The 57,671-nt window shown below is 50.0% G+C and carries 42 protein-coding genes and 1 pseudogene (2 of these 43 running past the window's edge); 40 read left to right on the top strand and 3 right to left on the bottom strand.

Features of this window, described 5'->3' with window-relative positions; all coding sequences use genetic code 11:
* The 23 genes and pseudogenes from MKX59_RS22800 to MKX59_RS22690 all read left to right on the top strand — a co-directional run.
* A protein-coding gene (locus MKX59_RS22800; protein WP_340858983.1) for a DUF5695 domain-containing protein crosses the window boundary here: on the top strand, positions 1-346 show its final stretch. Its footprint begins 3,680 nt before the window's first position; 346 of the gene's 4,026 nt are visible here — the last part of the coding sequence; its start codon lies off the left edge, out of view; the stop codon is at positions 344-346.
* Between the two features lie 135 nt (positions 347-481).
* A complete protein-coding gene (locus MKX59_RS22795; RefSeq protein ID WP_053324745.1) occupies positions 482-1,780 on the top strand; it encodes an alpha-glucosidase/alpha-galactosidase in 1,299 nt (432 codons plus the stop codon).
* 13 nt (positions 1,781-1,793) lie between these two features.
* A complete protein-coding gene (locus MKX59_RS22790) occupies positions 1,794-3,620 on the top strand; it encodes a cache domain-containing sensor histidine kinase (RefSeq protein WP_053324746.1) in 1,827 nt (608 codons plus the stop codon).
* 16 nt (positions 3,621-3,636) lie between these two features.
* Complete coding sequence (locus tag MKX59_RS22785; RefSeq protein ID WP_340858982.1) at positions 3,637-5,229, top strand: response regulator; 1,593 nt, start codon at positions 3,637-3,639, stop codon at positions 5,227-5,229.
* A 123-nt stretch (positions 5,230-5,352) separates the two neighbouring features.
* Entirely contained in the window at positions 5,353-6,708 is a 1,356-nt protein-coding gene (locus MKX59_RS22780) for an ABC transporter substrate-binding protein (protein WP_233903842.1), read from the top strand.
* A 33-nt stretch (positions 6,709-6,741) separates the two neighbouring features.
* Positions 6,742-7,647, top strand: coding sequence for a carbohydrate ABC transporter permease (locus MKX59_RS22775; RefSeq protein WP_025718934.1), 906 nt, complete (start codon positions 6,742-6,744; stop codon positions 7,645-7,647).
* The gene (locus MKX59_RS22770; protein ID WP_336077232.1) at positions 7,644-8,570 is read left to right on the top strand and encodes a carbohydrate ABC transporter permease; all 927 of its coding nucleotides are present in this window, start codon (positions 7,644-7,646) and stop codon (positions 8,568-8,570) included. Before MKX59_RS22775 ends, MKX59_RS22770 begins: the two co-directional genes overlap by 4 nt.
* Before the next feature lie 166 nt (positions 8,571-8,736).
* Positions 8,737-9,846: a M24 family metallopeptidase gene (locus MKX59_RS22765; protein WP_445669764.1), complete on the top strand. Its 1,110-nt coding sequence runs from the start codon at positions 8,737-8,739 to the stop codon at positions 9,844-9,846.
* Between the two features lie 69 nt (positions 9,847-9,915).
* Positions 9,916-11,439 (top strand): Ig domain-containing protein, encoded by a 1,524-nt coding sequence (locus MKX59_RS22760; protein ID WP_340858981.1) that lies wholly within the window; start codon positions 9,916-9,918, stop codon positions 11,437-11,439.
* A gap of 46 nt (positions 11,440-11,485) precedes the next feature.
* Positions 11,486-12,694, top strand: a complete 1,209-nt coding sequence (locus MKX59_RS22755; protein ID WP_209941062.1) for an NAD(P)/FAD-dependent oxidoreductase — start codon at positions 11,486-11,488, stop codon at positions 12,692-12,694.
* Positions 12,691-13,692 (top strand): proline racemase family protein, encoded by a 1,002-nt coding sequence (locus MKX59_RS22750; RefSeq protein ID WP_209941063.1) that lies wholly within the window; start codon positions 12,691-12,693, stop codon positions 13,690-13,692. The genes MKX59_RS22755 and MKX59_RS22750 overlap by 4 nt, the downstream gene beginning before the upstream one ends.
* A gap of 63 nt (positions 13,693-13,755) precedes the next feature.
* Positions 13,756-14,643, top strand: a complete 888-nt coding sequence (locus tag MKX59_RS22745; RefSeq protein ID WP_209941064.1) for a dihydrodipicolinate synthase family protein — start codon at positions 13,756-13,758, stop codon at positions 14,641-14,643.
* A 15-nt stretch (positions 14,644-14,658) separates the two neighbouring features.
* The gene (locus tag MKX59_RS22740; protein ID WP_340858980.1) at positions 14,659-16,095 is read left to right on the top strand and encodes an aldehyde dehydrogenase family protein; all 1,437 of its coding nucleotides are present in this window, start codon (positions 14,659-14,661) and stop codon (positions 16,093-16,095) included.
* Positions 16,088-16,402: a (2Fe-2S)-binding protein gene (locus tag MKX59_RS22735; RefSeq protein WP_068938458.1), complete on the top strand. Its 315-nt coding sequence runs from the start codon at positions 16,088-16,090 to the stop codon at positions 16,400-16,402. The genes MKX59_RS22740 and MKX59_RS22735 overlap by 8 nt, the downstream gene beginning before the upstream one ends.
* Positions 16,399-16,734, top strand: a complete 336-nt coding sequence (locus MKX59_RS22730) for a (2Fe-2S)-binding protein (protein WP_023987257.1) — start codon at positions 16,399-16,401, stop codon at positions 16,732-16,734. The genes MKX59_RS22735 and MKX59_RS22730 overlap by 4 nt, the downstream gene beginning before the upstream one ends.
* Positions 16,731-17,954, top strand: a complete 1,224-nt coding sequence (locus MKX59_RS22725) for an NAD(P)/FAD-dependent oxidoreductase (protein WP_080751603.1) — start codon at positions 16,731-16,733, stop codon at positions 17,952-17,954. Before MKX59_RS22730 ends, MKX59_RS22725 begins: the two co-directional genes overlap by 4 nt.
* An 86-nt stretch (positions 17,955-18,040) precedes the next feature.
* Positions 18,041-20,341 (top strand): glycoside hydrolase family 127 protein, encoded by a 2,301-nt coding sequence (locus tag MKX59_RS22720; protein ID WP_340859012.1) that lies wholly within the window; start codon positions 18,041-18,043, stop codon positions 20,339-20,341.
* A gap of 437 nt (positions 20,342-20,778) precedes the next feature.
* Positions 20,779-21,723, top strand: a complete 945-nt coding sequence (locus MKX59_RS22715; RefSeq protein WP_340858979.1) for a stalk domain-containing protein — start codon at positions 20,779-20,781, stop codon at positions 21,721-21,723.
* 4 nt (positions 21,724-21,727) lie between these two features.
* A pseudogene (locus tag MKX59_RS22710) lies at positions 21,728-25,008 on the top strand (DUF5704 domain-containing protein).
* A gap of 193 nt (positions 25,009-25,201) precedes the next feature.
* Complete coding sequence (locus MKX59_RS22705) at positions 25,202-26,089, top strand: LysR family transcriptional regulator (protein ID WP_048481493.1); 888 nt, start codon at positions 25,202-25,204, stop codon at positions 26,087-26,089.
* A 195-nt stretch (positions 26,090-26,284) separates the two neighbouring features.
* Complete coding sequence (locus MKX59_RS22700; protein WP_338533305.1) at positions 26,285-27,505, top strand: M20 family metallopeptidase; 1,221 nt, start codon at positions 26,285-26,287, stop codon at positions 27,503-27,505.
* Entirely contained in the window at positions 27,502-28,920 is a 1,419-nt protein-coding gene (locus tag MKX59_RS22695) for a YfcC family protein (protein ID WP_023987264.1), read from the top strand. The genes MKX59_RS22700 and MKX59_RS22695 overlap by 4 nt, the downstream gene beginning before the upstream one ends.
* A 236-nt stretch (positions 28,921-29,156) precedes the next feature.
* A complete protein-coding gene (locus tag MKX59_RS22690; RefSeq protein ID WP_076295051.1) occupies positions 29,157-31,649 on the top strand; it encodes a rhamnogalacturonan lyase in 2,493 nt (830 codons plus the stop codon).
* 331 nt (positions 31,650-31,980) lie between these two features.
* Here the strand turns inward: MKX59_RS22690 and MKX59_RS22685 are convergent, their stop codons facing one another.
* Positions 31,981-33,030, bottom strand: a complete 1,050-nt coding sequence (locus MKX59_RS22685) for a substrate-binding domain-containing protein (protein ID WP_068938462.1) — start codon at positions 33,028-33,030, stop codon at positions 31,981-31,983.
* 460 nt (positions 33,031-33,490) lie between these two features.
* Between MKX59_RS22685 and MKX59_RS22680 the strand changes: the two genes are divergently transcribed.
* From MKX59_RS22680 to MKX59_RS22600, 17 genes are all read left to right on the top strand, one after another.
* On the top strand, positions 33,491-33,742 hold the full coding sequence (locus MKX59_RS22680; protein WP_028543225.1) for a GH32 C-terminal domain-containing protein: 252 nt from the start codon (positions 33,491-33,493) through the stop codon (positions 33,740-33,742).
* 87 nt (positions 33,743-33,829) lie between these two features.
* On the top strand, positions 33,830-37,087 hold the full coding sequence (locus tag MKX59_RS22675) for a GH32 C-terminal domain-containing protein (RefSeq protein ID WP_340858978.1): 3,258 nt from the start codon (positions 33,830-33,832) through the stop codon (positions 37,085-37,087).
* Positions 37,088-37,358: 271 nt separating this feature from the next.
* Complete coding sequence (nifB, locus tag MKX59_RS22670; protein ID WP_023987269.1) at positions 37,359-38,858, top strand: nitrogenase cofactor biosynthesis protein NifB; 1,500 nt, start codon at positions 37,359-37,361, stop codon at positions 38,856-38,858.
* Between the two features lie 6 nt (positions 38,859-38,864).
* Complete coding sequence (nifH, locus tag MKX59_RS22665) at positions 38,865-39,731, top strand: nitrogenase iron protein (RefSeq protein WP_023987270.1); 867 nt, start codon at positions 38,865-38,867, stop codon at positions 39,729-39,731.
* An 88-nt stretch (positions 39,732-39,819) separates the two neighbouring features.
* A complete protein-coding gene (nifD, locus tag MKX59_RS22660) occupies positions 39,820-41,268 on the top strand; it encodes a nitrogenase molybdenum-iron protein alpha chain (RefSeq protein ID WP_076157714.1) in 1,449 nt (482 codons plus the stop codon).
* Positions 41,265-42,794 (top strand): nitrogenase molybdenum-iron protein subunit beta, encoded by a 1,530-nt coding sequence (gene nifK / locus MKX59_RS22655; protein ID WP_028543223.1) that lies wholly within the window; start codon positions 41,265-41,267, stop codon positions 42,792-42,794. The genes nifD and nifK overlap by 4 nt, the downstream gene beginning before the upstream one ends.
* 71 nt (positions 42,795-42,865) lie before the next feature.
* Positions 42,866-44,227, top strand: a complete 1,362-nt coding sequence (nifE, locus tag MKX59_RS22650; protein WP_023987273.1) for a nitrogenase iron-molybdenum cofactor biosynthesis protein NifE — start codon at positions 42,866-42,868, stop codon at positions 44,225-44,227.
* A complete protein-coding gene (nifN, locus tag MKX59_RS22645; RefSeq protein ID WP_023987274.1) occupies positions 44,217-45,524 on the top strand; it encodes a nitrogenase iron-molybdenum cofactor biosynthesis protein NifN in 1,308 nt (435 codons plus the stop codon). The genes nifE and nifN overlap by 11 nt, the downstream gene beginning before the upstream one ends.
* Complete coding sequence (locus MKX59_RS22640) at positions 45,521-45,910, top strand: NifB/NifX family molybdenum-iron cluster-binding protein (protein ID WP_028543220.1); 390 nt, start codon at positions 45,521-45,523, stop codon at positions 45,908-45,910. Before nifN ends, MKX59_RS22640 begins: the two co-directional genes overlap by 4 nt.
* Before the next feature lie 92 nt (positions 45,911-46,002).
* Positions 46,003-46,767 carry a HesA/MoeB/ThiF family protein gene (locus tag MKX59_RS22635; RefSeq protein ID WP_209941081.1) on the top strand — a complete coding sequence of 255 codons (765 nt, stop codon included), beginning with the start codon at positions 46,003-46,005 and terminating at the stop codon, positions 46,765-46,767.
* Positions 46,745-47,881 carry a homocitrate synthase/isopropylmalate synthase family protein gene (locus MKX59_RS22630; protein WP_023987277.1) on the top strand — a complete coding sequence of 379 codons (1,137 nt, stop codon included), beginning with the start codon at positions 46,745-46,747 and terminating at the stop codon, positions 47,879-47,881. The genes MKX59_RS22635 and MKX59_RS22630 overlap by 23 nt, the downstream gene beginning before the upstream one ends.
* A 244-nt stretch (positions 47,882-48,125) precedes the next feature.
* Entirely contained in the window at positions 48,126-49,862 is a 1,737-nt protein-coding gene (locus tag MKX59_RS22625) for an ABC transporter ATP-binding protein (protein WP_209943596.1), read from the top strand.
* On the top strand, positions 49,843-51,681 hold the full coding sequence (locus MKX59_RS22620) for an ABC transporter ATP-binding protein (protein ID WP_340858977.1): 1,839 nt from the start codon (positions 49,843-49,845) through the stop codon (positions 51,679-51,681). Before MKX59_RS22625 ends, MKX59_RS22620 begins: the two co-directional genes overlap by 20 nt.
* A gap of 212 nt (positions 51,682-51,893) precedes the next feature.
* On the top strand, positions 51,894-52,550 hold the full coding sequence (locus MKX59_RS22615; protein ID WP_340858976.1) for a DJ-1/PfpI family protein: 657 nt from the start codon (positions 51,894-51,896) through the stop codon (positions 52,548-52,550).
* A gap of 143 nt (positions 52,551-52,693) precedes the next feature.
* Entirely contained in the window at positions 52,694-53,893 is a 1,200-nt protein-coding gene (locus MKX59_RS22610) for an MFS transporter (protein ID WP_028543215.1), read from the top strand.
* The gene (locus MKX59_RS22605) at positions 53,886-54,545 is read left to right on the top strand and encodes a TetR/AcrR family transcriptional regulator (RefSeq protein WP_028543214.1); all 660 of its coding nucleotides are present in this window, start codon (positions 53,886-53,888) and stop codon (positions 54,543-54,545) included. The genes MKX59_RS22610 and MKX59_RS22605 overlap by 8 nt, the downstream gene beginning before the upstream one ends.
* 149 nt (positions 54,546-54,694) lie before the next feature.
* The gene (locus MKX59_RS22600; RefSeq protein WP_340858975.1) at positions 54,695-55,606 is read left to right on the top strand and encodes an AraC family transcriptional regulator; all 912 of its coding nucleotides are present in this window, start codon (positions 54,695-54,697) and stop codon (positions 55,604-55,606) included.
* 108 nt (positions 55,607-55,714) lie between these two features.
* Here MKX59_RS22600 and MKX59_RS22595 read toward each other — a convergent pair whose 3' ends face one another.
* Positions 55,715-57,115: a sugar porter family MFS transporter gene (locus MKX59_RS22595; RefSeq protein ID WP_023987284.1), complete on the bottom strand. Its 1,401-nt coding sequence runs from the start codon at positions 57,113-57,115 to the stop codon at positions 55,715-55,717.
* Between the two features lie 227 nt (positions 57,116-57,342).
* Positions 57,343-57,671, bottom strand: partial view of an AraC family transcriptional regulator gene (locus MKX59_RS22590; RefSeq protein WP_053324770.1) — the 3' end only. The gene runs 1,009 nt beyond the window's last position; the window shows 329 of its 1,338 coding nt (coding positions 1,010-1,338); its start codon lies beyond the right edge, outside the window; it ends in the stop codon at positions 57,343-57,345.

Genomic DNA, 57,671 nt, shown 5'->3' with positions numbered 1-57,671 from the left:
AAAAGAAGTAAACGTGACGACTCGTGCAGGTGAAAAACCCGAACTGCCAAGCGTCGTGGAAGCTACGTATGGAGAAGGCTCCACCAAATGGGTGGCTGTGGAATGGGAGGATATAGACCCTGCACAATATGCTGCTCCAGGTTCGTTTGAGTTGAAGGGTAAAGTAGAAGGGACAGAGTTAAAGGCAATTGCGAAGGTAACTGTGATTGAGGCTGGGGCTGCGGATTCATCGGTAACACCGGTTAGTCCGGAGAATTCAGTAACCTCGTCAACTACGACACCCTCGGTAACATCTGCCTTACCGCTTCGGCCTATTAGCTCCGCTAAATCAGCGGGGGTATCCTGATGGGAGGCAACAACGCATAGTCATGACTAACCTTTCCCATCGTCACTTTCCTCCTGTAAAGGGGAGAGTGGCGGTGGGTATCCTTGCATTTGGAGTGCAAAGCTGCGAACAAAAATGTGAATGGGGGGAAAAAGTATGAGCAAGATTACATTTCTGGGTGCAGGCAGTACGGTATTTGCTAAAAATGTGCTTGGCGATTGTATGTTGACGCCTGCTTTGCAGGGCTTTGAGTTGGCGTTGTTCGATATTGACCCTGTAAGGCTAAAAGATTCGGAAAATATTTTATCCAATTTGAAAAAAACAACAGGGAGTACCTGTGTGATTCGCTCCTACACTGATCGCAAGGAAGCACTGCGTGGGGCGACCTATGTGGTAAACGCCATCCAAGTAGGCGGCTATGATCCGTGTACAATTACGGATTTTGAAATTCCTAAAAAATATGGCCTGCGCCAAACGATTGCCGATACGGTTGGTATTGGCGGTATTTTCCGCAATTTACGTACGATTCCGGTGATGCTCGATTTTGCGGCAGATGTGCGCGAGGTGTGCCCAGATGCATGGTTTCTCAACTACACGAATCCGATGGCAGTGCTAACGAATGTGATGAACGTTTATGGCGGTGTCCGTACGGTAGGGCTGTGTCATAGCGTGCAGGCGTGTATACCGGAACTGTTTAAAAGCCTCGGGCTGGAGCAGGAAGGTGTAAAGGCAAAAATCGCAGGCATTAATCATATGGCGTGGCTGCTCGAAGTGAGCAAGGACGGTGTGGATTTGTATCCTGAGATTAAAAAACGAGCCGCCGCTAAGCAACAGGAAAAGCATCATGATATGGTGCGCTTTGAAATGATGCTAAAATTCGGCTATTACATTACGGAATCGTCCGAGCATAACGCGGAATATCATCCGTATTTTATCAAACGGGCATACCCTGAGCTGATCGAGCGCTTCAATATTCCTTTGGATGAATACCCGCGTCGCTGTGTGAGCCAGATTGAACGATGGGAAACGATGCGTGAAGAGCTTTTGGGTAATCAGGATCTGCGTCATGAACGGTCAAACGAGTATGCCTCTTATATATTTGAGGCGATCGAAACGAATCAGCCTTTTGCCATTGGCGGCAATGTGATGAACACAGGCTTAATTACCAATCTGCCGAAGGAAGCCTGTGTGGAGGTACCTTGTCTGGTGAATCGTAACGGGGTTACGCCAACCTTTGTCGGGGATTTGCCACCCCAATGCGCTGCGCTGAACCGGACGAATATTAATACCCAGCTGTTAACGATTGAAGCTGCAATCACCGGGAAAAAGGAGCACATTTATCATGCTGCTATGTTGGACCCGCACACGTCCGCAGAGTTGTCCATGGATGATATCGTTTCTCTGTGTGATGACCTAATTGCAGCCCACGGGACATGGCTCCCAGCCTATGTGTAAGTGAGGCAGATGAATGGGAGGCCGTGGTCGTCAAAAGTTCGCCGGGATTCCTACAATCCGTGGGAAATTCATTGTACTGACGCTGGTACTCACCGTCATTCCGATGGTGGTGCTGACCTTTACCTTTTACCGGATCGCGGCCCATTCCCTTGGTGAGAAGTCGGAAGCGCTGGCTATGCAGTCCCGGCAAATGAGTGAAAATTACGTCAATGCGACGCTCTCCGATTTGAATGATCTAACCAATGCCATTCTCAGCAATCCTGATGTGCAGTCCACACTGGAGACCAAGCCGGAAGATGATTATGAATATTTACGGAACGATGAAACCCTCAGTATGGTTGTCCGTACGCAAACCCAGACCAAGCCGTATATCACGTCCTCTCTCATATATGCCGCCAATGGCGGGCTCAAGCATTCTCTCTATCAGGGGAATGTTTCGGTCCGTTTTGGCGGCCTTCCTACATTAGAGGAAGCACGTGTGTACTATCGCCGCCTACTCGCCGAGCGGCCCATGATGTGGATGGCTCATTCGCCGTTTGAATCCGGACGCGGGATGGCGGAGGATCGCATCTATGTGGGGAAACTGCTCCGAAAAACGACTGGAGATTATGCACCACTCGGATTTTTGCTGCTGGAAATCGACAAGGCCAGTCTATTTCGGGGGCTTGCTTTTCATGAAACAGATGGCAATACCCAGATGTGGGTGCTGGATCAGGAGGGCGAGCCTGTATACCGATTGCCGGAGCAGGGTGTTGCGGATCAAGCGCTATTGCGGCAGATTGCCAAATCGGCTGTGGATAGGCCTGTGCTTACGAAGGACTGGAGAACATGGAACGGGCGCCAGACGATGATCTCTTACGGCCCGTTAAATGAAGGACAATGGACGCTGCTGCAAAAAGTCGATCAGTCTGTGCTGTTCGAGGATGCGCGGAAAATTGGTGCCTGGACCATCTGGACTTTTTTGATTGCACTGATGTTGGGCTGGATGCTGTCTTATCGGCTGAGTGACACGATTCGTCGCCCCCTGCTTCAATTGAGCCGATTAATGGCGGTCGATGGGAGTGTGAGCGCTACAGGCTCAGCCCAAGCTTTCGAAGCTCCTACTTCCGTTGTTTTTAATCCTAAGGATGAGGTAGGGCAGATCGGGGAGCGTTTTCTTCATATGATGCAAAAAAATCATGAACTGTACGGTCAGGTCTACGAAGCGTTGCTGTCGCGTAAGCAGGCTGAGTTCCGCGCGCTTCAGGCGCAGATTAATCCGCATTTTTTGTACAACACGCTAGAATCCCTGAAGGGAATGGCCTTGGCGAATGGGCAACGGGATATGGCAGAGGTAATCGGTGCCTTCGGAAAATGCTTTCGCATTTCGCTAAGTTATGGCCGAGAGCAAATCAGTTTGGGACAGGAAGTCGAGCATGTAAGCGCCTATGTGAAGGTGCAGCAGTTCAGGTTTAGGAATTCGTTCGAGTGGATTTGCGAGGTCGAGGAGGATATTTGCGGATTTTATGTACCCAAACTAATCCTCCAGCCACTCGTCGAAAATGCTATTTACCACGGCTTAAAAGGGCGTACCGACCGTGGCTATATCATGTTATCCGGTACAAGGGAAGGGGATATGTTGCGTTTGACGGTCAGTGATGATGGGGGCGGTATTGGAGCCGAGCGTCTGAACGATATCCGGAAGTCGCTGGATGCGGAACGGGGGAATGCTATTGGCTTTGGGCTGCGCAATGTGCATGAACGTCTTCGGCATTATGGTCCGCAATATGGACTGTCCGTGACAAGCGAGCCGGGTCAGTACACCTCGGTTACTTTACTGGCACCCATTCGAACCGAATAAGAAAGGGGAGGAAGGCATGTACCGGCTGCTGATTGTGGACGACGAATATCATATTCGGGAAGGACTGAAGCTGATGGTGGCGGAAAGTGGCCTGTCAGTGGAAGTCAGTGATGTGGCGGAGGACGGCGCGACGGCATTACGTTTGTATACGGAGCAGCGACCGGACATGATTTTACTGGATATTAATTTACCGGATATGAGTGGACTGGACGTAGCAAAAACCATTCGGGAAAAGGATCAGCAGACCCCGTTATTATTCCTGACAGGGTACGAATCTATGACATATATTCGTCAGGCAGTTTCGCTTCAAGCGGTCGATTATTTGCTCAAGCCGGTGACCAGCGAGGATTTCGAAGCGGCATTGAGCCGGGCAGAGGATCGCATTGCGCAATGGCGAAGAAGCGAGGAGGAAGCCATTCACCGCCATCGTTCATTGGAGCCATTGTACAGGGAGCATCTACTGCTGGATTTGCTCCAGCAGCGGCGTCCTGCAGCCGAGGTCATTCGGGACATGGACGGGCTGGGATTTTTCGGCGAGACGAATGGGCCGCCTTATACCGTGCTGTGCTGCGAGCTGGAGGAGGCGTCGCAGCAGGAGGCAACCGCCACTAGCAAGCCACACGGTTCCATGCATAAAAGCAGCCATGTATTCGCCGGACTGGCTGGGGAGGCTGCGGCAGCAGCCGGGGCGAAGGCGCATGGTGCGGCGGTTTCCCGCGATCGGCATGTTGTGCTGCTGGCGACGGCATCTTGCAGGGCGGCGGAACGGACGGCACAGCAGATTCGGCAGGCCGTGCAAGAACGATTGAGCCAGGGCGTGTCCATCGGGATTAGCCGTCCCGTACAACGGATGGAGCAACTTCCCGAAGCGTATGAGGAAGCTGTGCAAGCGGCAGAGCATCGGGGGTGGGTGGGCTATAGCCAGATCATCCCCTATGAGAGTATTCAGGCGGCCGAGCCGAACAGCAGTCAATTACTGGAGAAGGAACTGCTAATGATTACGGAAATTCGAGCAGGCAATGATGCTGCCGTACATGCGATTTTACAGGAATGGTCAGGACAGTTGGCAGGGTTGCCCGTCAAGCAGGTGAAAATGATTGTCACTCAGCTCGTGCTGTTCGTCATGCGGATCGTTCAGAGTGATGCATCTGTAGGACAAACGTCCATACAGGAGCAGGACCCGTTGTTGGAGCTGTCCCGATTACGGCATGGGCCCGAGATGATTGATTATGTATCGCGTTATTTTGTCCGGGTGGGTCGTCATGTCCGAGAATCACGTGAGAAGGGGATTCCACGCAAATTCCAACGGGCCAAGGAATGGATTCGGGAGCACCTTCAGGAGGATGGCGGGCTGAACCGTCTTGCAGAGTACATGAATATGAGCCCCAAATATTTGAGTGCCCGTTTCAAGCAAGTTACAGGTGAAAGCTTCGCCGACTACCAGACGCGTGTTCGCTTTGAGCGAGCCCGAGAACTGCTGCTGGACGCGAATCGCAAGGTGGCGGAGGTAGCGGAGGTTGTGGGATTCACAGATACCAACTATTTTAGCATTGCCTTTAAAAAGCATACCGGACTGACCCCGACGGAGTTTCGTAAAACATTTTTGTAAACGCGCTGTTAAAAAAATCATACCAAAACAAAGAGAGTCTGGAGTCGTTGGGTGGTCGGCTCTGGGCTCTCGGCGCATAATAGGCTTGTAAGGAGAAACCAGTTCAGGAAGGGGCCGGTTGATTTGCTGAAACGAAGGTTACGGACATGGATGGCTCTCGTGATGACGGCGATGTTGACAGGGCTGACGGCTTGCAGTGGTAACGCTGGCGAACCGGCTAATCCCAATGCGGTCGAACTCAAGTTCATGTACTGGGGAAGCAATGACGAGAAGCAGGCGATGGAAAAAATGATTCAAAGCTTTAATGCATCCCACCCGAACATCCGGGTGAAGGGCGAGCATGTCCCTGGTGACTACACGACGAAAATTAACACGTTAATGGCTGCCAATCAGCTTCCTGATATCGCCTACTTGGGCGATTCCCTCACGATGAAATGGGCAAGTGAAGGCAGACTCCTGGATTTATCCTCTTATTATGACGAATATCCCGAATTAAAAAACAAGCTCAAATCCTCCTATCTCTACAGCGAACCTGGCAAGTCTATCGGAAATTACACCGCATTGGAAGTGATGCAGTTATTTTACAACAAGGAGTTGTTTACAGAAGCAGGGGTACCCGTCCCTCCGGCTGATCCTCAAAAAGCGTGGACATGGGATGAATTTCTGGAAATTGCCAAAAAGCTGACCAAGGATCAGAACGGCAAGCATCCGGGAGACAGTGGATTTGATCCGAAAAATATTGTGCAATACGGCTTTGCCTTTGGCAATGACCGCAGCTCCTGGGGGCCTCTTTTAGCGAGCAACGGTGGAGGTTTGACTGACAAAACGGGCAAGAAGTACACCCTGAACAGTCCTGAGTCGGTGGAGGTTTTTCAAAAGTTGCAGGATCTGGTTTTCAAGGAGCATGTTTCTCCTGATTTGATCCAGCAGCAGGACATGCCGTCCAATACGATTCGGCTTCAGACAAGAAAGGTCGCCATGGTGGTGGACGGGACATGGTCCCTGCTCGATTTTTCGAACAACAAGCAGCTGCAATGGAGTATCGGCGTTCTGCCGAAGCTAAAAGAGCCCAAAACGATGATTGTTGCGGGAGCCACGGTCATTTTCCAGAGCACCAAGCACCCGAAGGAAGCGCTCGAATTTTATTTGTACCATAACAATCCCGAAAAGGTGGATCTGTTCAAGTCTGGTCTTTGGATGCCTATCGAGGAAAAATATTATACCGATGAGCAGGCCATCCAGTCATGGACAAATAATGCCGCACATCCACCGGAATTTCAAAATGCTGGCATTGAGTATGCCAGAGATTATGCGATCAAGCCGTCAACTTCGACCCTTCGCAACTGGCCTGATATCGGTTCCAAGCTGACCCCAGGGCTGGATCTGATTTGGACGAACAAGAAGACGCCGCAGCAGGCGCTGGATGAACTGGAACCTATCATTCAGCCATTGCTTCAAGGAGTATACCCGGATGAATAATGCGGCGGGACAGCTGCGAAAGGAGAACAGCCCATGAAGCGACCAAAATCAGGAATGATGCGCATGGAGCGAAACTGGGGTCTGCTATTCGCGCTTCCTGCCATCCTCGGATTAATGATATTTACAATTGGACCGATTGCGGCCTCGTTCGTATTCAGCTTAACCGATTGGACGATTGGCGGACAGATGACCTTTATCGGATTGGACAATTACCGAACCATTTTGACCGAGGATGCTACCTTTTCCCAATCCATGTTCGTGACCACATATTATGCACTGGGTAGCGTACCTCTAGGCTTGGCGGCAGCTTTTATCATTGCGCTGTTATTAAATCAAAAGGTGAAGGGTTTGTCGGTGTTCCGTACGATTTATTATTTACCTACCATTGTACCGAGTATTGCCAACACGATGCTGTGGCTATGGATGTTCAACCCGGATTTTGGTCTGTTAAATTCGCTGCTGGAGGGTGTTGGACTGCCGGGGAGCAAATGGATTTATGACGAGAACACTGCAATACCCTCGCTGATCATGATGAGCACCTGGGGAATCGGGAACACGGTCATTATCTTTTTGGCGGGACTTCAGTCGGTTCCCACCCATCTGTATGAAGCAGCTGAGGTAGACGGCGGCAATAGGTGGCACAAATTTTTTCACATTACCATTCCTTCGATGACACCAACCATTTTCTTCAATCTGGTCATGTCTTTAATCAGCACCTTTCAGGCATTCAATCAGGCGTATGTTATGACCAACGGGGGACCTAACAATTCAACCCTGTTCTATGTGTTCTACTTGTGGCGTACGGCCTTTACGGAGACTAAAATCGGCTACGCCTCAGCGCTGGCCTGGATCTTATTTTTCGTCATCATGGTCCTAACGGTTCTGATTTTCTCCACATCCAAAAAGTGGGTCCACTATGAAGGAGGGGAACGTTCATGAATCAGGTCACTTCTTCTGTCAATCCTTCAGAAACACCGCAACATCCGCTTCCACAGCCTGAACGCTCCCGAAGTCCTGCTACCGCCACCCGTTCCAAACCATTCCCAATCAGCCGTGTTGTACTGTATGTCGTTTTAATTATAGGTAGTGTTTTAATGCTGTTGCCATTTGTATGGCTCATTCGTAGCTCTCTGATGGGGACATCCCAAATTTTCGTGTTCCCGCCAGAGTGGATACCCTCTCCTTTTCAATGGAGCAATTACCCGGAAGCGCTGACTTCTGTACCGTTCGGCAGGTATTTTATGAATACGTTCATGATTGAGGTGTGTGTGCTGGCAGGAGTGATGTTGACCTCGATTGTATCGGCGTTTACTTTTGCCCGCCTACGCTGGCCTGGACGTAATCTGATCTTTTCTCTGCTGATCGGGTCGATGATGCTGCCTTACGCGGTGACGCTAATTCCCACTTTCGTGATGTGGCGTGAGCTGGGCGGTCTGAATACATTTCTGCCGCTGATTGTTCCTGCATGGTTCGGTGGAGGGGCGTTTAACATCTTTTTGATGCGACAATTCATGCTGACGATTCCACGCGATTTGGACGAAGCGGCTTATATGGACGGAGGTACGCCTCTGACTGTACTATGGCGCGTCATTATTCCTTTATCTTCGCCTGCATTGATCGTGATCGGAATATTTACATTTATTGATGTGTGGAATGATTTTTTGGGCCCGATTATTTACTTAAGTGACGAAAAGCATTTTACGCTAGCGCTGGGGCTAGCGACTTTTCGGGGATTGAACAATACCAACTGGCCTTACCTGATGGCGGCTTCCAGCACAATTTTGGCTCCCATCGTCCTGATATTTTTTATCGGACAGCGCTATTTTATCGAAGGCATCACATTGACAGGGATAAAAGGCTAAAAGGAAGCTGAGACGCGCTGGTATGCTTGAAAAAGAGACGGAGAATTGGGTGCAGGACTTACGGGAAAGCGGCAGCGAGAAGAGCATACATGTGTTCAAAAGCAAGTGGAGAGTATGTTCTAAGGCATATGCCCTGAAAAGAGATGTGGAATAAGGAGGCGTACGAGTGAAAGAGGAAGAGAGTCAAAAGACAAAACCGTTACAGGGTGTTCCAGGCAGACTGGCCCGGTTACGCTCGGAATTCCCGGCTCTAGGGATAGATGCACTGCTTATTACACATGGGCCTAATCGAAGATATATGACCGGATTTACAGGCTCCGCTGGAATTGCACTTGTTACGCAGGAAGAGGCTTTTTTAGTGACGGATTTCCGCTATATGATGCAGGCAACAGATCAGGCAGTGGAATATTCAGTGATTCGGCATGAGGCGCAAATCTTCCAAACCGTGGCCGATCTCACAAGTAAATTGGGTGTCCACAGACTGGGTTTGGAGAGCAGGCATGTTTCACTTCAACAGTCGGGACAGCTACAAGCCGCGCTGGGCTCGTTGGAGTACGTACAAACGGAGGATGTCATTGAACGGCTGCGCGATGTGAAAGACGAAGAAGAGATTCGCACCATTAGCGAAGCTGCGCGTATTACCGATGCCGCCTTCACGGAGGTGCTGAATTGTATTCAGCCTGGAGTTACAGAGCGGCGGATTGCGGCAGAGCTGGAATACCAGCTTCGGCTCGGAGGCGCGGAATCGGGTGGTTTTGCGTTCATTGTCGCTTCAGGTGAGCGTTCGGCGCTGCCGCACGGGCTGGCCAGTGACAAGGAAATTGGTCAGAACGAGTTCGTCACAATGGATTTTGGCGCAAATGTGCGTGGTTATCTATCCGATATCACGCGTACCGTATTCGTAGGCCAGCCCTCAGAACGACATGAGAAATTGTATGCCATTGTGCTGGAAGCAAATATGAAGACGATTGCAGGACTTCGTCCCGGCTTAAGCGGTCGGGAGGGAGACAGTCTGGGGCGGGATGTGATTGCCTCTTACGGCTATGGGGAGCAGTTCGGTCACGGGCTGGGCCACGGCTTTGGTCTCGAAATTCATGAGCAGGTACGGCTGTCCCGCGAAAGTAAGTCGGTGCTCGTACCGGGTCATGTCATTACCGTGGAACCAGGCATTTATATTCCAGGCTTCGGCGGGGTTCGGATTGAGGACGATGTGCTGATCACAGATGACGGTGTCAAGGTACTGACCTCTTCGCCTAAGGAACTGCTTTTATTATAAAACGCAGTGGCGTTATAGGTAACTGTCCATAGTTTGCAAGTCATTCAAAAATGAGATGGAGGGGATCAAATGAACACGTATAAAAGGCACACCAAAATATGGCTGACTGCGCTGGCGACTTCTCTCATTGTGGCTTTGACACCAGCTATTCCGGGTCAACAGGCTTATGCCGAGGCGGAGTCGGATGTAAAAGTCATCGACATCTTTAGTCGGACGGTGAACGATTATGGTATAGATCTGGTTGATTGGCAAGGATATCTGGCGAACCCGTATGTGAAGCTAAAAGTGAAGCCGCCAGCGGATGCCGCTTTTCCGTTAACGGTTACGTTAAATGCGCAGGGCACGTCCCGGCTGATGATGGATTTGCCAAGTACGTTGTCGGCGCAAGGTGCAAGCAAAACGCTGACTTTTGCCAATGCGCAGGAGGAAAAAGATTTTCGGCTAGCCATCCATCCTGACCGGATTGGAGGAAACGGTGAAATAGAGAACTATACGCTGTCTATGTCCGTTGCCGGAAATGATGGTCACACGACTACTCAGTCCATTCCGATTCGCGTGTTGGATCAGGACGATAATAAAGAGCCCACAGTCCCGCTCCATTTTGACTATAGATTCGATACGATCAAGCCTTATTTCAATGATGCGGCTACCAAAAAAGCCGCAGAACTGGCGGTAAAGGACTGGTTCTATTTCTTTGATCTGGCTCCTTTCGATGAGGTTCCTGCCAACGCGGAGGTAAACCATCTGCCAGGAGACGATTGGCAAAATGAAATACAGGTGACAAATGACAAACCCTACAAAGGCATGTGGGTGTTTATGAGAGGGCTGAACGGGCCTTATTCTACGGGCTTTCCAGCCACGAACGGCAATTATCATACACGTAACGGTGTGACCGTCCCGGGGAACCTGAACCGTTCCTATAGCTTGATTCTGGATTTCTATGATGATGCGATTCCATTCACATCCGTAGATGATGAAGAATGGTATCAATCCGATCTGTCCAAGGTGACGGATGTGCATGGGCTGATCATGCATGAATTCGGTCATGCCATTGTGTTCAGCGACACATTCCCGGGTGTCAAAGCGTTGAAGGAAGCGGCGGGCAATGACCCGGATATTATGGCTTATCAGCACAGACCGACTGCATTGGACGACAGCTATCATCTCTCTGGAGAGCTTGCAGAAGTCGACCGATTGAGCGGTCAAAATGGAGGCTGGCGCCATCTGTTTCCGACCCGCCGTTGGATGAACACGAAGCTTTCGCTACTGGTAGCAGAAAAAGCAGGCTGGCCGCTACGTAAGGACCTGACTCCTTTCCTCGCGACAGAAATCATGACGAAGGAATTGCCAGCACCCGTCAAAGGTAAAGCGTACACGGCCAAGCTGGAGGCCAAGGGAGGCGTTCCGTTTTACGATTGGACGGTGACAGGCGGTCAACTGCCCGCAGGGTTCACACTGGACCGCTTTACAGGAATGATTAGCGGAACAGCAGGCAGCGGAGCAGGCAACAAGACGTATACGTTCACCGTACAGTTGCGGGATTATGATGAGCTGAGCAAGCCTGTGAAACAAAGCTTTACGCTCAAGCTGTAAAGAATACCTCACAAACAGATTAAAACGGTCGAAGGGAGGGAAGCGAATGAAACATGATGCCGCGGATCTGGTCATTGTAGGCGGCGGAATCATCGGTACAGCCATCGCTTATTATGCGGCTAAGTCCGGTATGAAGGTCGTGCTGGCTGAGCGAGGGGAGATTGCTGGAGGCACTTCGTCCCGTTGTGATGGGAATATATTGGCAATCGATAAAGAGCCCGGGTTTGACAGTCGAATGTCGTTGGTATCGCAGGAGCTGGTGGCAGAGCTGGCTAGGGAACTGGACGATGAGTTTGAGTATCGTGCGCCTGGCAGTATTCTGGTCTGTGAAAACGATCAGGAGATGCAAGCGGCTGAGCAGTGGGTAGCCCGCCAGCAGCAGGAAGGACTTCCGTTTCGCATGCTGGATCATCAGGATTTGCGAGAGGAATGGCCGCATTTAGCGAAAGATTTGCCGGGCGGGCTGGAATGTGCGACAGATTCCACTGTGAATCCGGTATTGATGACGTATGCACTGGCCGAGGCCGCGCGTCGGATGGGGGCCAAGTTATTACCGCGTATGCCGATACAGTCCATCCTTCAGGACGAAAGGGGGAACGTTCGCGGGGTGGAGACGCCTACTGGCGTTATCCATGCAGGTGCAGTGGTATTGGCGGCAGGTGTGTGGACACGCAGCATCGGTCATTCACTCGGCTTGGACCTTCCGATCATGCCGCGCAAAGGACATATACTGGTGTCTGCTCGGATGCCTTCCATTGGGAACCGCAAGGTAATGGAGTTCGGCTATCTGATGAGCAAGTTTGGCGGTCAGCGGAGTGTGGATGAGCTTTATGAAAAATACGGTGTAGCGCTGGTGTTCGAGCCAACCGCATCCCAAAACATTCTGATCGGCAGCAGCCGTCAGTTTGTCGGTATGGACACACGTGTCGATCAGCAAGTGATTCGCTTAATCGCCCGCAGAGCCATTCGTTTTTTTCCTGCTTTAGCCAATGCCCCGCTGATGCGGGCGTATACCGGCTTGCGTCCATGGACACCTGATCATTTGCCAATTGTATCAGCGGTGGACGAAGTACCGGGGTTGTTTATCGCTTCTGGCCATGAGGGGGATGGCATTAGTCTTGCGGCGGTTACGGGTAAGCTGGTGACCGAAATGGTACGCGGTGAATCCACTTGTATTCCGGTGGAGCCGCTGCGATATGACCGATTTGGGGAGGCTTTTACCAGCCACGAGGTTCACGGGGAGGTAACCGGATGAGTGTACCGGGCAGAATTACTACCATTGATACCCATACGGGAGGCAATCCGACGCGGACGGTCATTCACGGTGCGCCTAAGCTGGTAGGTCGTACGATGCTGGAAAAAATGACTTATATGGCAGCACATCATGATGATTTTCGCCGTCTGCTGATGTTCGAGCCGCGAGGGCATGAGGTGATGTCGGGCTGCATTTTAACAGAACCTTGTCATCCAGATGCAGATATGGGTGTGGTCTTTATAGAGACTGGCGGCTATTTACCGATGTGCGGTCACGATACGATTGGAGTATGTACGGCGCTGATGGAAGGCGGGCTGATTGCTGCGGATAAAAAATCGATATTACTGGACACTCCGGCAGGCCCGGTTCAAGTGCGGCTGGAGGTGGATGCGGGCAAGGTGCGACAAGTAACGTTCACAAACATCCCTTCTTTTGTGTACCGCCGTGAGGTTGAGGTCCAGGTAGAGGATATCGGTCAAGTCACGTTGGATATTGCGTATGGAGGCAACTTTTACGGCATTGTAGAGGCGGCTTCCATCGGTCTTGCACTGGAGCAGAGCAATGGGGCAAGAATTGTACGAACAGCAGTGCAGATTCGGGAGGCAGTGAATGCTGTTGTTAAGGTAGTACATCCTGAAAATCCGGTTATTCAAGGATTGACGCATATTGAATTCTACGGGGAGCCTGTGGCTCCACAGGCCGATTGCCGCAATGTCGTCGTCATCCCACCGGGAGGTATCGATCGTTCTCCTTGTGGCACAGGAACCTCGGCCAAGGTAGCGGTGCTGCACGCCAAGGGAAAACTGGGCTTAAATGAGCCGTTTGTACATGAAAGTATCACAGGTTCCATGTTTCGGGCTGAAATCGTGGGCGAGACGCAGATAGGTCCTTATCCGGCAGTCATTCCACAAATTACAGGCTCGGCTTGGGTGACGGGACATCATCAATTTGTGTTGGACCCCGAGGACCCGCTTAAAGAAGGTTTTTTGCTGATGTGAGCATTTTACATCATTCCCGAATGCTGAATATGAAAATAAAGATGGGAAAGGGTTGGTGAGCATATGGCACGTTTTGAAGGTGTATATGTGGCCTTGGTTACACCGTTCACGGCAGAGCTGGAGGTAGACCATAAGCGTCTGACCGAGCTGTGCGAGCATCTGATTGCAAGCGGCATTAGCGGACTGGTTCCTACGGGATCGCTGGGAGAATATGCGGCTTTGTCCCCGGAGGAACGGTCGCAGGTTGTGCACACCGTAATTGACGCTGCGGCAGGGCGTGTCCCGGTTGTTGTCGGCTCGGCGGCTCCGTCCACCAAACAGGCGGTGCATTGGATTCAGCATGCGAAGGATGCCGGGGCAGCGGGTGTCATGGCACTGCCGCCCATTAATTACAATCCACTGCCTCACGAAGTAACGGCCCATTATGAAGCATTGTCAGAGGTGGGCTTGCCGATCATTGCGTATAACAACCCTCATGATTACAAGGTTGACTTGACTCCAGATATTCTTGCGGACTTGTCGCGAGTTGAAAATATCGTAGCAGTCAAGGAATTTTCCGGTGATGTACGGCGTATTCACGCTATTTTGGACCAGACAGAGCTGGAGGTCATGGTCGGAGTAGATAATCTGGCGATGGAGGGGGCATTATTCGGCGCGACAGGCTGGATTTCGGGGGTACCTAATGCGCTGCCCAAGGAAGGGGTAGAGCTGTTCCGACTTGCGCAGGCGGGAAATATGGCGGAAGCGTCCGCGTTGTATCGCAGGCTGCTGCCGCTGTTCCACTATGATGCCAGCCCGCAATTGGTACAGTCCATCAAATATATGATGGAGCTGGCTGGATTTCCGGTCGGTCCGACACGTCCGCCCAGACTTGCGCTGCCGCAGGCGGATTATGACCGCATTCGGGAAGCATTTGAGGTGGCGGTTCGTCCAAGCGAAGTTTCATCCTGAATGGAGGTGAAGACGATGGAGAGCCGAAATTGGATCGGCGGTGAGTGGCAGAACCCTTCAGGCGAGGAAATGGTGGTTCACAATCCTTCGGCCTTGAAGGAGGAGGTCGGAGTCGTCCATTTTTCAGAAACGGGCGATATTACACAGGCCGGGGATGCGGCACGGCTGGCTCAGGCGGGTTGGGCCGCGTTAAGTCCCGCAGCACGGGGAGTTTATCTGTTCAAAGCAGCCGGGTTACTAGAGGCAGCATTACCTGAATTGGCTGAGCTGGCTAGCCGTGAGATGGGCAAGCCGATTACCGAGATGCGCGGAGAGGTCATGCGAGGTGTCCATCTGCTCCGATACTACGCGGCAGAGGGCGTACGATCCATCGGTACAGTCATTCCTTCGAATGAGCCGGGAGTGCTCCAATACACGAAGCGCATTCCGCTGGGTGTAACGGCAGTCATTACGCCGTGGAATTTTCCGGTAGCTATTCCGCTATGGAAAATCGCCCCTGCACTCTTGTGCGGAAACACGGTCATCTGGAAGCCTGCCGAACATGCTTCATTAACTGCAGTACGGGTCGCCGAGCTATTCGAGGCGGTGCAGCTTCCGCCCGGCGTGCTGAACTTAGTCATTGGGCAAGGTAACCGTATTGGCGATGCCTTACTGGAGCATCCGGTACTGGATGCGGTCAGCTTCACGGGTTCTACTGCTACAGGTTTGGGCATTGCGGGACGGTGCGCACGCCGTAATATCAAGTACCAGACCGAGATGGGCGGTAAAAATGCCGCTGTGGTGCTGAAGGACGCGGATGTGGCGCAAGCAGTAGCGATGATTGTTAGCGGAGCTTTCCGTTCAGCCGGGCAAAAATGCACGGCCACCAGCCGGGTAATTGTGGAACAGTCTGTCTATGAGACGTTCACGGAAGCCTTACGCCAAGCGGTGGAAAAAATACAGATCGCTCCGGCGCTTGACCCCGGTGCGTATCTTGGACCTGTGGCATCGGCAAGTCAGTATGAGAAGGTCATGTCCTATGTATCACTCGCCCGCCGGGAAGCCGATATTTTAGCCGAAGGTGGAGCCGCCGCCGGGACGGATAACGGATATTATGTGCGTCCGATGGTGGCGACTGGACTTGATTCGTCCCATCCATTGATTCAGGAGGAGATTTTTGGACCTGTGATGGGGGTAATGCAGGCGGACGACTTCGAGGATGCGATTCGACTGTGCAATGATTCTATTTATGGATTAAGTGCCTCTCTATTCACCCGCGATTTGCGGTTGGCTCACCGGTTTCTGGATGAGGCGAACGCCGGTATGGTCCGGGTTAATCAGGAGACGGCTGGTGTCGAATACCAGGCTCCGTTCGGCGGTCTGAAGCAATCCAGTTCACATACCCGGGAACAGGGCCAGGCGGCGCTGGATTTTTATTCAGCGATTAAAACCTGCGCGATCAGCTATGAGTAAGCGGGCGACGGGACGAAGTGAGACGGTTGAGAGCGCATCAGGTCATTTGCTCGTATGTCGCTGTGAAGAAGTGAGTATCGCACAGATGGAGCAGGCCTGCCGCATGGGCGTGGACACCGTGCGCCAGCTTAAAATGGCTACGCGGGTGACGATGGGGGCATGTCAGGGCAGGGTATGCCGACAATTGGTGGAGTCATGGTTTTACAATCAGGTTCCTGCTGCCCGCCGGGAGGCGGAGCTGTTATCACAAAGGCCCCCCGTACGTCCCGTAACGTTCGGGCAGCTGGCAGAGGGAGGTTCCTTATGAGCCGCATGCGTATTGTAAATCACCCTATTTTGGGACCAAAGCCGGAACGTCGGCAGGTATCTTTCATTTTTGACGGTCGTCCTATGCAGGGATTGGCCGGAGAGCCATTGGCAGCAGCGCTGCTGGCCAGCGGTGTCCGTTTGCTGAGAAGGCATGAGGAATCCGGTACGGCCAGAGGTGTATACTGCGCCATTGGGCATTGTAACGAATGCCGCCTGACGGTTCATCCGTTTGGTACCGTCCGTTCCTGCCTGACCAAGCTGGAGGAAGGTATGGTGGTGGAAACCGGACGGCAACTTTCGAATGAAATCACAGGGAGAATTGTGACATGAATGAAATGGCGCATCTCATCGTCATTGGGGCGGGTCCCGCCGGATTGTCCGCAGCGGTATCGGCTGCTGAGCAAGGATTGCCAGTCACGGTACTGGATGAGTTTACAGAGCCGGGTGGACGCATGCCCGGGCAATATCATGAGGAAGGCAGTCAAGGCTGGTGGGTTGGAAAACACGTTTCGGATGAGCTGATTACCCGTTGCAGGGAACTTGGGGTGGACATTCGCTGCGGCGTTTCCGTACATGGTATGGAATATACAACGACGTGGGAAATTTCCACTTCCTGTGGATTGTTCACTGCGGATTATGTATTGCTGGCGACTGGAGCTGCTGAAATTCCCGTTCCGCTGGATGGCTGGACGCTGCCGGGCGTGATGTCCATCGGGGCCGCGCAGGTGATGACCAACGTTCATTACGTTAAGCCAGGAGAGCGAGGCATCATAGTGGGCATGAACGTATTGTCGATGGCGATTGCCCGCGAGCTGTCTGTCGCCGGGGTGAAGGTGGCGGCGATTACACTGCCGTGCGCTAATCCGCTGGCTGGTGCGGCGGCAGATCCGACAGCCTCCGCGAAGCTGCTGCTTCAGCTGTCGGGGCTGGCCCCTGCCGCCTGGATGCGTGCAGGCGGCAGGCTGGCAGCTGCGATGCGGATGGAGAAACTCATCGCGTGCTGCTATCCCCACAAAGGCTTCCGTCTGTGGGATATCCCGATCCGGTTGCGGACGGCGGTGCTGTCCGTCAACGGGCAGGACCGGGTCGAATCTGTGACCCTGATCCACGTTAAACCGGACGGCTCGCCTATTCCCGGCAGCGAGCGCGTCGAACCCGCCGACTTCGTGGCGCTGAGCGGCGGCTTGTACCCGCTCGCCGAGCTGGCGGCGGTAGCCGGATGCAAGTTCGTGTACAGCCCTGAGCTAGGCGGGCATGTTCCACTGCATGGTGAGCGAATGGAAACCTCGCTCAAAGGGCTGTACGTTGCCGGCAATATTACCGGCATCGAAAGCGGGCTGGTCGCGATGGCCCAAGGTCGATTAGCCGCCGCTTCCATGCTCCATGCCGCTGGACTCGGCGGAGCAGGCGGGGAACAGCGGGTGCAGGAGGCGATCTGTGAGGTCCATTTTGCACGCAAGCATGCGCTGATTCAGTTTCATCCCGGCATTACAGAGGCGAGAACGCAGCTGTACCAGCAGTGGGGGCAAACCTCTGGCAGCGGCGCGTAACGGCTCATTGTGTTTGATATGCATTTTTTTATCCCAAATTCGCCTTAAAGGAGGAACGGAAAGTGACTCTTAAAGCAAAAGCCCATATGAAAGCAAGGCCGTTCGCACTGAATGAGGTGGTATTGGCTGAAGGTCCCTTCAAACAGGCGATGGAGCTGAACCGATCTTATCTGTTGGAGCTTCAACCAGACCGCCTGCTGGCGCGTTTTCGGGAATATGCCGGACTTACGCCCAAAGCGCCTCAGTATGAAGGCTGGGAAGCGATGACTATTTCCGGTCATACACTGGGACATTACTTGTCCGCTTGCTCCATGATGTATGCTTCAACGGGCGATGAGCGTTTTAAAGAAATTGCTCATTACATTACGGATGAACTAGCCGTTTGTCAGGCGGCGCATGGTGACGGATATGTATCCGGTATTCCAGGGGGGAAGGAACTTTTTGAAGAGGTGTCTGCTGGAAATATTCGCTCGAAGGGCTTTGACCTGAACGGTGCCTGGGCACCCTTGTATACACTGCACAAGTTATTCGCTGGCCTGCGGGATGCGCATCATTTGACAGGCTGTGATAAGGCATTAGATGTAGAGCGCAAGCTGGCGGACTGGCTCGAAGGAATTATGAAGCCGATGAGCGATGAGCAGCTCCAGCAGATGATGTTTTGCGAATATGGAGGCATGAATGAGGTATTGGCCGATTTGTATGCGGATACCGGGGAAGAGCGCTACTTGTGGCTGGCTGAATGCTTCTGGCACAAGCTGGTGCTGGACCCGCTTAGCTCGCAGGAAGACTGTTTGCAGGGCATTCACGCCAATACACAGATTCCGAAGCTGATCGGGCTTGCCAAGGAATATGAGCTGACCAATGATACGAAACGCCGGGCAACGGTGGAGTTTTTTTGGGAGCGGGTGGTGGATCATCATTCGTATGTCATTGGCGGGAATAGCTTTGGAGAATATTTTGGCGCGCCAGATGGCTTGAATGATCGCATCGGGCCTCATACGACGGAGACGTGCAATACCTATAACATGCTCAAGCTGACAAATCATCTATTTCAATGGAATGTTTCCGCCAAGGAAGCGGACTTTTATGAGCGAGGTCTATTCAATCATATTTTGGCTTCGCAGGACCCGGTTCACGGGGGCGTAACGTATTTTCTGTCGCTGGCGATGGGCGGGCACAAGCATTTTGAAAGCAAATTTGACGATTTTACGTGCTGTGTCGGCACAGGGATGGAAAACCATGCGAGCTACGGCAGCGGCATTTATTTTCACGATCATGATAAGCTATATGTCAATCAGTTCATTGCCTCCACGCTGGAATGGAAGGACACGGGCGTTACGCTAAAACAAAATACTTCCTATCCAGATACAGATCATACGACGCTGGAGATTCAATGCGATCAACCTGCCTCATTTATGCTACTCATCCGTTATCCATATTGGGCTGAACAAGGAATTACCATTCGTGTAAATGGCAAGGAGCAATCGGTTGTATCGGAACCGGGCAGCTTTGTCTCTATCGCCAGAACGTGGATTGACGGTGACGTTGTAGAGGTGACGATTCCGATGTCGCTGAGACTGGAGCAGATGCCAGATAACCCGGATCGGGCGGCTATCATGTATGGACCGTTGGTGCTGGCAGGAGACCTTGGACCCTTAGAAGATCATAAAGCCAAGGATTTCCTGTACACACCGGTATTCATCCCCCAAACGGAAAAGCTGGATGCCTGGATACAGCCCGTGGAAGACAAGACCAATACGTTTCGTACCTTGAATGCAGGGCATCCCCGGGATGTGGAATTGTCTCCTCTGTATAAAATGCATGACCGTACGTATTCCGTATACTGGGACATTTTTACCAAGGAAGCGTGGCAGGAGGCGGAACAGGAATACACAGCGGCACGCGAAAAGCTGGCGATTCTGGAGCAGTGCACGATTGATTTTGCCCAACCCGGAGAAATGCAGCCGGAGCGGGATCATAACTTCCAGGGAGATGCTTCGACTCGCACCGGATATGTGAATAACCGACCTTACCGGAATGCGGGAATTGATGGCTGGTTTTCTTTTGATCTGAATACAGATCCGTCTGCTCCGATGCTGTTGGTCATTACCTACACAGCTACACTGGAAATGCCTAACTGCGGTTTTGATATTTTGATTAACGGTCATCCGCTTGAGCATTTTAGTGAAGGCTTTGATGAGGCCGATAAGTTTTACAACGTTAATGCTGCTATTCCGGCTGCATATCTGGAGGGGAAGGATCAAGCGACAGTAACCTTCAAGGCCAAGCCGGGACAGCGTATCCGCAGATTGTTTGGGCTGAGGATGGTCAACAAGGACGTGTATGAGCAACGCTATCAAGCTGGAAGTTCAGGTATACATGAATGATCTTTGAAATGTTTCGTGAGAGAAAAGTAACGTTTGATTTTTAGTCCGGTATGATTTATGATGTAAGAAATATTGGATGATGCTGGAATAATCCATATGGTGGTATGAGCTGATATATTCATAGTTTTGTTGCGCGTGAAGCACACGGGCTGTTTCTTCCTTCATAGGGGAGAGGCAGCCCTTTTTTGTTGATATTTTGCGAAATATAAACTTTTTTAAAGAGTCAGTTCTATGATTTAGGGGGAGGGATTGCTCAATAGAGTCTATTTGTTAGGAATGCTTTGTATTAGAAGTTTTTCTTATAGATTTTGTAATAGGGAAACTCTATAATATATAAGTTGTATCCAGTATTTTCCGAAAGTGGGGATGCGATAAGTTTATGAGATTAGAGATGATATACATAGTTTAAAGTTTAAGCTGACAAAGGGGATAGAGAGATGAGTATGAAAAAATGGATGTTGAGTTTGACCGCAGTCACGTTGCTATGGGGCGCGACAAGTACGATTCCAACGACGGAGGCAGCAAGCAGCACCAAACCCATTGAAGTCTTGTTAAATGCGAAAAAAATACAGTTTCCAGATGCTAAACCTTTTCAGGATAGCAACGATTATGTGATGGTTCCGATTCGTTTTGTATCCGAGGCATTGGGGGCTAAGGTTGGCTGGGAGAAAACAGGCGGTCAATTGGCTGTGTCGATTAAAAATGATGCACATGCTGTTAACATGACAGTGGGTCAAAACACCGCTACCGTGGATGGGCAGACCAAAACGTATGAAACGAAGATTATTTTGAAGCAAAACCGTACGTTTGTGCCGCTGCGGTTGGTAAGTGAAGGGCTGGGGCAAACGGTGGAGTGGGATAAGATCAGCCGCTGGGTCTGGATTGGGAAGAAGGAAGTTGCTGCGCTGGAGGATATGGGGCATCAGGTGGTGAGTATCGAGCCGTATAAGAAGGCGATTAACACTATACCGAACCTCATTAACAATATTACAGGTAAGCCATATGATAAAGTAGTACTCTTTAAACAGTCTGACTTGCCTATCAAGTTACTGCATGATATTTACTCTGTCGAGCCGTACACGTCTCCAAAGGGTGTGCCTTATCTGAGAATTAGAGTAAAGACCAATTCCACTGCAGGGAGTATTTTCTTCCTGACCAAGAACAAGGATACACGCCTGCGTTCTCCATTGAGAGAGATTACCCAAGATAACGGAGACGGTACAAAGATGATATACTACCCAATTTATTCATCTGGTGATGAACTCTTTCAGGGTATAAAAAACTATAAATCCTTTAAACTGCAAGACATTGAATTCATTGCATTTGACCTTGCATCAACGGAATACATCCCGATGATGGTTAACCCGTGGAAGGGTAACTAAATCTATGAACAAAGCGAAACAAATTCTGGCCGTATTGCTGGTGGGGGTACTGCTACTGTTGCAGCTCCCACCTTTTTCTTTTCTCACAAATAAGGCAGTAGCAGATACGGAAATTACACCGTTGTCCTACTTTGCAGACAAGAATGACCGTTACTTTGTCGGCATGATGTACTTCGACATGTGGAAGAATACCGCTGGGACTTGGGTCACTGATGGTGGTAAACAGCCAGACAAGGACATGCAGGGTGAAGCCAAGTTCACCTACAAATTTAATTTTCCAGGCCGTAAGATTAAGAAGGTAACAGCTCGCTTGTATACAGCGGAAGACTATGTGAGTCATGGCGAATACTTTCTTAAATCCCGAGCTGATAATTATATGGATTATGCACGTGCCCTGAGTAAAGGCACAGATAACGAGAAGGATATCCTTCCCTTTGAGAAACAGGGGATTGGAACGGATACCACCATCATTCCGATTACTGTAAATATAAGACTGAATGCGATGGTTCGAGCTGAGAATATCAAGGAACAGAGCTGCCCCACGTGTGCCAAAGAAGTAGAAGCCTGGCGCATCTACCAGCCCATCCTGTTCAAGATCGAACTGGAGAGCAGCCTAATCGTCAAGCATTTTACCACTGATGGGAAATCGCTTAACAACGTATTTACACCAATAGAAGATGAATTAAAAGCTGATCAACTGTATGATTTTACCCCGCCAACCAACCCGAAATATGAGTATGTGGGTTATAAGAAAAGCACGACCGGTAAACCGCCAAGCGGAGATATTTTGCCGGGAATTGTACCCGGATTTACCTATGACGGTTCTTTTGAGCAGTTTACCGCTTATTTGTATTACAAAGAAACTCAGGGCTGTCCTAAGCCTGGAGAAAGCCAAGAGGGAGCACCCTCAGATTGCCAAGATAATGAACAGCCAACAAAAGGTGTTGTCTGCTCCCGCCCCGTTCCAAGTCTGCGCTTGGAAACTGCCGAACTGGACCCGACAGTATCTGCCGTTATCAAAGCGGACCAGCGTGGTCGGGAACGATTTGACGTATCCAAAGGTATTCCTACATCTGAAAGCCTATACGGTCATGTGCAAGCGAAGAGATACCTTTTTCAACATAAGTTTGTGAACATGACAGGCCAGTGTACATATACAGTGAACGTAAAACGGGAATATCGATTGACCTGGCGGCCTAAGAAAAAATCTCGGCGGAGTGAGACCGTGAAGCGAACCTATACTTACCAAATCGTCCGTCCATACTCATATTGGACGATAGATAATTGGAGGTGTACGGCATTAAGGAGGCTACGCTCCGAAATTATGCGTTACCTAATGAAACAATCACTTTGCGTCCGCAATCTTATACACCCCCTTCCTATATTGCAGCGACTCAGGGCAATTTTTATCCGCCCCCTGCACCCGGGACAGTGGATGGCGGTAGCCGTAGCAAAAACGGTGGCAGCAGCAAGCCGAGTGTACCTGATGACCGTAGTGCACTGAAATCCAAGGCAGAGGGGGCTGTTAAGGAAATCGAAGTGGAAAACGACACTCTAACCTTTGAAAACAAGATCATTATGAATCCGGAGCGCGTTAAGGTGAATGGCCCTAGGCCAGGCGTTATACCCTCTTCCGGAGCAATTGGGCCGGATGTGCTGTACAGTCCGGATCATGTGATTGATAAGTATAAGATAAATAAGTCCAATACGCCCAGCAGCGGTGACATCACTTACGCTATTCTCAAAGGAAATATCAATGGAGGAGCGGATAAAACGTTTCCGATACAGGGAATTAATACGGTGACTGTTCACACTCCCGTAGTGAATCTGTCTAAAGTGTCGGACGATGCTGCTCATAACCAGAAAACCCAACCTACGAAAGGACGATCCGCGCTTATTTTGGAGCGCCCTTTCCGGGTGACGATCTCGACAGCAGGCCCACATTTAAATATTCCTGGCTATGGTGATCGGGAGTATGCCAAATATGTACGAACCAAGCAGGTGCGATTTCCGTTCGATGTCTACGACAAAGGGAAGACACAATTTTATCCGCGGGGTACCTGGATCGACATTCCGGTGCAGCAGCTCGACACAGACTTTTATTTGCCCGTATGGGTGGATGAAGGCAACTATACAGTTGTGTTCCGTACCATTGCCGAAAATGCACCGGACGGGTTCACCGAACAACGCCATGCCAACACGGATATCGCCCATCATGTTGCCAATGATGTGGTGAATATTGAGGTCATCGGACGGATGTACGATTTTCATATCACGGATATTGCCGATTACCATTGGGAGCGGGTGTTTCGGCAGCGAAAAGGAAGCTCGACGCATAGTGGCCTGTCCTATTGGACGGGGCTTGGCAATATTGACGGGTTGCCTAGAGGGAACCCGGAGCCATTCACCTTGCCTGTTCGTCCCGGCAGTCACCCATATGAAGGTTATGCAAATGTGGCGGTCAAGACAGGCTATCATTTCAAGTTTGACCTCAAAACCAAAGGCAATATGTTTAGCGCCAAGGACGGTATTCGCATCACGCCATCGTTCTATTGGGTGAGCAAAGATGGGCGACAGCGGGAAGAGGTGGATCTGTATACACATTCCGGCAGTCGAAAATTTATCCGTTTGGGATCGGCGGAGGACCGGGAAAAGCGATATGTTATTTTGAATGAACGGCTACGCAATGTGCCGATGGAGGAAATGCAGGACACGTCAGCCTACCAATACAAGCATGAGCTGAGTGAAGCACAGCAAAGCCAGTTGACACTGGAACGTTATGTTTCCCTGTATGCCCACCGTATTGCACGCAGCAAGACCTGGATTGGACGTTACGACTGGCTGGTACTGCCTGCGGCTGTGCGTACCTTGATTGGTCCGAAGACAGACCTGCCAGATGGGGTCAACGTGGATCGCGCTAATGCGTCGATTCAGCGCTGGTATGGTGAATATAGCCTGCCTGCTGATGTATACGCAGTCACCAAAGGCACGGATTTGCGCGAGGTCAGTCGCCGTCAGGAGCTAAACGAGCATACAGATATATTCAAGAAAACGGGCTTTATCGTCGTCAACTTTAATGTGGAGTCACTGCGTCAGGGGGACACCGAGCATCCGCATTTACAGTATATAAATGGTCCGCTATTGAACCAGTGGCAACTGGAGGGTTACCGCCGAGAGATAAAAGACCCGTACGGGCATATCTTTCATTTACAGGACGGGGATGTAGTATTTTATCATGCGGATCAGTCCAGTCGGGACGATTTCAGTTCATTTGTCCCTCACTAGCTTGCAGTAATCAAGACGAATCCTAATCCATTACTAGCGCGAAAAATACGAAAACGGACAATGGAACAATCCACTGTCCGTTTTTTTATGCCTAAGTTTTTCATACGTTATAATAGACCGATATATCTGGGCTTTTTTTACGGAGAACAAAGGAACGGCTAAACAAAGGAATGATTGAATTGAAGGAGTGATCATGGTGGATGAAAAGGATTGTTTAATGTTGTGCTACATTGCAGAAGAACAGAGCATGAAACGTGCCGCCGAACGTCTATATATTACACAGCCTGCCTTGACCTACCGTCTGAACCAATTGGAAAAGGAGTTCGCTGTACCTCTCATTGTACGCGGGAACAGAGGAACGAAGCTGACCATGGAAGGGGAGCGACTGGTGGAGTATGCCAAACGGAATTTGAGGGAACTGACCGAATTAAAAGAAGCTGTCATTCACCTGAGAGGGGAAGTAAAAGGTACGCTGCGCTTGGGGATTTCAAGCTATTACGGACATTATCGGCTACCGCCGATTCTTAAAAGCTTTAAAGATATTTATCCTGACGTGCAATTTTCAGTCACCTGCGGACTCAGTGCGGAAATCTATGAGATGCTGCGCGGGGATGAAATTCATCTGGGTGTTATCCGCAATGATTATCCTTGGTCTGAGGGAAAGCATCTTCTTCATGAGGAGCATATCTGCGTGATCTCGAAAGAAGCTGTAGAGCTTGAGCAATTGCCGGAGCTTCCAATGATTCGTTATAAGGACCCGGGGAAGCCGCAACTTTCCGGTCATATGTATTCCTCGTTCAACGAATCGGTACAGGCATGGTGGAGTGAGAGAATAGGCCGTGCACCACGAGTTTCTATGGAGGTGGATAGCTACGAAACCTGCAAGGAAATGGTTCGGCACGGACTGGGATATTCAATCGTACCCGAAATATTTATCTCTCCCAAGGATGAACTGTATGCATTTAATTTGATTCGTAAAAATGGAGATCCTGTCCTGCGTAGAACATGGATGTTGTATAAAAATAAATCCAGCCGTCCTATGGCAGTGGAAAGATTTGTAGAATGGATGCTCCAGTCTTGAGGCTGTAAATACATTGAATATACGTAATTAATGGTGAAAAATAGCGTATATCAAGGACAAACATGTCATATATAAAATAATTTTAAGGATAAAACCAAAAAATATTAAATTTACTTCACTGGTCTTCGCTTATACAATGTTGAATATTGGTTGTATAATTATTCGTTATTGCGAATGAAAGGCGGTATTCCATTGATGGATTTAACAACGAACGGACATAATGGCAGAACGTCATCCCATGAAGAGATTTTGAAGGCTGTAGATGCAAAGGATCATGAGTTGCGGGAGCTTGCCCGAACAATACATACCCATCCTGAATTGAGCTTTCATGAATATCAGGCTCAAGGATGGCTCACGAGTACACTGGAGCAAGCTGGTTTTGCTGTGGAAAAGGGGATTGCAGGACTGGAAACCTCCTTCCGCGCCGAATGGGAAGGGAAGCCCGGCGGACCGACAATTGCTTTGCTGGCAGAGTATGACGCACTTCCGGTGATCGGACATGCCTGCGGTCACAATCTGATCTGTACCGCATCGGTCGGAGCAGCCATAGCCCTAAAAGAAGCGATACCGGACCTACCCGGACGTATTGTGGTATTGGGCACACCCGCCGAGGAGGAGGGCGGCGGCAAAATCATGATGTGCGAGCATGGTGTGTTCGACGGCGTGGACGCCGTGATGATGGTGCATCCACAGAATAAAACGATGGTTTTACGCGGGGGACTGGCCTGCGTGGACGCCACCTTCACGTTTCATGGCAAGCAGGCTCATGCTGCATCCTCCCCGGAGAAAGGCATTAGCGCGCTGGATGCTATGATCAATGCCTTTGTGGCGATTAATTCCGTTCGCCAGTTCGTTACCAGCGACGTACGTATCCACGGCATTATTACCAAAGGCGGGGATGCTCCCAATGTCGTGCCGGAGCTGTGCGAGGCTGTGTTTATTTTACGGGCGCAAACCGTCGTCGGTCTGGCTGAGGTGAGGGACAAGGTGTATCGTGCTGTTCGTGCGGCGGCAGAAGGCATGGGCGCGACGGTGGATATTGTCGAGGGGCTTATTTATGCGGAGCGCAATACCAACAAGAAGCTGGCGGCTTTGTTCCAGAGCAAGTTGGAGCAGCTGGGTTTGGAGGTTCACGAGCCGCCTGCGCAGGGAGGGATCGGCTCGTCGGATATCGGCAATGTCAGCCAGATTACTGCAGCGATTCATCCTTATATCCGATTGGGTGACGCGTCCACGCATACGCCAGAATTTGCCCGGCTTGCAGGAGCAGAGGAAGGCATGATTGAAATGAATTATGCCGCCAAAGCGCTGGCGCTGACCGCTTATGATCTGGTAACCGATCCGGTGGCTTTGAGAGAGGTACGGACTGAATTTGAACAATGGCAAGCGTTGAGAAACGGGGGAGCATCCGAATGAGTAGCAACACGACCGTACCGAGCGGTCCGAAGAAATGGCTGAAAATGCCGCACACCTTTGTCATTCTTATTTTCCTGACCTTAGTGGCTGGAATATTGACTTATGTCGTTCCCGCTGGAGAGTTTGAACGGGTTAAAAATGAAACGACCGGCAAAACGCTGCTCGTTCCCGGTTCGTACGCTCATGTCGATCCGAATCCGGTTACGCTGTGGGACATCCCAAAATCCATCGTATCCGGTCTAGTCGATTCGGCTGATGTTGTCTTTTTCATTCTAATCATTGGCGGTGTCTTTCAGATTATTACTTCCTCGGGCACAATTGAGGCGGTGACCGGAAGAGTTGCGAGGTCTTTTTCCAACAAGGGGTTATGGGTCATTCCCGTGTTTATCACCTTGTTTTCCGTAGGTGGTTTTACCATGGGAATGTCCACTGAGGTGATGGTATTCGTGCCGATTGGTATTGCCATCGCCCGGGCGTTGAAATTTGATGCGTTGACGGGTACAGCCATGATTTCGCTGGGAGCCTCCTGCGGGTTTACCGCCGGGCTGCTGAACCCGTTTAATGTCGGATTGGCACAGGCGATTGCGCAAATTCCTATTTTTTCAGGGCTGTGGCTTCGTGCCATCCTGTTGGTCATCCTGATCGTTATTACGAGCTTATATATTATGCGTTATGCCAGTAAAGTGAAGAAAAGCCCGGAAAGCAGCCTCGTTTACGAATTGGAAAAGAGCGCTGAAGACAAGCCGGTGGATCTATCCAATCTGCCTTCCATACAGCTTAAGCATATCCTGATCATTTTGACCGTTATAGTAAGCTTCGCGATGTTAATCTGGGGAGTGTCCAAAAAAGATTGGTGGATGGAGGAACTGGCTGCCCTGTTTCTTTCGATGGGAGTCATTTCCGGCTTTTGTGCAGGCTACGGGCCAAGTCGCATTGCGACAGAGTTTGCCAAAGGGGCCAAAGATATCACCTATGGTGCCCTGATCATTGGTTTTGCACGTTCCATCGTCGTCGTGCTGGATCACGGCAATGTGATTGATTCGATCGTTAACAGCCTTGCTATCATGGTGGGACATCTGCCGGAATCCGTGCAAGTGCTGGGTATGTATGTGTTCCAAAATGTCATGAATGTATTTATTACCTCCGGTTCGGGGATGGCAGCGACGACGATGCCCATTATGGTGCCGCTGTCCGATCTGTTGGGTATTACACGGCAGACCACAGTCCTTGCATTCCAGTTGGGAGATGGATTTTCGAATATGATTTTGCCTACTTCCTCTGCCTTAATGGGGAGTTTGGCGGTGTCGGGTATTCCATATCAGAAATGGGTTCGCTTCTTTTGGCCGTTACTGGCCGCCTGGTTCGTACTGGGTGCAGTATTCGTGGTTGTAGCTCAAATTATTGGGTATCACTAAAATATAAAAGGAAAATTAGATATATATTGAGTCCTCAGTATGCCGTTAACAGGCTTGGTGAGGGCTGTTTTATTTGGAATGAGTAAACAACACGGTTTTGTGTAGAGAAATCCTCGGATATTTAAACGCGTTTGGGGGAACGGCAAAACTATAATAATAGGGAATTTAATTTATGTAAGCGCAATCATTTCAGGTATTTGCTTGTCATCACAATACATTCGAGGAGGATGACCTGGATGGCTCAAGGGAAAGGCGCATGGCGAAAGGGAAGCTTGACCGCCGCGTTGGCAGCGATGCTGGCGATGACGGGGACGACTGGAGGAGTGGCTGCGGAAGACTTGTCCGAACCGACGCTGCAGGCGGAATCAGCAATCGCAGTTGAACAGAACCGTAGCGGCAGCATTCAGCTGGAAAAGCTGGATCGCGGACTGGTAGCTGCGGCAACGCAGGAGGGGGTATTTTTAAGCTGGCGGTTATTGGCTCAAGAAGTGAACGGTTACGGTTCAACGGGGCTGACAGGAGCGGACTTTAACGTATATCGTGACGGTAAGAAGATCGCGACAGTGACCGACAGTACCAACTATGTGGATAAGGAAGGGAATGGGAAATCGGTATACAGAGTAGCTTCAGTCGTTAATGGGCGGGAAAAGGATCGTAGCGCCAAAGTGAAGCCATGGCAGCAGGGTTACTATGAACTTCCTCTCCAAAAGCCTGCCGATGGCGTAACACCAGCAGGTGAATCCTATACTTATTCGGCCAATGATATGAGTGTGGGAGATGTGGATGGAGATGGGCAATATGAATTTTTTGTAAAATGGGACCCGTCGAACTCCAAAGATGTATCTCAGAAGGGGTATACCGGAAATACGTATGTCGATGCGTATACGGCCGAAGGCAAGCTGTTGTATCGGATTGACCTGGGCGTGAATATTCGATCAGGTGCGCATTATACACAGATGATGGTGTACGATTTTGACGGCGATGGTAAAGCCGAGCTGATGTTCAAAACGGCTCCAGGGACCAAAACGATTTCTTTTGATAAGAAGGGCAAGCCGAAAAAAGAAAAATATATTACTCTGCCACGTGAGGATCGCAAAGCAGGGATTACACATGAGGACGATTACCGTTTGAGTCGCTCGGATTATTATGAGCATGTGGTGAACATGTTTATGAACTGGACGAAGCATGAAGAAGTGGTCAAGGGACAATGGCCTGCTACGCTGGAGGAATGCTTTGGTATCGCTCCGAAGTACAATTATCCGTTATCCCGAAAGGATGCGGAAAGCCTGACAGACTACTTTATGGATGTATACGCGCCTTCACGGAGCGACAAAAACAAGCTTAGAGAGTTCGAGGGCTTCATCGTCGATGGACCGGAGTATTTGACGATTTTCAAAGGGAAAACGGGAGCTGAGCTGGATACCATCCGCTATGAGCCGGAGCGTCATGACGATGGCCTCATGTGGGGAGATTACGCCATGGCCCGCATTGAACCCGCCAACCGTGTAGACCGCTTTCTGGCAGGTGTGGCTTACTTGGACGGACGCAAGCCGTACGCTGTATTTGCACGCGGCTATTATACGCGTTCCACTTTGGCCACCTACACATGGGATGGTCGCCATCTCCAAAAACATTGGATGGTGGACAGTGGCTGGACACCGATGACCAATCCATTTAACGATAGTCCGCACGGGCGTGATGGAACGGACCCGAAATTTGGCACCTTGACCACACAGGGAGCGCATTCTTTGAGCGTGGTGGATGTGGACGGTGACGGCAAGGACGAAATCGTATACGGTTCCGCCACGATTGACCATGATGGCAGCCTGTTGTACAGCTCATTTGATGTCATGCCTCCTGAAAGCGCAACTCCAGGTCAAACCGCCAGATTGGGACATGGCGATGCGCTGCATGTGACCGATATTGACCCGGATCGCCCCGGCAAAGAAATCTTTATGGTACATGAAGGTGGCACCTACGCTCCATATGGCTATTCTTTGCGGGATGCCAAAACGGGTGAAATCATTTACGGCGCATATTCCGGCAAGGATACAGGTCGGGGAATGGTCGGTGACATAGATCCGGATCAGCGAGGTCTGGAGACGTGGGCCATAGGCCTGTGGACCGCAGCGGGTAAACAGCTGGATACGAAGATGCCAGGTACCAATATGAGTATCAAATGGGCAGCTGATATGACCACACAAATCGTAAACGGTGCAATTGATGTAACCCCAACCATTGAGGATTGGAAACGAGGTACATTGATGACCGCCACTGGAACCAAAACGAACAACTATACGAAAGGAACTCCATCGCTGGTAGCCGACATTTTCGGAGATTGGCGGGAGGAAATGCTCGTCCGCACAGCGGATAGCTCGGCAATCCGTATCTATCTGAGCACAGAGCCTACGACGCATAAATTGTACACGTTGATGCATGATCCGCAATATCGCACGGATGTGGCGCGTCAAAATACCGGGTATAACCAACCTTCCTATACGAGCTTTTACTTTGCGTCCGATATGGATTGGGCGAATGTACCGATTCCCAAGTTCTACACGCCAAAAGCCTTGATGGAGGAAGAGAGCAGTGATGAGGTGGATGAGGCAAAGACAGCGGAGGTAGATGAAAAAGAAGTCGATGAAACGAAAATCGATGGGGCGGAAATAGATGCGAAGGAAATAGAGGGAGAGCCAGTAGTTCCAGTAGTTCCAGCAGAGGATTTATAAACCAATAGCTGAAGACTAAGATCTATTTCGGCGTATAAATTAGTTAATGGATTTAGAAAAAGGCAAGCCTCTGGATGATTTAGGGGTTTGCCTCTTTGCTTTCTTAGAGCTTTCACAGTAGAGGTAGCTCTATCCAAGGTCTGTATTGATGGTTAGAAAAGCCGTAATAGTGAGGGAAACGCTGAAAGTAGCGGAGAGGACGGAACGATTGAGAAAAGCGTCAGCGGTCGCCTTTGTATCCGGATTTTTACCACTAGGCTATTTAATAAAATCCGGATACAACAGCGATTGGAGCAACGTTCCGTTCACGTAGCGTCGTCAGAACACCTTTTTACTTTTCTATTTGTAACACTGGAGTGGATTCTCTAAATATCGGCTCTGTTCTGATATGCGTGATCTGATAAGGTCTAGAAGGATTTTTGACCCGTGCCAATAGCATCTCAGCCGCTGTAATGCCCATTTCGTTGTTGTAGATATGCACGGTGGACAAATGAGGTTCCACAATCCGGGATTCAGGAGCGTTATCAAACCCAAACACAGCAATATCGTCAGGAATTTTCAAGTTTTTATTTTTGAGCGCTTTCATGACACTGACGGCAATAAAATCATTGGCGCACACGAACGCAGACGGTAGCACGTTCATGCCTTCCAATTGTTTATCCATCCAATCCGACTCGGAGAAAAAATTCCGGTCCTGATCGACGATACAGCAAGATAAATCCACATTTAGACCTGCTTCGATTAAAGCTCTGTTATATCCAAACCACCGTTCATTGAAGCTTTTGCAATGCTTATAATCCCCAGCAAACCCGATCCGCGTAAATCCACGATGAATCAGGCTTTTGGTGACAGAATAAACGCTATGTTCATTTTCCATCAGCAATAAATCCGCTTTCAAATCAGGATAAGAAATGTCCACAGAACAATCAATAAAGATCGTGGGCAGTCCCAAATCCGTAATAAGCTCACTATATTGTGGATCAAACATTTCAATACAAATAATTCCATCCACCTTGGAGGCTTCAAAATTATTAGGAAGCGTTCCTGCATGGATTTCATTTTCCCGCACAATATGAATCGACAGATTATACCCTTCTGCGCTTATTCTTTTCTCCAAACCACTGATGAGTAAGGAGCCAAAATGTGAGCTGTTCGGCAGATTGCATGTGACCAGGGCAATGTTACCTTGATTTTTCGGGATGATGCTCTCCGTTTCCACATAGGCAAATTGCTTATATTTAAGTTCTATCGCTTTTTTAATGACCTTGTTCCGAGTATCAACCGGGATGCTATCATTACCGTTAATCGCTTTGGACGCGGTATTTCGAGAGATCCCCAAAGCGTCAGCAATGTCTTGAATGGTGACTTTTTCTTTCTTCATAGACAGGTTCCACCTTCACTAATAATGGATTGCCTGAGAGGTACAGTTGCCTCTTACAGCTCTCCGTTTAGACCTTAAATGTATCTTAAATGTATCTTAAATGTATAATAGTTCGCATAAAATAGCAATGTTTGCCTTACAAATGAACAAATAATATTTACATTTGTAAAGTTTATTTGATAACTTATATTTATCTCCATCGGATCGACAAATAAATTTAAATCCAATCTTATATAAGCTGGACAAAAAAAGTGCGCATGGGAAACAGAGAGGACAGATCCATGCTGTATAAGTAAAGCGGTCATTGTTTATGGTTAACTTTTAAAGTTGGATTATATACTATGACTGTTATCATTTCTTCTTACAGAAGCATAATTTATTAATGCTATATTTAGTCAAATGTCAATTATTTTTTTACAAAAAACATTGACGAATGACATTTCGATTTGGTAAATTGAAGATGAAAAATGTAAGCCTTTTCAAATTTGTTGTACAGGCGATTTATTACAGATTGGGGGAATTGCGAGTATCAGAAAAACAGGAGATGCTCGTCGGTTATGCTTCTGATACGCAGGAAGTATATGTAGACCGGACACGGTCAGGCTGTTCGGATTTCCATGAAGACTTTGCGGGAAGACACGCAGCCTCACTGGAAACAGTAGAAAACCGATTGGACATTCATATCTATGTGGATCGTTCGCCGTTGAAATGAGACGTTCTCCATGAAGATCTAAACAGCGGATTTTCCAATTATTTTGTAGTGGATGCGCGGTGTTGATCCGTACTAGAAGGTAGGGGGATGAAGGTGGAGTTTACTAACACGCGAACGAACCTGACCAATTGGCAGATTAAGGGACAGGGGCACAAAGAAGATAACATCCAGGGACTTTTGCTGAGGTCGGAGCCGCAGGAAAATGTGATGGCTATGTCCGGAACAACGTCTCAGGATTTTACTTTTGAGGCGGATGTGATGGTCACAGACACACAGGCGGATGCTACGCTAGTATTCCGTTCCAGTGAGGACGGGTGGTCTTCCTATATGCTCCAAATCGTGCCGGCTGCCGGATTGTTGCGGTTGCGGGATGCTGCCGGGGATATTGGAAGACTGAAAGAGGAACGTCAGGTCAATTTAAAAAAAGGAGCTATTTATCATCTTAAGGTGAGCGTAGAGGGCTCCCATCTTAAAGTGTTCTGGGATGAGGGATATAAGCCGATTATAGATGTGGTCGATACGACTTATACATCAGGATATTTGGGGCTGAATGTCTGGAATGGATCGGCGTTATTTCAGAACATTCAAGTCAGTGATATGGATACGAATCTAAGCGGACCGCTCCTGATCCGTGGAAAATGGCAACCTGACCTGAAAGGGCAAAGGGCTGAGGGAACAAGTGCAGAAGATGCATTGAAAATATATGGCTCCGCAGCTACAGACCTGGTGCTGGAAGGCGGTGTGACGCTGAATCCTTCTGAACCGGGAATGGAAGCAGGACTATTTTTCAGAGGGAGTCAGGATGGGAAAAATGGATATGTTGCTTCTGTGCAAGGCGAAGGCAATCAGGTTCGCGTACAACTGAAGAAGGCGGACGGAACGTTGATTACAAAGTCGGCGCAGACATATCAGGGTGGGTTCAGCAGCAAACACCACTTGGAAATCATCGCTCATGGAGAGCGGATTCAGGTATTTATAGATGGATATACTCCTGCGGCAATTGATATCATGGATAGCAGCAATACCAACGTCTTTGCAGGCTTGAAAGTGACCGGGGGAACTGCTTATTTTCAGGATATCTACCTTACCTCTGTCTCGAATTACTATACAGAAAAATATCGCCCGCAGTATCATTATTCTCCTGCCAGAGGCTCGGCGAGCGATCCGAACGGATTGGTTTATTTCGAGGGGGAGTATCACCTGTTCCATCAGGATGGTGGACAATGGGCGCATGCGGTCAGCCAGAATTTGCTGGATTGGAAAAGGCTTCCGTTTGCATTGAAGTGGAATGATCTTGGTCATATCTGGTCAGGCTCGGCTGTAGCCGATCTAACCAATACTTCCAGCTTGTTCGGTGACTACGGAGGAGCAGGGCTGATTGCCTATTACACTTCCTTCAATCCCGATCAGCTCAAGGGCAACCAGAGAATCGGCCTTGCTTACAGCACAGACCGGGGACGTACATGGCAATACCCGAAAGACCGCCCAATTGTAATAGAGAACCCGGGCCAAAGTGAAAACGATCCTGGCAATTGGGATTTCCGTGATCCTAAAGTAGTGTGGGATGAAGTCTATCAGCGCTGGATTATGGTAGTGTCGGGAGGCGATCATATCCGTTTTTTTACCTCCACCAACCTAATAGATTGGCGCTGGACGGATAACTTTGGTTATGGTGATTATATACGTGGTGGAGTATGGGAATGCCCGGATCTATTTCAGCTTCCGGTAGACGATGGTAATACTTCTAAATGGGTGCTGATGATTAGCACTGGAGCCAGCACAAACACTCAAGGCTCGGATGCGGAATATTTTATCGGTGAACTGACGTCTGATGGCAAATTTCAAAACGATCATTCACCGGGGAAGGTGTTGAAAACCGATTGGGGCAAGGAATTCTACGCCTCAATGTCCTTCTCCGATGTACCCGACGGGCGGCGTATCATGCTGGCATGGATGACGAATTGGGACTATCCGTTCAGCTTTCCGACTTCTCCCTGGAAGGGACAGTTTAGCATCCCGAGAGAGTTATCGCTAAAAACAACTCGTGAAGGCATCCGTTTGATACAGCATCCGATATCCGAGCTGACTTCGCTGCGTTCCCGTTTATTTGCGATAGAAAATCAAAGTGTCACGGAATCTTCTCCGAATATACTGGAAGGTTTGGATGCAGGTGCCTATGAGATTGAAGCGGTGTTCGAACTGCCTTCTGTTGGGGCTGCTTCAGCATTCGGGTTTTACGTGCGGGATGGCGGTGAGCAAAGAACGGCGGTCGGCTATACAACAGACATACAACAAATGTTTGTAAACCGTGCTGATTCAGGGCTTACAGATTTCTCTACTCTATTTTCAACGCTTCATAAAGCATTACTTGCACCTATCGGAAATCGAATCCAAATGCATATATTTGTGGACGAATCCTCGGTTGAGGTGTTTGGGAATGATGGAGAGGTCGTATTTTCGGAGATTATTTTGCCCGATTCGGCGCGAAGAGGGATGGGCTTTTACACCCAGAGTGGTGAGGTGAAGGTTGTTTCCCTCCATGTTTATGCCTTGCGGAACAGCTGGAGGCTACCAGATGCTTCGTCTGCCAGTGTGATCATGGATCACACTTATGTGGAGCTTGCGAGGGAGCAGACGAAGCGTCTGTACGCGAGTGTGGGGGATGAGTCTGGAGAAAAAGAAATCTCGCTGATTTGGGTTTCTAACAATCCTGAGATTGTAAAGATCAATGCGTCCGAGGACGGGAGTGCGTTAATGGAGGCGGTTGCCCCGGGAGAAGCTGTTGTTACGGCTTCCGATTCGGAGGATAAGGTCCGCGGTAGTACCTCGGTTAAGGTGCACGGTGGGGTGTTTCATACCAACCTTACAGGTTGGAAGCCGGATGTTTCCGCATCGCGGTGGATCGTGACAACGGATGGGATACGAGGAAGCTATATCAGCGATGCGAATTATATGGCTGCTGAGCAGGCGGAAGATTTTACGTATGAGGCTGATATGAAGCTGCATGGAAATGGAAGTGCTGGATCCATGATTTTCCGCGCCAATGCTGACGGATCGAGTGGCTATTATCTGAATTTGGACCCCAATCTGAAATCGATTCGCCTATTTTTTAAAAAAGAGGGTCAATTTGAGGAGCAGCAGGTGCTTGCCAAGGTTCCAAGATTCGTTCTGCCGGAAATGTTTCATCATATTAAAATCGTGGCAGAGGGCCTGCGCATTCGCATTGACGTAGACGGTGAGCAGGTCATCGACCTGGAAGATAGTACGTTCGCCGAGGGGCATGTGGGTGTGAATGTATTTGGAGGGCAGGCGTTTTACCAACATGTAAGGATCGAGCCAATTTGAATTTCTTATTTCAAAAGGAGAGCCGTCTTAACGGACTCTCTTTTTTTACGTCTTGATGTTATTGAGAATATATAATGTAACCGCACACATGTAAATGGTATGACATATTACCTAACGTAAAATTTGACACATATGTGAAATGAGGATAAATGTCAGAGATTTCATGGAGAAGCGAATTGACTGGATTTGTCCCTGTCTCTAAGATGTAATTATATTCCAGACAATAACAGAGATTTGTGTAAGGGAATATAACGTGGAGAGGAGGGAATGAATGGACTCTTTAGCTGATCTCTCGGAAACCCCCTTAGCATTGGAAACCCTCAGACGACATCCCTGTTATAACGAAGAGGCACATCGCTATTTTGCGCGCATTCATCTTCCAGTAGCCCCGGCATGCAATATTCAATGCCATTATTGCAACCGCAAATTCGATTGCGTCAATGAAAGCCGTCCCGGCGTTGTTAGTGAACTGCTCACGCCGGAGCAGGCGGCGAGCAAGACCTATGGCGTAGCGGCACAGCTGATGCAGCTGTCCGTTGTCGGCATTGCGGGACCTGGAGATCCGCTGGCCAATGCGGAGGCAACCTTCGATACCTTCCGCCGGGTCCGTGAGACAGTTAAGGATGTCATATTCTGTCTCAGCACGAATGGCCTTACCTTGATCAGGCATATCGACAGGATTGTAGAGCTGGGTATTTCGCATGTCACGATCACGATCAATGCTGTAGATCCAGTGGTGGGGAGCCGCATTTATGGATGGGTCTACGATGAAGGAAAACGCTATGCAGGAGAGGAGGCCGCGCGGCTGTTGATTGACCGCCAGCTGGCAGGCTTGAAGATGCTGGCTTCGAGAGGCGTATTGTGCAAGGTGAACTCGGTGCTGATTCCCGAAGTCAATGATGCCCATCTGCCGGAGGTAGCCAGGGTAGTCAAGGAGCACGGCGCAGTGCTGCACAACATTATGCCGCTCATCATCGCACCTGGTAGCCGGTATGAGCAGGAAGGGATGCGGGCTCCCCGTCCCCGTCTGGTCCGGCAGCTGCAGGAGCAATGTGCTGAAGCGGGGGCTGTCATTATGCGCCATTGCCGTCAGTGCAGGGCGGATGCGATTGGACTGCTGGGCGAGGATCGGAATCAGGATTTTACATGGGAGAACATAGCGGCTGCTCCTCCCATGGATGAAGGGGCAAGGGCACAATTTCAGAAAGAACTGGATGAGAAGGTGAGAGTGAGAATGGAACGCAAGGAGGGACAATCACACCACAAACAACCGTCAACCGGGGCTGGCTGTAGCTGCCCGTTATCGGGAGATAAGCCTGAAGCGAGCTTCACCTCAAAGCCAGTCCTAATCGCAGTGGCCAGTCGTGGCGGAGGGAAGGTGAATCAGCATTTCGGCCGTGCCAAGGAATTTATGATCTATGAAAGCGACGGGACCATCGTAAATTTCATAGGCATTCGTAAGGTGCAATCCTACTGCCACGGGAAAGCCGATTGCAATGGGGACAAGGTCGAGACGATGAAGGAGATCCTTTCCATGGTGCATGACTGTGCATTGCTGCTGTCGTCCGGCATAGGCGAAGCCCCCAAAGAGGCATTGCAGGAAGCTGGCGTGCTGCCTATTGTATGCGGCGGGGATATTGAGGAATCGGTTCTGGAATATGTGAAATTTCTGCGTTATATGTATCCTGTGCAGAGCAATAAAGGAAGTAAGCGCAATAAGGGAGTTAAGGGCAATCATTCGGATTTACCCATTAAACATTTTGGAGGCTGAGAAAATATGAGACAAATTGCGTTTTACGGTAAGGGCGGTATCGGCAAATCGACAACCTCGCAGAATACACTGGCTCAGCTCGCGACCAAATTCAAACAAAAAATTATGATCGTAGGCTGTGATCCCAAGGCAGACTCCACCCGTCTTATTCTGAATACGAAGGCCCAACAGACAGTGCTACATCTGGCTGCTGAAAGGGGCACGGTAGAGGATTTGGAGCTGGAGGATGTTGTCCAGAAGGGCTTCGGTGACATTCTGAACGTGGAATGCGGCGGGCCAGAGCCCGGTGTCGGCTGTGCAGGACGCGGCATCATCACAGCCATTAATTTTCTGGAGGAAGAGGGCGCCTACGAAGGGCTGGATTTCGTATCCTACGATGTACTGGGGGACGTCGTGTGCGGGGGCTTCGCCATGCCGATCCGGGAGAAGAAGGCTCAGGAAATCTACATCGTATGCTCAGGCGAGATGATGGCTATGTACGCTGCCAACAATATTGCGCGAGGGATATTGAAGTATGCCAACAGTGGCGGGGTGCGTTTGGGCGGCTTAATCTGTAACAGCCGGAATACGGACCTGGAAGCGGAATTGATTACAGAGCTTGCGAGAAGACTGAACACGCAGATGATCCACTTTTTGCCGCGTGACAATGTTGTACAGCACGCTGAGCTGCGCCGTATGACCGTTACCCAATATAACCCGGAACATAAGCAGGCTGCGGAGTATGAAGAGCTGGCAGGTAAGATTTTGAATAACGATATGCTAACGGTTCCCACTCCCATTTCCATGGAAGATCTGGAGGATCTGTTGATGGAATTCGGCATTATTGAGGATGAAGAAACCGCAATTAACAAAGCTGAGGCGTCCGGGCAGTAGGCTCCAGCTAGAAGGCTTAATGACGGAACCAACGTGTGATGATGGGGGGAGCTGAACGCGTAGCTCGCAGGAGGGAGGAATAGGCCAAATGAGCAGTATTGTGGATAAGGGAAAGCAGATCGTAGAGGAGATACTGGAGGTATATCCCAAGAAGGCCAAGAAGGACCGGACCAAGCATTTTGAGATCGCGGATGAGGAGCTTGTGAACTGCGGAACCTGTTCCATTAAGTCCAACATGAAATCACGGCCCGGCGTTATGACAGCAAGGGGCTGTGCTTATGCAGGCTCCAAGGGTGTGGTATGGGGCCCGATTAAAGACATGGTGCACATTAGCCATGGTCCCATCGGCTGCGGGCAATACAGTTGGGGTACCCGACGCAATTATGCGAATGGGGTATTGGGAATCGATAATTTTACCGCCATGCAGATTACAAGCAATTTTCAGGAAAAGGATATCGTGTTCGGCGGAGATAAGAAGTTGGAGGTGATCTGCAGGGAAATTAAGGAGATGTTCCCGCTGGCTAAGGGCATCTCCGTGCAATCTGAATGTCCGGTCGGACTGATTGGTGATGATATCGGGGCCGTGGCTAAGAAGATGACAGAGGAGCTGGGCATTCCGGTCATTCCTGTACGCTGTGAGGGCTTTCGCGGGGTGAGTCAGTCTCTGGGCCATCACATTGCCAATGATGCTATCCGCGATTTTCTGATGGGGCGCCGCGAGCTGAAGGAGTGCGGGCCTTATGATGTCTCCATTATCGGGGACTACAATATCGGCGGTGATGCCTGGGCCTCGCGCATTTTGCTGGAGGAAATGGGACTGCGGGTTATAGCGCAGTGGTCGGGTGACGGTACGATCAATGAGCTGGGGATTGCGCATAAATCCAAGCTCAATCTAATCCATTGTCATCGTTCCATGAATTATATGTGCACAACAATGGAGCAGGAATACGGAATTCCCTGGATGGAATATAACTTCTTCGGCCCGACCAAGACGATGGAGAGCCTAAGAGCGATTGCTGCCCGTTTTGACGAGAAGATTCAGGAAAAATGTGAGCAGGTCATTGCCCAATATATGCCGCAGATGGAGGCGGTCATCCGTAAATACCGCCCACGTCTGGAAGGCAAAAAGGTGATGCTTCTGATTGGCGGACTGCGGGCAAGGCATACCATCGGTGCCTATGAGGACCTGGGGATGGAAATTGTGGCTACAGGCTATGAATTTGCCCACAAGGATGATTACGAAAAGACATTTCCCGATGTAAAGGAAGGCACCATTCTGTACGATGATCCAACTGCCTATGAGCTGGAGGAATTGGCCCAGCGGCTGAATATTGACTTAATGGGTGCCGGAGTCAAGGAGAAATATGTGTATCACAAAATGGGCATTCCCTTCCGTCAAATGCACTCCTGGGATTACAGCGGGCCTTATCATGGTTTTGACGGCTTCAAGATTTTTGCACGTGATATGGATATGACCATAAACAGTCCAGTATGGAGCCTGCTGCCGTCCCGGCAGACTGCGGAGGTGCCGGTATGAACGAGCGTCTGAACATTGTCGATCACAATCAGCTGTTTCGGCAGGATAAATATGTGCGCCAGCGTGAGGAGAAACGGGCCTTCGAGGCCCCTTGCTCGCCAGAGGAGGTTACCGCCACCCTAGAGTACACCAAGACCAAGGAATACAAGGATAAGAATTTCGCTCGTACAGCTGTAGTCGTGAACCCGGCCAAGGCTTGTCAGCCGCTGGGAGCGGTTATGGCTGCGCTGGGCTTCGAAAAAACGCTCCCGTTCATTCATGGCTCACAGGGCTGTACGGCTTATTTCCGTAGCCATCTTGCCCGCCACTTCAAAGAGCCTGTTCCTGCCGTCTCCACCTCGATGACCGAGGATGCCGCCGTATTCGGCGGCATGCGCAACCTCATTGACGGTATAGAGAACTGTATTGCCTTGTATCAGCCGGAGATGATTGCGGTATGCACGACCTGTATGGCAGAGGTGATCGGAGATGATCTGTCTGCCTTCTTGGCTAATGCCCGTCAGGAGGGAGCCCTTCCCGAGGATATGCCGGTTCCTTTTGCCAATACCCCCAGCTTCTCCGGTTCACATATTACAGGCTATGACGCCATGCTGCGCTCTGTACTGGAGACGCTGTATAACAAGTCAGGCCGGACGCCGCAGCCTGGTCATGAATTGAAGCTGAATGTACTGCTCGGGTTTGACGGGTATACGGGCAATTTTGCGGAAATGCGGCGCATACTGGGGATGTTCGGCGCTACGTATACCATTCTGGGTGACCACAGCAGTAATTTTGATTCAGGGGCCACTGGAGAGTACAGCTACTATTACGGGGGAACGCCGCTTAAGGATGTGCCCGAGGCCGCAGATGCTGCCGGCACGTTGGCGATCCAGCAGTACTCTCTTCGTAAAACATTAGGCTATATGAAGCGAACCTGGGGGCAGCAGGTGTCTTCCATCTCCACGCCGCTGGGCATCCGCGCTACTGATTGCTTGCTTGAAGAGATCAGCCGTCTGTCCGGAAAGGAAATTCCCGAGGCATTGAAGCAGGAGCGCGCCCGAATTGTGGATGCCATGATGGATTCGCATGCTTATCTGCACGGCAAACGAGTGGCTATGGCGGGAGACCCGGATATGCTCATCGGCCTGATTGGCTTTTGTCTGGAGTTGGGCATGGAGCCGGTGCATATTGTTTGCTCCAATGGGGACCGGAAATTTGAGAAGGAAGCAGAGCTTCTGCTGAAGTCCAGCCCTTACGGTGCAGAAGCCACGGTTCATTCCGGTCAGGATTTGTGGCATATGCGTTCGCTGCTGTTCCAGGACCCGGTGGACCTGGCTATTGGCAGCTCCCACCTGAAGTTCGCGGCCAAAGAGGCGAAAATTCCTTTGCTCCGTGTGGGCTTTCCGATCTTCGACAGGCATCATCTGCATCGTTATCCGATTATCGGCTACCAGGGTGCGCTGAATCTGCTTACCCAATTCGTGAATACCGTACTGGATGTCATGGAAGAGCAGGCTCCGGATCATAGCTTTGATCTGGTGCGCTAATTGCTGTACCGCGTAGATGGAAGTTGGCAGCTATTTCAATGGATTCTATCTGAAATAAGGGGGGTGTGCGGATGGAGCCGGCTGTGTCAAACGGAAGGCTGGAGGTATCCTGCGGCAACAAAATTCCCAAAAGCACGCCCTGTCCCCGGCCTGTGCCGGGGGAGGCTTCGGGTGGCTGCTCCTTTGACGGGGCCCAGATTACACTGATCCCCATTGCAGATGCGGCTCATCTGGTGCACGGGCCGATTGCCTGTCTCGGCAATAGCTGGGAGAGCAGAGGCAGCCTGTCCAGCGGCCCGGAGCTGTCGGCGTATGGCTTCACTACTGATCTTGGAGAACAGGACATCATTTTTGGTAGTGAACAGAAGCTGCATGAATCGATCCGCTACATTGTCAGCCGCTTTGCTCCTCCCGCTGTGTTTGTCTATACAACATGTGTCACAGCTCTCACCGGTGAAGATATCGAGGGGGTCTGCAAGGCTGAATCGGAGCGGCTGGGGACGCCGATCATTCCGGTGAACAGTCCGGGATTTGTGGGGAGCAAGAATCTCGGGACCCGGCTGGCCGGAGACGTGCTGTTCCAGCATATTATCGGCAGCACCGAGCCGGAACAGACAACCTCCCATGATATCAATCTCATTGGGGAATACAATATTGCGGGCGAGATGTGGCATATCGAGCGGCTGATGCAGCAGGCGGGAATGAGTATCCTGTCCCGAATTACCGGGGACGGTCGGTTCCGTGAGGTGGGATGGGCGCATCGTGCCAAGGCCAATATGGTCGTATGCAGCCGGGCTTTGCTGGGCCTGGCAGTCCAAATGGAGCGTAAATACGGCATTCCTTATTTTGAAGGTTCATTTTATGGAGCAAAGGAGACGAGTTATTCCTTGCGGCAGATGGCTTACCTGACTGGAGATCGTGATGTAGAGCGACGGGTGGATAAGCTGGCCGCACGGGAGGAAATGAGGCTATCGCTGGAGCTGGAACCCTACCGCAAGCAGCTGAAAGGAAAGCGGGCAGTGCTCTATACCGGAGGGGTAAAGAGCTGGTCTGTCATTACGGCTTTGCAAGAGCTGGGCATTAAGGTAGTTGGTGTAGGCACGAACAAGAGTACTGCCGAGGATGTATCCCGGATCGCTGACCGTATCGGAGATGATGCGGAATACATCCCGGAAGGCGGCGCCCGGCAGATTCTCAAGACCGTACGGAGCCGCAAGGCAGACATGGTCATTGCCGGGGGCCGGAACATGTATATGGCGCTTAAGGAACAGATTCCTTTTGTGGACATCAATCAAGAACGGCACAAAGCCTATGCGGGCTATGACGGGCTGTTGTCTCTAGCGAAACAGCTTGTGCATACGCTGCAGCATCCGGTTTGGGAGCTGACCGCCAAATTGGCTCCATGGGAGGAGGAGACGGAATTTGCCGATTAAATCCGCCACGAAGCCTGTCAGTGTCAACCCGCTCAAGGTAGGACAGCCTCTGGGCGGCGTGCTGGCTCTGCAGGGGATGTATCGCTCAATGCCTTTGCTGCACGGCGCTCAGGGCTGCTCGGCCTTCTCCAAGGCGCTGCTGACTCGCCATTTTCGAGAGCCGATTGCCGTTCAGACCTCTGCGCTGCAAGAGATGGACGTTATATTTGATGCAGACCGGAATCTGGAGGAGGCGCTGGATCATATCTGGTCCAAACACCATCCAGATGTCATCGGCGTTATCAGCACGGCCCTCACCGAGGTGGCAGGCGTTGATTTTCAGTCCAGGGTAAAAGCGTTCAAGCGAGAACGGGCCTTGAAGGAAAGTCTGCTGTTTTCTGTATCGCTGCCTGATTTTCACGGTTCTCTGGAGACGGGCTACAGCAGTACAGTAGAGTCGCTAATGGATGCCATACTCGGGTTAGCCGGAGGCAAGTCCCCCAAAAAACAGCGCCGGACGCAGGTCAATCTGCTGCCGGCTTCTTATCTGACTGCCGGAGATGTCATGGAAATCAAGGATATTATCGCTTCCTTCGGCCTGGAGGTTATCACACTTCCCGATATCTCCACTTCCTTGTCCGGTCACCTGCTGACAGGTTTTTCCCCTTTGACGAGAGGGGGGACTCCGCTGGATTCAGCCTGCCAGATGCTGGAGTCTTCCTGCACCATTGCCATTGGCGCGAGCATGGAGCGTCCGGCGCGCAGGCTGACTCATGCCGCAGGCATTCCCTACCACTTGTTCACGGGTCTGTCTGGCTTGGCCGCGAGCGATGCGTTCATACATTTTCTGCAGAAAATCAGCCGCGAGCCAGCCCCTGTTCGCTTCCGCTGGCAGCGTGAAAATCTGTTGGACAGCATGCTGGATGCCCATTTCTATTATTCCGGCGCTTCCGCTGTAGTGGCGCTAGAACCGGATCATATGCTGTCGACCGCAGCCTGGCTGGAGGAGATGGGAGTGGAACTGAAACGGCTAATTACACCCTGCAGCACGCCCGCACTGCAAAAGACAGAACGGGAAGTCTGGATCGGTGATCTGGATGATGCAGAGGAGAGCGCGCAGGGCGTTGATTTGTGGATCAGCAATTCACATGGAAGAAAGGGAGCGGCACGGGCCGGGGCCTCATTCGTACCGGCAGGCTTGCCGGTGTATGACGAGCTGGGCGCCCACACATCCGTAAGCGTCGGATACCGTGGAACCATGGAGTGGGTGAACAAGGTCGGTAATGTATTGCTTGCCGAGAGGGGGAGAGGAGGGTGAAGGTTGCATTTGCGACGGAAGACGGTGTGCATGTGAATGCTCATTTTGGGCAGAGTCCCATGTTCACTGTATTCGAAATCCGGCACTCAGGCGTCCAGTTCCTGGAGCATCGGCGGATAGCCCTGGGGAGCGATGAGAACGAGGCGGGCAAGATCGCCAGCCGCATTGGCCTGATCGAGGATTGTGCCTTGATCTTCCTGGTACAGATTGGCGCTTCGGCCGCCGCCCAGGTTACCAAACGGACCATTATGCCTGTGAAGGTGGCCTTCGGTAGCACCATTGAGGAGCAGGTCCAGCGTCTCCAGAATATGCTGGCTCGTAATCCGCCCATGTGGCTTGCCAAAATCCTGCACGCTGAGGAGGGCAGCGGCAAAGCCGAATCATGAGCCTTCTGTAAGGAAGAGCAACCGTATATGATGTCAAGATCCTGCGGACCGAATATCTTAAAGGCGGGAGCCGCACATGGAGGGGTGGACGAATGGTACAGCTGCTGGAAGACAGTAGATACGGACGCCAGTTGAAGCTGCTGGGAGTGGAAGGTCAGAACAGGCTAAAGCAGGCTACTGTTATGGTTGCAGGCATCGGAGGATTGGGAGGGACAGCGGCCATGTACCTGGCCGCTGCTGGAGTGGGAAAGCTGATATTGGCCCATGAGGGCGTAATCCATCTGCCCGATATGAACCGGCAGGTGCTGATGGACAGCGGACGAATCGGGGAGGAACGGATAGAAACGGCATTGCAGCATTTGCATCGTATCAATCCGGAGACCCAGCTTGAGGGCCACGCCGACAGAATCACGGAAGAATCCTCTCGACCATGGGTAGAAGCGGCAGATATCGTGATTGATGCACGATATGACTTTCCGGAAAGATATGCGCTGAACAGACTATGTGTTCGACATGGCAGACCGATGATAGAGGCGGCCATGTACGCCTATGAAGTATCATTGATGACCATTGATCCCGGTAGGACGGCGTGCCTGGAATGTCTCTACCCAGAAGGCGGACAGCCTTGGGAGCCTCTGGGATTCCCGGTCCTGGGAGCCACCTCCGGCTTGATTGGCTGTATGGCTGCACTGGAAGCGGTCAAATGGATTACAGATGCGGGCAATCTGTTCACTGACCGCATGTACCGAATGAATGTGCTGGATATGAGCAGCTGCACCATAGCGGTCAAACGCAATCCGCGTTGTCCGTGCTGCGGAACGGGAGGGAATACAGATGAGTCGATTGCATATTTGTGATACGACACTTCGTGACGGAGAACAGGCTCCGGGCGTTGCCTTTTCGGCCGAGGAGAAAACTGAAATTGCCATCATGCTGGACTCGGCGGGGGTGGAGCAGGCTGAGATCGGAATTCCGGCAATGGGAGAGGCGGAGTGCAGGTCTATTGCCAGGATTGCTGCTCTCGGACTTCAGATGAAGCTAATGACCTGGAATCGCGCGGTGTTCACGGATATTGATGCAGCTGAATCGACAGGTGTCGGCTGGGCCCATATTTCGGTTCCCGTGTCGACGGTGCAGATGAAGGCCAAGCTGGGTATGAACCCTGAGCAGGTGACTGAGCTGATCCGCAAGTCTGTCGATTACGGTCTGTGTAAAGGATTGACTGTTTCCGTAGGCTTTGAGGATGCTTCAAGGGCAGATGACCTGTTCCTTGAGCAGTTGGCGAATCAGCTCTATAGGGATGGTATCCGGCGCTTCAGATATGCCGACACGCTGTCCGTTCACCATCCCGCTGCCATAGCTGCCCGTATAGAAAGATTTGTATCGCGTGTGCCGCAGGATGTGGAGCTTGAGATTCACTGTCATAATGATTATGGCCTAGCGCTTGCCAATACTTTGGCAGCTTTGCAGGCGGGAGCTGTCTGGGCCAGTACCACAGTGTCGGGCCTTGGGGAAAGGGCAGGTAATACGGCGCTGGAGGAAGTGGTGATGTCGTGGAGGGACCTATATCAAGGAACCTGCAGTGTCCGTCCCGAACTGCTGAACCCGCTGGCTGCACTGGTGTCCAAAGCCTCCAACCGAATCATTCCCGAAGGTAAGCCAATTGTGGGAGACATGGTATTCGCCCATGAATCCGGCATACATATCAACGGTCTGCTAAAGGAGCGCGCCGCCTATCAGGCCCTTGATCCGACCGAGCTGGGCGCTGACCATTCGTTTGTACTCGGCAAGCATTCGGGCAGAAGTGCAGTTCAATATATGCTGGAGCAGGAAGGAATCGAGGCAGGCTCCGGTGAAATCAAGTTCCTGCTGGAGCGACTTCGCCTAGTCGGTGAAGATCCCAAGCGTGTCATTCATAGCGCGGATTTAAGGCGCTGGCTGCAGTATTATCCGGCAGAGCTGCCGAAATAACCGAAAAAGCGTTCCCGTCCGGTGAGTGTGACCGTGACTGGAACGCTTTCTTGCATATCTTTTAATTTCACAACCGGAGTCTCCAATTTGCTGGTTAAACGAAGCCGTTCAGAAGGGTATAATAAAATATAGTGCTGTATAAAGTGCGTATATATGGTTTTACAGCAGACAGGTTCGAATCTTATAACCATTACACGCTGATCTGGAAGGACGGCTATGGGCAATTGGAGGAATGCTTGTGGGAATGATGTTTTCTTTTCTAAAAAAATATCGGGTTCCAGCCATCGCAGCGCTTGTGATGATGTTGCTGGAATTGACGGTAGAGCTATCACAGCCATATTTGATCTCTAAAATCATTGATGAGGGCATCCGACAGCAGGATTTGTCCGTCGTCTGGTTATGGGGCAGTGTATTGGTGGGGAGTGCCGTTATCGCTTTTATGGCGGGGATATCCAGCTCTTTTTTTGCTTCACATGCAAGTCAGGGCTTCGGCTATGATTTGCGGGAAAAGCTGTACCGTAAAGTGCAATCCTTTTCGTATCCTGTGTTTAAACGTTTTGCCACTTCGTCGCTGATTACGCGCCTGACCGGGGATGTCACGCAAGTACAGGATACGGTGTTTATGAGCCTGCGGTTTATGACACGGGTTCCGCTTGTAGTCATCGGCAGTATTGTGATGGCACTGGTTGTACATTTCAGGCTTGGGCTGCTATTGGCGGTTATGGCCCCAGTGCTGTTCGTGTTTGTGTTGGTGATGATGCGGAGGACGGTCACTTTGTTTAAAGGTGTCCAGCGACGCTTGGATGACGTTAACGGAGTGATTCAGGAGAATCTGACAGGTATCCGTCTCATCCGGGTTTTTGTGCGGATGCGGCATGAAATCGAACGTTTTGCCCATTACGGAGGCGAGTTGATGAAAGGGACGGTGTCCGCTCTACGCTGGACAGAAACGACGATGCCGTTCATTTTGTTTACGATGAATGCAGGGATTATTGCAGTACTTTGGTTCGGACGCGGCCAAATTTCCACTGGGGATGCCAGTGTAGGACAGGTGGTCGCAGTCGTCAATTATTCACTGCGGACAATTGGAGCCTTGTCTGCCTTATCAGGTATCGTTGTTGTATTTTCCCGGGCAACTGCATCTACGGGGCGGATTCGAGAGGTATTGGAAACATCTAATGAAGATGAGCAAGAGCTGGAGCCTGTTTCAACGCATCATATACGAATTGAGGGACAGGTGGAAATGGACCGGGTGAGCTTTCATTATCCGGGCAGTGATTTGGCTGTCCTAAAGGATATATCTTTTAAGGCGCGATCAGGCGAGCGGATAGCTATTATGGGGGCCACTGGCTCGGGCAAATCCTCACTTGTGCAGTTGATTACGCGTCTGTATGAAGAAGATGAAGGTTATGTGCGCTTTGACGGAAAGGATGCTCGTGAACTGGATGCGTCCATATTGCGAGAGGCTATTGGCTATGTGCCTCAGGAGGTACTGCTATTCACCGGCTCGATTCGGGATAATATTGCTTGGGGGCTGGAGAATGCCAGCCTGGAGCAAATTAAGGAAGCTGCACGGATGGCGCAAATCCATAATATGATTGAACGCTTGCCGCAAGGCTATGACACGATGCTCGGGCAGCGTGGTGTCAATCTGTCTGGCGGACAGAAACAGCGGCTTTCGATTGCCCGCGCACTGGTGCGCCAGCCGACGGTGCTGATTTTGGACGACAGCACAAGTGCATTGGATGTAGGGACAGAAGCAGCACTACTGAATGCACTCGATGGCCTGTCCTGCACGACATTTCTCATTACGCAAAAAATCAGCTCGACGGCCTCAGCAGATCAGATTTTACTGCTGGATGAGGGTCGCCTGATGGCAAGTGGAAGTCATGAGCATCTCATGGATAGCTCGGATCTGTATCGGCGTATCTATGAATCACAATACGGAAAGGAGGAGTCGCATGTTCAAGGAACTCATTGAACCGTTCCGTCAGCCTACACCGCCGTCCGGTGTGCTGCGAAATCCGGTGGGAGCGGAAGGACGCCGCAAGGCCAAAGCGAAGAACTGGTCTGGCACGTTAGGACGGATATGGGCTTATCTGGCCCGCCGTAAGGCCAAACTGATGCTGGTGCTGTTCATGGTACTGCTCAGCTCCGGGCTGGCTCTGCTGGGTCCATATCTGGTCGGCGTAGCGGTGGATGATTTTCTCGAAGGTCCGGGTGGACGCACGTGGATTTATTTTCTCATCGGATTAGGAGCTGTATATCTGCTCAACTCGCTGACCTCCTGGCTGCAAAATATCTGGATGATCGAGATTGCCCAAGAGACGGTGTACCGCATGCGTTTCGATCTGTTTTCACATTTGCATCGACTACCGATTCCTTTCTACGGCAAACGTCAGCAGGGAGAGATTATGAGCCGTCTGACCAATGATATCGAAAATGTCAGTTCTACGCTTAACAGTTCCGCCATTCAGATTTTTTCGAGTATATTGACGTTAATCGGTACACTCACGGTGATGCTGTGGTTAAGCCCGCTGATGACCCTGCTGACCTTTATCGTGGTGCCGCTAATGGCTGCCGGGATGCGCTGGATTACACGTCGCACCGGGCCCTTATATAAGGAACGCCAGAAGAATTTAGGCGAACTGAACGGATACATCGAAGAAACACTGTCTGGGCAGCAGATTATTAAAGCATTTTCGCAGGAAAAGAGAGTCATCCGTGGTTTTGGCGAGCGTAATGACCGTATTCGGCTATCGGGCTTCTGGGCACAAACGATTTCAGGCTTTATACCGAAGCTGATGAACGGACTGAATAATCTCAGCTTTGCTATTGTAGCGGGGATCGGTGGGATTTTGGCCATTCGCGGCTCCATCACTATAGGTACAATTATTGTATTCGTAGAATATGCCCGCCAGTTCACCAGACCGTTGAATGATTTGGCTAACCAGTGGAACACCCTGCTGTCCGCTATTGCCGGAGCTGAACGAGTATTTGAAATATTGGATGAAGATGAAGAGTCCAAGGATGAACGCGGCGCAGTGGAGGTAGAGCATGTGGAGGGGGCGGTGCGGTTTACGGATGTTTCCTTCGGTTATGATGAGGGAAGCGCTACGCTGGAAGGTATCTCTTTTGAAGCCAAACCTGGTGAAATGATCGCACTAGTCGGCCCGACCGGGGCAGGAAAAACGACACTGATCCAGCTCCTTTCCAGATTCTATAGCCCCGACCAGGGAACGATTACGCTGGACGGGCGCGATATCACCACCATACAGCGTGAAAGCTTGCGCTCCCGCATGGCATTTGTGCTACAGGATTCCTTCCTGTTTCAGGGGACGATTCGTGAAAATATCCGCTTCGGCAGACTGGACGCCACCGATGAGGAGGTTGAACAAGCATCGAAACTGGCTAACGCCCATTCCTTTATCATGCGGATGAAGGACGGATACGACAAGGTGTTGGAAGCGAACGGCAGCGGCATCAGTCAAGGGCAAAAACAACTGCTGGCTATTGCCCGTGCTATTTTGGCCAACCCTTCCATCCTTGTACTCGACGAGGCAACAAGCAGCATCGACACCATTACCGAGATGAAGATACAAGAAGGACTGGAGCGGCTCATGCAGGGGCGAACAAGTTTCGTCATCGCGCATCGGCTGAATACCATTCGTCTGGCTGATCGGATTCTGGTCTTAAAGGATGGCCGTTTGGAGGAGCAGGGTTCTCATGATGAACTGCTGGCTCACAAAGGCTTTTACAGTGATTTATATTATGGTCAATTGAGTAAGCAAAACTCCTAAGCCGGCTCGCGATTAACAGATTTACAGGCATACTTAAAAGGACTACCTCGGGGGTGGCCCTTTTTAAGTATGCCTTTTTACAGGTACGTACTCTTAAAGAGGCGTTTGAAATGAAGATACTGCTTTCACACCATTAAATATACCCATACCCCGTATATGTATGTTAGTATGGATGTGCAAGAATAAAATCCCACTTCAAAGGAGAGATCATCATGAAAATCGCAATCATGCTTTTCGATGGAATTACGGCATTAGATGCAGTGGGTCCATACGATGTATTTGCTGCTACACTGAAATGTGAAGTGAAGTTTGTCGCTAAGAAAAAAGGGTTAATCAAGCTGGACTCAAATATGGGTTATTTGCATGCCGATTACAGTTTTTCTGAAGTTAGTTCAGCTGATATTCTTGTTGTTCCAGGTTGCAGTCCGCCAAATTATAAAACTCCAATGAATGACGAAGAAACGTTAAATTGGATTCGCCAAATACATGAAACTACGAAATGGACCACGTCGGTTTGTAACGGCTCTTTGATTTTGAGCGCCGCAGGCTTGTTAAATGGAACCGTAGCCACCAGTCATTGGGGTTCCTTAGACCTGCTCCAATCTCTTGGAGCCATTCCAACAGATGAGAGAGTGGTTCGTCAGGGCAAAATCGTTACAGCAGCCGGTGTCTCTTCTGGTATTGATATGGCACTCCAGCTATTGGCATGGGAATTGGGAGAAGATATGAGTAAAGGAGTTCAGCTGATTTTGGAATACGATCCTCAGCCTCCGTTTGACACGGGTTCACCAAAGAAAGCACCTGCTATATTGGTAGAACAAATAAGAGGTATGTTACAAGAGTTTGCAAAACAGGAGCCTAATGTGTAACTCAAGAATAACAAGATCTCTTTCCGGTATTAGCTTGGCTTAATAGGTGTGTAATTTTATTTACAAGGGTCCCTATTTCAACTAATATAGTTTACACATAGTAAAGGGTTACATAGTGTAAATGGTTGAAGGGGGTTACAAACATGAGCAGCTTACCTAAGTCTGCTACATTTCCACTTTTCATTCTGATGCTGAATTTGTTTATTGCTTTATTGGGTCAAGGTATGGTGATTCCCATTCTGCCTGAATATCTGAAACAATTTAATGCGGCAGGAGCTGCTGCGGGTTATCTTATTGCCGCTTTTGGAGCAGCACAGTTTATTTTTTCGCCCCTAGGTGGGCAGCTTTCGGATAGATGGGGGCGGAAATCCATGATCATCACCGGTCTGTTTTTAACCGTCATCTCGGATCTTATGTTTGCTGTTTCTACGACATTGCCTCTTCTATATATTGCCCGATTTATCGGGGGGATAGGTATTGGATTAATGGTTCCTTCTAATATGGCCTACGTCGCTGATATTACCACTTCTGAAACCCGAGCTAAAGGAATGGGATACTTGGGTGCCTCCATGAATTTGGGTATGGTGCTTGGTCCGGGGTTAGGCGGTATGATCGCTGAGTTTGGCATAAGGGTGCCCTATTTTTTTGCTGGTGGACTTGGACTTGTAGCTACGCTGCTTAGCTTGTATATGCCAGAGACACTACCCAAGGAAAAACGAAAACCCGCTAGCCAATGGGTCCGCCGGGAGCCAATTCGCAACCAAATCCTAAATTCATTTCGGACATCCTATTTTCGTTATCTTCTCCTCATTCTGATCATGACATTAGGTTTGATGAATTATGAAACGGTGTATGCTCTTTTTGTGGAACGAAAATATGGTTTTGATGCCACTAAAATCTCAATGATCATTACGGTTGGTGCAATTATAGGCATCGTAGTACAGATATGGCTACTTGATTATCTCATCAAGAGACTTGGTGAGATGAAGCTTATACGTCTTTCTTTGATCATGACAGCCATCGCTTTACTGTTAATGATAATTAAGATCAATTTAGGTTATCTGCTGGCGGTATCGGCGCTGTTTTTTGCTTTTAATGCCTTCCTAAGGCCAACCGTAAGTACAATGATCGCGAACTCAGCTGGTGATCGTCAAGGATATGCCGCCGGATTGAATACGACGTATACCAGCCTAGGCAATATATTGGGACCCATTTTAGCGGGTTTGATGTTTGACAAACACATTCATATTCCTTATATTTTTGGTGCACTTATCCTTGCATCTGCCCTTTTCTTAACCTTACAAAAATCGAAAAATGAGAAACGGATGGTTGTTAATGACTGAGAACTGGCACCAGAATTTGAAAAACAAAAATCGGGAAGAACTCATTGCGGCTGCCAAGGAACTTTTTATGAAGCAAAGCTTTCTCAAAGTTAATATTAAGGATGTATGCAACGTGGCTGGTGTAAGTCGGGTCACATTCTATAAGCACTTTCAGTCCATGAACGAACTGATCTTTGAGGTTCAGATGGAAATCCTTGAGAGCATGACCGAATTTGTTAGAAGGGCACCTTCAGCCGAAATGAGCGGTAAGGAGATGCTTACTTTGATGCTTGATGCATGGATTGATTACGCTTGGCAACATCCAGAATACATCAAGTTTATTCTTCTATTCGATCTGCATTACGAAGCTTATGATTCAAATCAAGAACTCAAAGAACAGTACAAAAATTTTGTTAGCCGGGAAAAGGAACGACATTTCCTGATGGATGCTCTGGAAGTTGGATTCCAAGATGGATCATTAAAGTCCGACACAGAACCCTTGAAGACCGCTCATTTTATCTTCACGTCTATGATGGGTATACTCCAGAAAATGAGTCTGACGTCCAAGGACGATTGGAATAACGAACTTGATGATATAGAAATTGCTAACCGATTTGCGGGAATGTTGATTCAGTATTTAAGTCCAAAAAGTGATAAATCCCCAACCTTTTAGGCAAGAGTCGCCTGCCGTATTCCAAAGGATTTCAGATCGTCCGATGGAGTGAAATAGAAGTACAGGACTCAGTCTGTTAAACTGTGAAAATAGAGCGGTTGCAGATACGTTGTCGTGTTAGCCTTATCTATTTTTGTGGAGGTGCGGGGATGAACGGAAGTCTGTTTGAGCCACGGCTGCGTGACGGGGATTATATTCCCCGTTTTTTTGCTTACTATTACAAGCAATGGCATGACTACACCATGTCTTACCACGATCATCATTCTACCGAAATTATGTACATGATTTCCGGCTTTTGCAGGGTAGATGTACAAACGGGAGAGAATGTGGAAGAAAGCATCACGCTGCGTAAAGGCGAGTTTATTATGCTGGACGCAGGTGTACCTCATCGACTAGTGGTGGAAGGAGAACAACCGTGCCGGATGCTAAATGTAGAGTTTGGTTTTACGGAGGGAGTGAGGGTAGGGCCGTCTATCCGACAAATGGCAGCAGAGGAGCAGGAGGTCACGACTCTCATGTCACGTCCGTTCCCGTATCTGGTACTATCGGACCCGGAAGAGGTATATTATGCGCTGAAAAGTCTCGTGCTGGAGCTGGACCAACGAAAAGAACAGCCGGGTGCAATGGCAGAGATGCTTTTTATGCAATTGCTAGTACGAATTGCACGTCTACGGGAAGAGGCAGAGCGCAGCAACACGCAGCAAACGGATATGTACATCAAACGATGCATTGAATTTCTCCATCTGAACTATGACCGAGATATTGTGGTTAAGGACATGGCGGCAGCCGTGAATCTACACCCAGGTTATTTGCACCGTATTTTCAAAAAGCATACTCGGCAAACGCTTACCGCGTATTTAACGATGCTGCGAATGGACAAGGCCCGTATGCTTCTTCAGCAAACGGACATTCCCATTCAAGAAATTGCCGATTATGTAGGCGTGGCCAGCAGGCAGTATTTTCATATGTTGTTCAAAAAGCACACAGGCAAGACGCCTGTTGAATACCGCTCTGCTGTAGAGCGCAATGTGAGGAACTATGCGGAGGAGGATGGGAGCTGATAATAAGAAGCCTCTGAACCATTGCCGATTTAGGTCGGTATGACTCAGAGGACGTGTGTTTTGAAGCATTATAACATGTGTCCGGGCTTCTTGAGAGCTAAAGTTGGGTCATTTCCCAAGCCACATATTTTCCATCTGTTCAAGTGATCTCCCCTTGGTTTCGGGAACCTTGCGCCATATAAAGACCACGACGAACAACGAGATGGCTCCGAATAACCAGAAGGTGTTGGACGGACCGGCTGAACTCAGCAGAGGAGGGAATGCTTGCGATACCAGATAATCGCCGGCCCACAATGCCATCGAAGCGATGGCGACCGCTTTGCCGCGAATGCGGTTCGGAAAGATCTCCGAGATCATAACCCATACGATCGGCCCAAGCGATATAGCATAGGAGGCCACGTAGATCAATATCATGATGAGTACGAGCGGTCCGGTGGTCAAACCCATTTTGAATGCGGCTCCAATAATGACCAAACAGAGGGTCATCAACGAGGTGCCAATTATCAGCAGGACTTTTCGTCCCGCTTTGTCGATCAGCCATACGGATACGATGGTGAACAACACATTGATCAACCCGATCCAAATGGTCTGGGTCAAAGAAGCGTCCGTACCGAGTCCCATTCCCTTAAAAATAACCGGCGCGTAGTACAAAATGGCATTGATGCCGGTAATATGCTGCATAATGGCGAGCATAACACCGATAAAGAGAGCGACCCGAATACCAGGAGCGAACAATTGTTTCAATGAGTTGTTCTCATTTTTGAATGATTCCTTGATATCAAGCACTTCCTGCTTAGCGGCTTCTTCACCGTGAATTTTCAGCAAAATCGGCAGCGCTTCATAAGGCCGATTCTGTTTAATAAGCCATCTCGGGCTTTCGGGTATGAAGAGCATCAAGAGCATAAAGATCAGTCCCGGAACGGCTCCCACTCCGAACATCCAGCGCCAGGCTGTTGAGACACCCCAGGCTTCATCCCCCATGCTGACGATCCACGAATTCTGAAAATAAACCAGGAAAATCCCTGTTACGATCGCCAACTGATTTAAAGCAACCAAACGACCTCGGTATTTGGCGGGAGCGATCTCCGCGTTGTACACCGGACAAACGGTGGAAGTGATTCCTATGCCAATGCCGCCAATCATGCGAAAGATAACATACCCGGTGAACGTGTCTTGAAGCGCAGAGCAGATCGAGCCGACGACGAATAAAAATCCGGCGGCCAGTAATACCTTTTTTCTGCCGATCTTTTCACTCATGTAGCCGGAGAGAGCCGCTCCGGTGACACTCCCGACAATCAGACTTGACACCGCCCAACCAACCTGAAATTCGCTCAGCGAAAAACGCTGCTGCAGGAATTCGACTGCTCCCGAAACAACCGCGATATCAAAACCAAACAGGATACCTCCGAGCGCAGCTACGATGGATACCAACGTCACAAAAAGCATATTGGGTTTTTCTGATTGAAGCGCTTTCTGTTGAGCGCTTTCATTATTGATGATTACTGCCATATGATCATCTCCCCTCCAGATCTCTGGAACCTCATTCCGTTCTTCGAGGAGAAGTATAACATGCGCTTATAAAAGAAAGGCCGGTTATCGTCTTCATTAAACGGACCTTTTCCTGCACGATTTTGGCTTCGATTTCCGAATTGGAGACGGAGGGGCTGAACCTAGCATTACCTTGTCATTCGAGCTTAAAAAAATCCATGCCGATAGTCGGCATGGATGAATCTCTACTATTTTTGGCCTTTGAACTCAGTGGGAGGAACACCCGTTATCTTCTTAAAGACTCGGCTAAAATAGTTCGGGTCCTTATAACCCACTTCAAAGCTGATTTCCTTAAGAGTAAGGTTGCCGGCCTTAATCAGAGAGATGGCTTTATCAATCCGCAGCCGGGTTACGAAGTCGATGAATGTTTCTCCGTATTCCTGTTTGAAAATTTTGCTGAAGTAGTGAGGATTCAAATGGACAAAATCAGCCACTTCTTCCAGCGAAAGATCATCGTTGAACCGTTCCTCGATATACATTTTCGCCCTACCCAGCATAGTCAGTGTTTGAACCTCTC

The sequence above is a fragment of the Paenibacillus sp. FSL R7-0340 genome (assembly GCF_038002205.1).
In the GTDB taxonomy this organism is placed as follows: domain Bacteria; phylum Bacillota; class Bacilli; order Paenibacillales; family Paenibacillaceae; genus Paenibacillus; species Paenibacillus polymyxa_B.
This window is presented reverse-complemented; position numbering and strand designations above follow the sequence as displayed.

Bases quoted from the DNA above. Each gene is read 5' to 3' on its own strand.
- MKX59_RS22795 (WP_053324745.1), top strand. From the start codon at position 482: ATGAGCAAGATTACATTTCTGGGTGCAGGCAGTACGGTATTTGCTAAA.
- MKX59_RS22790 (WP_053324746.1), top strand. From the start codon at position 1,794: ATGGGAGGCCGTGGTCGTCAAAAGTTCGCCGGGATTCCTACAATCCGT.
- MKX59_RS22785 (WP_340858982.1), top strand. From the start codon at position 3,637: ATGTACCGGCTGCTGATTGTGGACGACGAATATCATATTCGGGAAGGA.
- MKX59_RS22775 (WP_025718934.1), top strand. From the start codon at position 6,742: ATGAAGCGACCAAAATCAGGAATGATGCGCATGGAGCGAAACTGGGGT.
- MKX59_RS22770 (WP_336077232.1), top strand. From the start codon at position 7,644: ATGAATCAGGTCACTTCTTCTGTCAATCCTTCAGAAACACCGCAACAT.
- MKX59_RS22760 (WP_340858981.1), top strand. From the start codon at position 9,916: ATGAACACGTATAAAAGGCACACCAAAATATGGCTGACTGCGCTGGCG.
- MKX59_RS22755 (WP_209941062.1), top strand. From the start codon at position 11,486: ATGAAACATGATGCCGCGGATCTGGTCATTGTAGGCGGCGGAATCATC.
- MKX59_RS22750 (WP_209941063.1), top strand. From the start codon at position 12,691: ATGAGTGTACCGGGCAGAATTACTACCATTGATACCCATACGGGAGGC.
- MKX59_RS22745 (WP_209941064.1), top strand. From the start codon at position 13,756: ATGGCACGTTTTGAAGGTGTATATGTGGCCTTGGTTACACCGTTCACG.
- MKX59_RS22740 (WP_340858980.1), top strand. From the start codon at position 14,659: ATGGAGAGCCGAAATTGGATCGGCGGTGAGTGGCAGAACCCTTCAGGC.
- MKX59_RS22735 (WP_068938458.1), top strand. From the start codon at position 16,088: ATGAGTAAGCGGGCGACGGGACGAAGTGAGACGGTTGAGAGCGCATCA.
- MKX59_RS22730 (WP_023987257.1), top strand. From the start codon at position 16,399: ATGAGCCGCATGCGTATTGTAAATCACCCTATTTTGGGACCAAAGCCG.
- MKX59_RS22725 (WP_080751603.1), top strand. From the start codon at position 16,731: ATGAATGAAATGGCGCATCTCATCGTCATTGGGGCGGGTCCCGCCGGA.
- MKX59_RS22720 (WP_340859012.1), top strand. From the start codon at position 18,041: ATGAAAGCAAGGCCGTTCGCACTGAATGAGGTGGTATTGGCTGAAGGT.
- MKX59_RS22715 (WP_340858979.1), top strand. From the start codon at position 20,779: ATGAGTATGAAAAAATGGATGTTGAGTTTGACCGCAGTCACGTTGCTA.
- MKX59_RS22705 (WP_048481493.1), top strand. From the start codon at position 25,202: ATGGTGGATGAAAAGGATTGTTTAATGTTGTGCTACATTGCAGAAGAA.
- MKX59_RS22700 (WP_338533305.1), top strand. From the start codon at position 26,285: ATGGATTTAACAACGAACGGACATAATGGCAGAACGTCATCCCATGAA.
- MKX59_RS22695 (WP_023987264.1), top strand. From the start codon at position 27,502: ATGAGTAGCAACACGACCGTACCGAGCGGTCCGAAGAAATGGCTGAAA.
- MKX59_RS22690 (WP_076295051.1), top strand. From the start codon at position 29,157: ATGGCTCAAGGGAAAGGCGCATGGCGAAAGGGAAGCTTGACCGCCGCG.
- MKX59_RS22685 (WP_068938462.1), bottom strand. From the start codon at position 33,030: ATGAAGAAAGAAAAAGTCACCATTCAAGACATTGCTGACGCTTTGGGG.
- MKX59_RS22680 (WP_028543225.1), top strand. From the start codon at position 33,491: ATGAAAAATGTAAGCCTTTTCAAATTTGTTGTACAGGCGATTTATTAC.
- MKX59_RS22675 (WP_340858978.1), top strand. From the start codon at position 33,830: ATGAAGGTGGAGTTTACTAACACGCGAACGAACCTGACCAATTGGCAG.
- nifB (WP_023987269.1), top strand. From the start codon at position 37,359: ATGGACTCTTTAGCTGATCTCTCGGAAACCCCCTTAGCATTGGAAACC.
- nifH (WP_023987270.1), top strand. From the start codon at position 38,865: ATGAGACAAATTGCGTTTTACGGTAAGGGCGGTATCGGCAAATCGACA.
- nifD (WP_076157714.1), top strand. From the start codon at position 39,820: ATGAGCAGTATTGTGGATAAGGGAAAGCAGATCGTAGAGGAGATACTG.
- nifK (WP_028543223.1), top strand. From the start codon at position 41,265: ATGAACGAGCGTCTGAACATTGTCGATCACAATCAGCTGTTTCGGCAG.
- nifE (WP_023987273.1), top strand. From the start codon at position 42,866: ATGGAGCCGGCTGTGTCAAACGGAAGGCTGGAGGTATCCTGCGGCAAC.
- MKX59_RS22635 (WP_209941081.1), top strand. From the start codon at position 46,003: ATGGTACAGCTGCTGGAAGACAGTAGATACGGACGCCAGTTGAAGCTG.
- MKX59_RS22630 (WP_023987277.1), top strand. From the start codon at position 46,745: ATGAGTCGATTGCATATTTGTGATACGACACTTCGTGACGGAGAACAG.
- MKX59_RS22625 (WP_209943596.1), top strand. From the start codon at position 48,126: ATGATGTTTTCTTTTCTAAAAAAATATCGGGTTCCAGCCATCGCAGCG.
- MKX59_RS22620 (WP_340858977.1), top strand. From the start codon at position 49,843: ATGTTCAAGGAACTCATTGAACCGTTCCGTCAGCCTACACCGCCGTCC.
- MKX59_RS22615 (WP_340858976.1), top strand. From the start codon at position 51,894: ATGAAAATCGCAATCATGCTTTTCGATGGAATTACGGCATTAGATGCA.
- MKX59_RS22610 (WP_028543215.1), top strand. From the start codon at position 52,694: ATGAGCAGCTTACCTAAGTCTGCTACATTTCCACTTTTCATTCTGATG.
- MKX59_RS22605 (WP_028543214.1), top strand. From the start codon at position 53,886: ATGACTGAGAACTGGCACCAGAATTTGAAAAACAAAAATCGGGAAGAA.
- MKX59_RS22600 (WP_340858975.1), top strand. From the start codon at position 54,695: ATGAACGGAAGTCTGTTTGAGCCACGGCTGCGTGACGGGGATTATATT.
- MKX59_RS22595 (WP_023987284.1), bottom strand. From the start codon at position 57,115: ATGGCAGTAATCATCAATAATGAAAGCGCTCAACAGAAAGCGCTTCAA.